Origin of the sequence: Pedobacter sp. Leaf216 (assembly GCF_001421515.1) — a bacterium.
Lineage (GTDB): Bacteria > Bacteroidota > Bacteroidia > Sphingobacteriales > Sphingobacteriaceae > Pedobacter.
In genome coordinates, this window is sequence record NZ_LMKM01000010.1 from 57,672 (window position 1) to 110,522 (window position 52,851).

The following is a 52,851-nucleotide window of genomic DNA, read 5'->3' on the forward strand; positions in this document are numbered from 1 at the left end:
ACAAAATACAGTACCATTGAAGGACAGGATTTCCCGAGTGATTCTTATATTAAATTGGGTTCTGCTGCAACAAAAGTTATAGCAACAAGTAATGAAGGTGCATTTAGCTTTTTATCTTATTTCTTTAGGGCAAATTACAAATACAATAACCGTTATCTTGTTGGCTTTAGTGTAAGAGCAGATGGCTCATCACGTTTTGGCTCCAATAACAGGTATGGATATTTCCCTGCAGGCTCGTTAGCATGGATTGCTTCGGAAGAAGATTTTTTAAAGGAGAGCGAAACCATCAGTTTATTAAAATTACGGGCCAGTTATGGTTTAACAGGTAATGCTGAAATTGGAAACTATTCTGCACGAGGTTTATTCAGTGGATCAGGAGCTTACGGAGGTTTGCCAGGACAAATACCTTCTAGAATAGCGAATCCGGATTTAACATGGGAAAAAACAAAACAACTCGACATTGGCTTTGATTTTGGTATTTTGAAGAATAGAATTACAGGTGTTTTCGATTTCTATCAAAAAAATACCAGCGATTTATTGTTGGATGTTCCTATTCCGCAAACAACGGGTTTTTCTACAAAAACTCAGAATTTAGGTTCATTAAAAAATACTGGGTTTGAATTGGGTATAAATACAGAAAATTTTGTTGGCGCATTTAAATGGTCAACGGCAATAACTGGTGCAATTAACAACAATAAGATTACCAATTTAGGAGGGCAGATTTTAAATGGCAATGAAATAAATGCAGCTATTTCAGGGCAACCTATTGGTGTATTTTACATACCAGAATATGCCGGAGTAAATCCGGCTAATGGCGATGCATTATATTATGTTAACACAACTGATGCTTCAGGAAATGTTGATCGATCAACAACAACTGATATTAATAAAGCACAGCGGATATTTGCCGGGAACCCAAATCCTAAATATACTTTTGGTATAAACAATACTTTTTCTTTTAAGAATTTTGATCTGGGTATATTTTTCCAAGGTGTTAAGGGCAATAAAATTTTCAACGCAGGAGGCCAATACATGAGTGCCAATGGTTCAAATGGCTATGATAATCAAACCACAGATCAAATGAGCTATTGGGATAAACCTGGTGACATTACTTCCGTGCCAGAGCCGCGTTTGTTTGCAGGCAATGGTATTGGAAATTCAACAAGGTATTTATCTGATGGCTCTTATGTCCGTTTAAAAACATTAACCCTTGGTTATACTTTTCCAGCTACAGTATTAACGAAAATTAAGTTAAGCAAATTGAGGTTATATGCTACGGCGCAAAACCTGCTCACCATAACCGGTTACAAAGGATGGGACCCTGAGGTTAATGCAGATTATCAATCGACGAACATCAATCAAGGCGTAGATTTTTACTCAGCACCACAACCACGAGTAATTTCATTTGGTATTAACATTGGCCTATAATTAAAAAAGAATCAAAATGAAAAAGACATATATAACCAACATCATATTTGCTTGCATGTTTCTGATGGCTTTACTATCGTGCAAGAAAGCACTTGAAATAAATCCTGTTGATACCATAGAACAAAAAAATGCATTACTCACCTCTAAGGATGTTGAAGGAGCCCTAACTGGTGCATACTCAGACCTCGGTAGCCGGAATTTTTTTGGTGGCCGTCCATTTTTGATAACTGATTTCTTAGCAAACACTGATGCTATCGAATGGTTCGGAACTTATGAGGAGTTAACACAGGCCATAAACAAATCTCTTCTAAAAACAAATGTGTTTGTAGATAATGTTTGGGCTGCAGGGTATGCCTCAATCAATGATGCCAACAACGTAATTGCTGCTCTTGATAAAGTAGAGCCTACTAAAAAGAGCAGAGTGGAAGGCGAAGCAAAATTTATTCGGGGTGCAGCTTATTTTGAACTCGTTAGATTATTTGGAAAAGCCTACAATGATGGCACTCCCAGCACCAATTTAGGAATACCCATTGTATTAACACCAACAAATTTAATAAGCGAAGCAAACTATGTAAGCAGGGCTACTGTAGCTGCAGTTTACAACCAGGCTATTGCCGATTTAACAGATGCAGAAGCCAAACTTCCGGCTGTTAATGGTTTTTTTGCAACAAAATCAGCAGCTGCTGCTATGCTTGCGAGACTTTACTTACAAATGGGTAATTATAGTGCGGCTGGAGCGGCAGCAAACCGCGTGATATCCTCTGGAAATTATCAACTAACAAATACTTACTTAAGCGCTTTTCCTAAAATGCCCGAAAGCGGTAGACCCGCAAAACCTGGAGATAATACCACTGAAGATGTTTTTGCCATGCAGGTAACTACTTTGACAGGTTTTAATGGCTTTAATGAATTCTATGGTTCATCTACATTTGGTGGACGTGGAGACGCTGTAATTTCACAGGATTGGATTGATGAGACTTATGCTGCGAATGATGACAGAATTAATGCTTTTTATGACGATGATGATATATTTACCTCCAAATTTGGTAACCAATTTGGAAACGTACCTGTAATCAGGTTATCGGAAATGTATTTGATTAGAGCGGAATGCAATGTGCGTTTGGCTCCTTCAGCTCCCATTGGTGGTATTGCACCGATTCAAGATTTGGCTACGGTTAGAAGTAGGGCTGGCTTAACAACAAATTCAGCCACTCTTACAGATATTCTTAACGAAAGAAAACTCGAATTTGCTTTTGAAGGCTTTTCACTACATGATGCTAAAAGAACGCAAACAAATATTGTAAATATACCATGGAATTCTACCAGATTGATCTTCCCGATTCCACAACGTGAAATTGACGCAAACAGTAAACTGGTTCAAAATCCAGGTTACTAACTAAATTATAAACAAACAGCCAATCAATTGATTGGCTGTTTGTTTATAATCGATTAACTAAACTATTTAAAAGAATACCACCGATTATTTCATTATTTATATTTACTTCCTTGTAATATTAAATCCTTAGTTAATATAATATACTTTCCATTACTATCAGTCATCCGAGCTAACAATTGTAAATCTTGCGGGTATTCACCAACATTATTATTAACGTTTACTGTTAAACTTCCAGTCCCCTGGCCCTGCGTAAATGAAATACTTGAGGGTTTACCGCTTACACTCCAATCAACTACTGATGATGGCCATACATAAGATAAAGTAAAAGTATAACTTCTATTAGCGCTCAATATACCTCCTCGCTAATTTTAGGCGAACCAAGAGGATATAAATTTACCAATGCAAGCTTATCTTTATCAGAAAGAACACCAGAGAGCGTATTATTTGGTCCACTGTTCATAATTGAGTTAAAATCAGTTCCACCAGCATTTGGAACATCAATAGCAGTTACTTGTGTACCAATATCATCGACTCCATCAGCAGTTTCTATCCCTACCCAATCTGTATGCCTAAAACCGATACAGTGCCCAAGTTCATGAGCAATAACTGTTTCTTTTGATCTGGATTAAGCCCGGCGTTGGCAATACTTTCAGAATTAACCCTAACCAAAGCACCCGCCCTGCCGCTGAGCGGAAAATAAGCTTTTCCGTAACCACTAATGCTCTCCGATCTAATTTCAATATCGAATGCGCCGTTAGGAACAATGGTAAAAAAAATGCCAGAGTTGTCTACAACATTCCATAAGTTAATTGCTGCATCTATTTCACCGGCCAAGCTGGCCAAATTAGGGTGTATATAGAGCCTAACATTTATGCGATTTGTCAAATCTACCAAGTGCCCGGTATAAGTCTGACCAATTTTTGGGCTCCCAACTATTGGCGTACCCATTAATTTTGAATTTAACACAGGCGAAGTGGCCACCTTTGTGCTTCTATCCGAGGGCATTTCCATATCTTTCGGAAAAAAAATATCTCCTTCAACCTGATACTCCGTACCTAAATCTTTAATGGAAGATTCAGAAAATCCAAGACTTTTTATATAAGAGCGCAACTCTAGGTTTTGAGGTGGTTCAGGTTGATCTTTATTGTCGCCCTTTTTACAGGATACAGCTAGAAGAATTACCAAAAAGAATAGAGTTAAATTTTTTTTCGTTTTCATAGATTTTATTTTAAGCAATAGCTAAAAGTATTTTTAAACAGGCTACAAATACTTATTAAACAGCTAGAAATAAAAATAAAAACACTAATAATCAATCATTTACAAAAAACAAGAATACATTAAACGATTTAGACTAGTTATTTAGTTAAAATAAAAATTTAAATCAATCTGGAATATGATATCATTGTGCTACTTTCTATTACATGAAGCCAAACGAAACCAAACAAATATTGCAAGCTACTATTAAATGTTTACAGATTGGTAATGCCATTTAAATGAGGTGAAATAATGGAAATTTCAAAATGTTAAACCGCTGCCAACTAAAATATCTCATTAACAAAAAATGCCCCCGAAAACCGGGGGCATTGCTTTTTATAATCACTTTATGCTTAAAGCGTTTTTGTTGCTGCAATAATCTCCTCAACAACTCCAGGATCCAATAAAGTAGAAGTATCTCCTAAATTTGTGGTATCGCCCTCCGCAATTTTCCGTAAAATTCTGCGCATAATTTTCCCTGAGCGCGTTTTTGGTAAACCAGATACAAACAATATCTTATCAGGTTTAGCAATGGCTCCAATTACGCGGGTAACCGTTTGTAAAATATCTTTTTTAGACAATTCTGCCTCTCCATGCATTTCAGGGTAAATTACGAAAGCGTAAATGCCCTGTCCTTTTACATCATGCGGATAACCCACCACAGCACTTTCTACCACCCCTGCATGCATATTAATCGCATTTTCTACTTCAGCAGTGCCAATTCTATGTCCTGAAACATTTAATACATCATCTACACGACCAGTAATCCTATAATAACCATCTTCATCACGCAAGCAGCCATCACCTGTAAAATATAGATTTTCGTAAGTAGAAAAATAGGTTTGCTTGCAACGTTCATGATCGCCATAGGTGGTACGCAACATCCCCGGCCAAGGGAATTTAATGCAAAGATTTCCCATTACTCCGTTTCCTTCAATTTCATTACCGTTTTCATCAACCAGAATAGGTTGAATTCCTGGCAGAGGCAAAGTGGCAAAACTAGGTTTGGTTGGCGTTACCGTAGCAATTGGCGAAATCATAATTCCCCCGGTTTCAGTTTGCCACCAGGTATCTACAATAGGCGCTTTACCATGACCAATCTTTTCATCAAACCAATGCCATGCCTCCTCATTGATAGGCTCTCCTACCGAGCCTAAAACGCGGATCGAACTTAAATCTTTGCCATTAAGGGGCTCATCACCATAACTCATCAGCGAGCGGATAGCCGTAGGTGCAGTATATAAAGTATTTACTTTGTGTTTTTCTATAATATCCCAAAAGCGTGATGGCGTTGGGTAGGTTGGAATCCCCTCAAAAAGTACAGATGTTGCACCTTGTGAAAGCGGTCCGTAAACGATGTAGGAGTGTCCGGTAATCCAGCCAATATCTGCAGTACAGAAATAAACTTCACCAGGTTTGTAGTTAAATACATTGGAAAACGTATACCCCGCATACACCATATAACCGCCACAGGTATGCACCACCCCTTTGGGTTTACCGGTAGAGCCCGATGTATAAAGAATGAAGAGCATATCCTCCGCATCCATTTCTTCGGCTTCGCAGGTATCGTTTACATGCTTCACTTCATCTTCCCACCACACATCTCTACCTTTCAACATGGAAACAGGGGTACGGATATGAGTGAGTACAATACATTTCTCTACTGTTGGACAACCGATCAACGCATCATCAATTACATCTTTTAAAGGAATCTGTTTGTTACCACGGTAAGAACCATCGGCAGTAATCACAACCTTACATTGCGAATCGTTAATGCGGTCGGCAATTGATTTTGCAGAAAACCCACCAAAAATAACAGAATGAACAGCACCAATCCTTGCACAAGCCAAAACTGCTATGGCCAGTTCGGGCACCATTGGCATATAAATACAAATGCGATCTCCTTTTTTAGCACCGTTACGTTTAAGCACGTTTGCAAAGCGGCAAACACGCTCATGCAGCATTTTATAAGTATAGGTTACACTTTCTTCCTCAGGATTATTCGGTTCCCAGATAATTGCAGGTTTATCACCATTGGTAGCAAGATGGCGGTCTAAACAATTTTCGGTAATGTTAAGTTTAGCTCCTTCGAACCATTTAATATTTGGCTCGTTAAAGTTCCATGATAAAACCTTAAACCAAGGTTTACGCCACTGAAAGTTTTGCGCTACCTCGCCCCAAAACTGTTCTGGATTTTCTACGCTCTTTTTATAATCTTCTTCGTACTGCTTAAAAGATGTAATTTGCATTGCTCTGTTTTATATTTTGGATTAGTTGCGGCTAATTTAAAGAAATAATAATTAGCAGAAATAGTCTAATTGTATCAAAATAAATATCAAACGTTTGATAAGAAATAATTATTTTTATGAATGAAGAATTTAACCTCATTTATCGCACTGATACTGATTGTATTTAGCATCAAATCATACGCTGCAACCGAATTTAAAAGTTCTGTTTCAGCGGATACTACTCAAGCTTATAAAGTTATCGCAAAATCACCGGCAATAGCTTCTGTTACCATCAGAAAAAGTAAAAAGAGTGGAAATATGCTATATGTATCGGTTGGAATTAAAAAACTTAATGCCCAGGATAACAATGTAACAGGCATTGGTTTGCAGGGAAAGTCAGAATCAAAGGAAGCCAGAAATGCAACTGGTCCGGTTTTCGATCAAATAGAAGTTTTAAATGGCGGTTATGATGAGATTAAAGTTGATAAAGTATCAACCACTCAAAACATGTATACCATTAAAAACATTAATTTTCCATTAAGATTAAAAATGCATTCGGGAAAAGATTATGTTGAATTTGAAATAAAAGATGCAGGCCGCTGGGATGTGAACGTAAATTATAAAAATAATTAGCTTCGCTATTGTCATTTACAATTATTATTCAGATATTTGCACACTCTTAAAAAAATTAAGCGGACGTATTAAACAACTATATTTACAAGTCATGTCAAGAGTTTGTGATTTAACAGGAAAAAAAGCAATGGTAGGTAACAACGTTTCTCACTCGAACGTTAAAACCAAACGCAAATTTTACCCAAACCTACAACTTCAGAAATTTTATATTCCTGAAGAAAACCGTTGGATTACGTTGAAAGTTTCTACTTCAGCGATTAAAACCATCAATAAAGTGGGCATTAGCGAAGCGATTAACCGTTTCGTAAAAAAAGGATTTTTGTAAAAAACATTAACTGTTGAGATTAACAGTTTTCAATTTATAATAAAATGGCAAAAAAAGGTAACAGAGTTCAGGTTATTTTAGAATGTACTGAACATAAAGAAAGTGGCATGCCAGGTATGTCTAGATATATTTCTACCAAAAACCGTAAAAACACTACTGAGAGATTAGAATTGAAAAAATTCAATCCAGTGTTGAGAAAAGTAACCGTACATAAAGAGATTAAATAAGATTGATGGTGTAAAGGTAGAAAGTTAAGGGTATACCCATTTCTCATTCTATCCATCTATCATTCAATCATTAAATTTATAAGAACATGGCAAAGAAAGTAGTTGCAACCCTTAAAACAGGTACAGGTAAAGAATATTCGAAAGTAATTACAATGGTAAAATCACCAAAAACTGGTGCTTATTCATTCAAAGAACTTATCGTACACAACGACCACGTAAAAGATGCTATCGCATCTAAATAAGGTTAATATTTTTTAATATTAAAAGATATTAAAGGCCGTTCCGTTTTAACCGGAAGGGCTTTTTTTGTTAGTGAAATTTACGTTCGGAAATAATTGATTATCTTTGAAAAAAGCATAGCCATGGAAACGTATAAGTTTAAAGCAAAAGTTTCTGAAAACGGAACTATTGTTGTTCCTGACAGATTTGATATAAAAAATAAAGAAGTTGAAGTGATTATTTTGGATGAGGTAATAGGCTTACCTATTACAAAGAAAATGACGGGAAAAGAGTTTGTTTCGAAATATGCTGGCATCCTTAAAGGCGTCGATGCTGATCAGGCAAAATGGGAATATCTGAAGGATAAACACAATTTATGACACTCTTACTGGATACCAATATTATCCTTGATATTATTTTAGTAAGAGAACCTTTTTTTCAAGATTCCTCTAAAATTTTTGAACTAATTGATGGTACCATAATCAAACGCTGTATTACAGCGTCATCAATAACCGACATTTACTATATTGTAAAAAAGAATTCTGGTCATTCGAATGCTATTTCATTTATTGAGTCTTTAATTATAACAGTTGATCCTCTAAATGTGAATAGAGATACCATCACATTAGCCTTACATTCTAATTTTTCAGATTTTGAAGATGCAGTGCAAAGTGCTTCTGCAGAATTAAACAACGTCGACTTTATTATCTCACGAAACACAAAAGACTTCACTGCCGGTAAAATACCGGCTCAAACACCTACCGATTTCCTAAAAAAACATAAAAATAACTAATGGGTTTATTTGATTTTTTCAAAAAGAAAGAAACTGCGCCTGAAGCTCAGGAAGCTCTTGATAAAGGTTTAGAGAAAACTAAAGACGGTTTCTTTAATAAAATTACCAAAGCTGTTGCAGGAAAATCTTCTGTTGATGATGAAGTGCTCGATAATCTGGAAGAAGTTTTGGTTACTTCAGATGTGGGCGTAAGTACTACATTAAAAATTATCAAACGCATCGAAGAACGTGTTGCCAAAGATAAATACCTCAATACTTCCGAGCTAAACTTTATTCTTCGCGACGAAATTCAGTTACTTCTATCTGAAAATAACAGTAACGATTTCCGCCAGTTCGAATATGGCGACCACAAACCATATGTTATTATGGTAGTTGGCGTAAACGGTGTGGGTAAAACCACTACGATTGGAAAACTGGCACATAAACTTAAAGAATCAGGGCTTAAAGTAGTTTTAGGGGCTGCCGATACCTTTAGGGCTGCAGCTGTTGATCAGATTAAACTTTGGGGCGAACGCGTTGGCGTAAGGGTTGTTGCACAGGCCATGGGATCAGATCCTGCTTCTGTGGCTTTTGATACCTTACAATCTGCCGTTGCCAATGGCGAAGATGTTGTTATTATCGATACCGCCGGACGTTTACATAACAAAATCGGTTTGATGAACGAACTCGGCAAAATTAAGCAGGTAATGCAAAAGGTTGTACCCAATGCCCCGCACGAAATTCTCTTGGTACTAGATGCTTCTACCGGACAAAATGCTTTTGAACAGTGTAAACAGTTTACCGAAGCCACCGATGTAAACGCCCTGGCAATTACCAAATTAGATGGAACAGCAAAAGGCGGTGTGGTAATCGGAATTTCAGATCAGTTTAAAATCCCGGTTAAATACATTGGTGTGGGTGAAAAAATAGGCGACTTACAGCTTTTTGATAAGAAAGACTTTGTGAATAGTTTATTTAAATAGCACTTCGGGAGATGATTCCGCAGAGGATTTAGTTACTAGGCTCACTTCGTGTTTTGATATTGAGAAGGAGTTTGTATTGATGTTTGAAAGTAAGGTGATTTGAAAATTTGGATGCGACCTTGCAGTAGAACAGAAAGTAATCGTAGAATTAAAATCTGTTACAGGATTTCAGCCTAAGTTATTTCAAAGTCAACTTATATCATACTTAAAAGCCAGTAAAATTAAAACCGGATTATTGATTAATTTTGGCAATACAAGTTGTGAAGTCAAAAAGATAGCTTTATAATCCTTATATATCCACATGATAATCTGTGGAATCGCTAAATCTGTGGAATCAAGCCGCAAGGAAAGCGTAAATAAAATTGATATGAATACCAAAATAGTAAGAAGTAAAAGCGCAATTAAACAGCCTAAAATTAATGTAATTACATTAGGTTGTTCCAAAAACATATACGATTCGGAAGTATTGATGGGGCAGTTACGTGGCAACAATTTAAACGTTGTACATGAATCAGATAAGATGGGCAAAGATGATATCGTTGTGATCAATACCTGTGGTTTTATCGACAATGCCAAACAAGAATCAATTGATACCATCCTACAGTTTAGCGAACTAAAAGAAGCCGGCAAAATTGGTAAGGTAGTCGTTACAGGATGTTTATCCGAACGCTATAAGCCTGAGCTAGAATCAGAAATTACAAATGTTGATGCTTTTTTCGGTACCAACGATTTACAAAACATATTACATGAGCTTGGCGCAAATTACAAGCACGAACTTATTGGTGAGCGTTTATTAACTACACCTTCACATTTTGCTTATTTCAAAATCGCTGAAGGGTGTAACCGTCCATGTTCTTTCTGTGCCATCCCATTAATGCGAGGAAAGCACTTAAGCAAACCAATGGAAGAATTGGTTAACGAAGCTAAAATATTAGCCAGAAACGGAACTAAAGAATTAATTTTAATTGCTCAAGACCTAACCTATTACGGTTTAGACCTGTATGGAGTGCGCAAGCTTGATGAATTGATGCGCCGCTTATCTGATGTACCAGGCATTGAGTGGATCCGCCTGCAATATGCCTACCCTTCTGGTTTTCCGATGGAGATTTTAGATGCAATGAACGAGCGCGATAACATCTGTAAGTATTTAGACATGCCATTACAGCACATTACCGATAACATGCTAAAATCAATGCGCCGTGGTACAACCAAGCAAAAAACCATTGATTTAGTAAACCAGATCAGAGATAAAGTACCAAATATCGCCATGCGTACCACTTTAATCTGCGGTTATCCAGGAGAAACCCAATACGATTTTGAAGAAATGGCAGAATGGGTTGCCGAAACCAAATTCGACCGTTTGGGTTGTTTTACCTACTCACATGAGGAAAAAACCCATGCACATACTTTAGTTGATGATGTTCCTGATGAAATAAAACAACAACGTGTAGATGATATTATGGAAATTCAACAAGGGATTTCTTTTGATATTAACCAGGAAAAAGTAGGTAAAACCTTTAAAGTACTGGTGGATAAAAAAGAAGGGGATTTCTTTGTCGGAAGAACCGAATTTGATTCACCAGAGGTTGATAATGAAGTTTTAATTGATGCATCAACAGGTTATGCGGCAAACGGAAGTTTTGTTAATGTAAAGATCGATAGAGCTGAAGATTTCGATTTATACGGAACCATTATTTAGTAATCACTCAAAGATACTGAAGCCTGGAAATTACATTTCCGGGCTTTTTTGTTATATTGGTAACCCTGATCCAATAGCTGTCGGAATTATTTCAAAATTTATTAAAGAAAGAATGCTTAGATAAAAGTTTCAACAGCAACAATTGCATGATTATTATTTCAACTGTAGCGATTCAGACTTTTTAGCCGTTTAATATAACACAGACATAAAGCACTTATAACTAATCCTTTATAACCATATTAAACAAAAACCAAATCAGATGAAAAAAATTTTAATTGTGCTCATGGTGATTTTTATCGCCAATTTAGGTTGCAAAAAAGCAGGAGTAGGTGGCGGTGGTTTATGTGCGTGTTCGCCTATTTCAACCGCACCATTAATCTTAGTGATTAAAAATAATGCCGACGTAGATTTACTTAATCCAAGTACATCCGGTTATTTCGATAAAAACCAGATCCAGTTATTTTCGAAAGATGCTAATAACGCAGTTAAAAAGATTCAATTTGAAATCCGCCCACCTTTTAGTTTCGGCAATAACCAAAAAATAGATTATTATCAGCTTACCTCTTATGAAATACCTAACCTGGCTAAAAGTATAGAAAGCACCTTTTATCTTAAACTTGGAGATAACAAACTATATGAGCTTAATTTGAAGGTAAATAATAATCTTGTAGAAAAATTATTGATCGATAAAACAGAAGCAGCCAGAGAAGTTCAGCCCGCTACCAATTCGTATTTTGATGGCATTTACAGGTTAAAGATATAGTGGCAATATGTGGTAAAAAAAAGTCCCGGTGAATATTCACCGGGACTTTTTTTATTTTTTAGGCTCAGGCCTGTTTTTAATTTGACTGGCTTTTAACCAGATTTTAGCACCTTTTGAGTTTACGTAATATTTTTCATTTTTTGCATTGATGTAAACATCACTTCCATCTGGTGCCATTTTACCTTTCCAGGTTTTATCAGCAACTTTTGAGCTACCTTTTACCGCTACTTCTGCAGTTTTATTACCTACCGATTTTGCACCTTTACCAATTGCTTTACCAGTATGATCTAATGCTTTACCAACTTCAGTTTTCTTTTCTTGCGCATTCACATTTAAGGCAACACCACCAAACAAGGCAAGTGTTAACATACCCATTACTAATTTCTTTTTCATGACAGCTATATTTTTATTTAAAGCTATAACAGACAGTTAGGTGATTTGTTTTTAAATTCAAATAGATTGGAAACAAACAACATTTAGCATTTACAGCCTCAATATTTTAAATCAGATCTAGCTTGCCGAACAATCAATTAATTTAATTTTTCTGCCAGGAGCTTCATCTCGATATGTGGCGAACGGTTTTCGTAAAGAATTGCATGTACAGCCTTACAAATTGGCATTTCTACATGGTATGCCTGGTTTTTAATGTGCATACATTTTACTGCATAATAACCTTCGGCTATCATATTCATTTCCAACTGTGCAGATTTTACAGTATAACCCTTTCCTACCATATTGCCAAAAGTACGGTTGCGGCTAAACTGAGAGTAGGCAGTTACCAATAAATCGCCAAGGTATGCAGATTCTTTAATATCACGGTTAATGGGGTGTACGGCATCAACAAAGCGTTTAATCTCACGTATGGCATTACTGATCAGCACTGCCTGAAAATTATCTCCATAACCTATACCATGGCAAATACCACTTGCCACTGCATAAATGTTTTTTAAAACCGCAGCGTACTCCGTCCCAAAAATATCATCTGATACATTTGTTTTAATGTAACGTGTATTTAATAAAGAAGCAAATGTACCGGCCTGTATCACATCTGTACAGGCAATGGTTAAGTACGATAATTTTTCCAAAGCCACTTCTTCTGCATGGCATGGCCCACTTACAACTAAAATATCATGGTATGGGATACCATAATTTTCGTGCATAAATTCACCGATAATCAGGTTATCTTCCGGAACAATCCCTTTAATGGCAGAAACTATTTTTTTTCCTTTTAAGTCTTCCGGGGTGATGCCAGCAAGTGTTGTTTTTAAAAATGCTGCCGGCACATTCAATATTACGAAATCGGCAGATTTTATAACGGCGTTGATGTCAGATGAAATATGATCATCTTCACTAAGTTTAATCTCAACAGAACTAATATAATTAGGGTTATGCTTAAATTTTTTAATATGCGCTATGGCTGCTTCATTCCGCATCCACCAAAAAATTTCCTTTTCAGCTAAATTATCTGCAAGCATTTTTACAATGGCAGTAGCCCAGCTCCCGCCCCCTATCATCGCTATTTTAGGTACCATGATTATAAAAAAGGTTTAAAGTAAAAGGTATAGGGCCTTCTTAAAGGTATAAGGAAAAGGTGTAAGGCTTAGGGTTTAAGACCATTTGCCTCATACCGTAAACCTTACACCCTAACCTTAGGAATACACCTTAAACAACGCAAGTTACTATTTCTTGCGGGTATTTATAAACTACTTCTTAGCGTCTTTGCTAAACAATTGGTCTTTAGCTGTTTTTTCTACAACCATCCCGTCTTTTAATTTATTTTGGATCGCAGAATACGGACCGGTAACGATTTCTTCACCAGATTTAACACCAGATTTAACAATAATGTATTGGTCATTTTGGATCCCTGTAGTTACCTCTGTCTTTTTCACTTTTTTGGTTTTCGCATCATAAGCATAAATGTATTGTTTCACCTTCTTATCAGTCAACTTTGATTTCTGCTTATCAGTATTTTCCTGGTTACCTTGATTTTGACCAGCATCACCAGATTTTGCGTTATCCGTAAATACAGCCTGGATTGGAATAGCCAAACCTGTTAACGATTCACTTTCAATATCAACAGTGGCCGACATACCCGGGCGGAAAATAGATTGTTGTTTACCGGCCAGTTCTTCGGTAATTCTAATTTTTACTGAGAAATTGGTTACCTGATCTACTGAAGTTGATACCGTAGTACCTACCGCGGTTGATGAACTTGCAATTTCAGTTACCACACCCCTAAATTTCTTATCAGAGAAAGCATCTACCTCAATTGAAGCTTTGTCGCCAACTTTAACACGGGTAATGTCATTTTCATTCACATCTACATTCACCTCCATTGATGATAAATTAGAGATCCGCATAATCTCTGTACCTGCCATTTGAGAAGTTCCTAAAATACGGTCTCCCAATTCGATCGATAATTTTGATACCACGCCATCAACCGGGGCATATATAGTGGTTTTAGCTAAATTTGCACCCGCTTCTTTAACATTTGCACCTGTTTGCTCTAAGGTAAACCTCGCACCGGTTACATTTTCTTTTGCACTTGCCAAATTGGCTTTTGCTGTTAAAAATGCCGCTTTAGCCGAATCGAATTCTGATGCAGAAATTACTTTTTTATTAAACAGTTCTACATTACGTTTATAGGTTGCCTCTGCATTTACAAAGTTAGCCTGGTTTTGTATCAATTGTTGTTGTGCTGCAGCCACACTAGCTTTTTGAGCATTAAATGTAGCTACTGTTCTTTCATAACCCGATTGTAAAACATCCGGGCGCACCTTACAAAGTAATTGTCCGGCTTTAACAATATCACCTTCTTTAACTTTTAACTCTACAACCTCACCTGATACTTCAGAACTTAATTTTACCTCAGTTTCTGGCTGAATTTTACCACTTGCAGTTACTGTTTCTACAACAGTTTTATCTGATGCTTTTTCTGTAGTTACTTTCTCTGTTTTAGTACCACCAATAACTCCCGTTAGGGTTAGAATGGTTAGAATGGCTACGATAGCAACTATGATGATAATGATATGCTTCAGTTTCATAATTTATTGTATTTCTTTTGTTTGTATAAGGTTGTAATCGTTAAAGGTTTTAAATAGCCTTCAATTTTAAATTAGTTAAAAGGTTATCTGTTTGCCAAGGTAATAATCAATTACTTTAGCTCTGAATAAAAGGTCGTATTTGGCTTGAATAAAATCAATTTCAGCTTTATTTCTATTGGTTTGTGCAGTGCTATAATCTAATGAATTTACTAAACCAACATTGTAACGTTGCTCAATAACATAGAAAGCATCTTTTTGGGCCTGAAAAGCATTTTGTGTAGAAGAATAACGGCTTTCTGCTGCTTTCACGTCGTAAACAGCTTGCGAAATTACTTTACTTAAATTATTTTTGGTCAGTTGCTCCTGTACCTGGGTATTTTGATAGTTGATTTTTGCCTTTCTAACGTTTGTTCTGGCTAGAAAACCATTAAAAATTGGAATTGAAAGATTTAATCCAACATATTGGTTAAAGTTGTCTTCAATCTGAGAACCAAATGCCTGCTTACCTAAAATAGTTACAAAATCAGGGGCTACAACAGATTCATTTGTACCTAATGTTCTTCCTATTTCTGAAAAACCATTAGGGGTAACTGCAAGCACTTTACTTCTTCCACTAGAGAAATTTGAGCCTAAACCACCACCGATTGAAAGGCGTGGATAATAAGATGATTTGGCAACACTTACACCCCTCAATGCAGCTTCAGTTCTTAAAGCCGCCAATTTAATATCAGGGAATGAAGTAACTGCACTTGCAAAAATAGTGTTGATATCATAACTGTTCTGTAATGAATAATTTTCGGCAATAGCTGGGGCTTGCACTTCAAACCTATTCTCTGGTTGCATTTCCATCAATTGATTTAAAGTTAAATAAGAAACCGATAATGTATTTTGAGCATTTGTGGTATTCAGTTCGGCTGTTGCTACTTGCGATTTTGCCTGAGAAATGTCTGCAAGCGTTTTGTTTCCGGCATCTAATAATGCTTGCTCTCTTTTTAAAGTCTGTTTGGCAACTTCTAGTTGTTGCTGTGAGGCGGCGAGTAAATCTTTATTGTATAAAATCTGCATATATGAGGTTACTACCTGCAAAATCAGATCGTTTTTTATTTTTTCTACATTGGTTTGATCAGCAGCAAGCAACAGTTTATTCTGTCTGATCTGATTAATTTTCTGGAAACCCTGAAAAAGATCGGCACTTGCACTTAAGCTACCATTAGCTGATGAAAATTGTTGTGATATAAACTGATTGGTTGATGGATCGATGCTACGGCCAAAGTTTTTATTATAGCTTGCCGCACCATTAAGTGTTGGCAAAAGCGCATTTTTTGATTGGCTGAGCGTTTCATTAGTTAAAGCAGCACTAATAGCTGCCTGTTTGATCTGTAAATTATTTTTAAGGGTATTATCTACTGCCTGCTGGATGGTTAAAACTTGCTGGGCATTGGCATTACTGGCAAAACCGAGGACTACAACAAAAGCAAAACCGGTAATTAACTTTTTCTTGGTAAACATCTTCATAATTTGTTTCAAATCTATATAAACAACTTTAATAATTTCAATCTGTACAGGCATTTAGTAACTTTGTTGCTAAAATGTACCTGATCAAATCACCGCTTCTGCTAAAATGGTATTATCCATCGCTATTATGGAATAAATCCCGCACCGAAAAAGTTATTTATTTGACCTTTGACGATGGACCTATACCCAATGTTACAGATTTTGTACTAAAAACTTTAAAAGCCTTCAATGCTAAAGCTACATTTTTTTGCATTGGCGATAATATTGTAAAACATCCCGACGTTTTTGAACGTGTAAAAACCGCCGGCCATGCCATCGGCAACCATACTTTTAACCACTTAAAAGGCTGGAAAACCGACGATGAAACCTATCTCCAAAACACATTAAAATGCCAGCAACTCACTCAATCGAACCTCTTCCGCCCACCTTACGGTAGAATTAAGAAAAGCCAGATCAAAAGTTTGGAATCGTTAGTTTTGCGTTCGCAGTCTACAGCGACAAACAACTCCCAACTCCCAGCGCCCAGCTCCCAGCTCAACATCGTAATGTGGGATGTGCTCAGCGGTGATTTCGACACCAATCTCCCGCCCGAAAAGTGTTATAAAAACGTAATTAAACATACCGAAAATGGTTCTATAATTGTATTTCACGACAGTTTAAAAGCATTCGACCGTTTATCTTACACCCTGCCCAAGGTATTGGCTTATTTTACTGAAAAAGGTTTTAAGTTTTCATCGCTTTAGCGGTAAGCCAATGTTATGCCAAGGCTCTGGCGCCGTTTAAACCACTTAAGATCAAAACGTTAAGTTAATGACCATTAAATAACTGTTCAAAATCGCACAAAGCTGTTCGATAACGAACGGTTAAACACAATCACATCATGCTGCTTTTATTATTCTTTTTATTAACTGACAATGGCTCGGTTAATACCTTCCTAGAAGGCAATTTTTAGCTTGTATACCTTGCAATTTAGATCAATTCCAAATTACGTTATCGACTGGTTAAATTACATTTAAAGGTTGCATTTTGTTATTTTTGCTTTGGCCGTTAAAAACTGCGTTTTTACACTCGGAAACCACAAATTAAAATGTAATAACAGTATTCTTTCGATGGAAAGCACTTGTGCATTTTTATTGCACCTGCGCTCATCAATAAGGATAAAATAACTAAGATGAGTATTTATAACGATTATATCCAGGATATTGAAGACAGGAAAACCCAGGGTCTTCATCCTAAACCTATTGATGGAGCCGAATTATTAGGTGAAATCATCTCCCAAATCAAAAATGTAAATAATTTTAACAGAGCAGATGCTGTTAATTTTTTCATCTACAACACCTTGCCCGGTACCACTGCGGCAGCTGGTGTAAAAGCCGAGTTTTTAAAAGAAATTATTTTAGGCGGAACCATCGTGCCAGAAATCACACCTGATTTCGCTTTCGAATTATTATCGCACATGAAAGGCGGCCCTTCTATCAAAGTATTGTTAGATATCGCCCTTGCTGATAATGGTGATAAAGCACATAAAGCAGCGAACGTACTTAAAACACAGGTTTATTTGTACGATGCAGATACCGATCGTTTAAAAGAAGCATACAACAATGGCAATGAAATTGCCAAAGAAATACTGGAAAGCTACGCAAGGGCCGAATTCTTTACAGAATTACCTCCAATTGCTGAAGAAATTAAAGTAGTAACTTTCATTGCTGGTATTGGTGATATCTCTACGGATTTATTATCGCCAGGTAACCAGGCACACTCCCGTTCTGATCGTGAATTACATGGTAAATGTATGATCACACCTGAAGCTCAGGAACAAATAAAAGCTTTACAGGAACTATATCCCGATAAAAGCGTAATGCTCGTAGCCGAAAAAGGCACAATGGGCGTTGGTTCTTCTCGTATGTCGGGCGTAAACAATGTGGCCCTGTGGACAGGTAAAAAATCAAGTCCATATATTCCATTTGTAAACATTGCTCCTATTGTTGGTGGTACCAATGGTATTTCTCCTATTTTTTTAACAACGGTTGATGTAACTGGCGGTATCGGTATCGACCTTAAAAACTGGGTAAAGAAAACCGACGAAAACGGCAATGTGATTCGTAACGAAAACGATGAGCCAATTTTAGAGCAGGTTTACTCAATAGAAACAGGTACAGTACTTACCATCAATACCAGAACCAAAAAACTATACAACGGCGAACAGGAATTAATTGATATTTCGAAAGCTCTAACACCACAAAAAGTTGAATTTATTAAAGCGGGTGGTTCTTACGCAATTGTATTTGGTAAAAAAATCCAAACATTTGCGGCCAAAACTTTAGGCATTGAAGCTCCGTTGGTTTTTGCCCCTGCTAAAGAAGTTTCAATAGAGGGCCAGGGTTTAACTGCTGTAGAAAAAATCTTCAACAGAAATGCAGTAGGCTTAACACAAGGTAAAGTTTTACATGCAGGTTCTGATGTGCGTGTTGAAGTAAACATTGTAGGTTCTCAGGATACAACAGGTTTAATGACCGCCCAGGAATTAGAGGCAATGGCGGCTACGGTAATCTCTCCGATTGTTGATGGAGCTTACCAATCAGGTTGTCATACTGCATCCGTTTGGGATAAAAAAGCACAGGCAAACATTCCTAAACTCATGAAGTTTATGAATGATTTTGGTGTAATTACTGCCCGTGATCCTAAAGGCGAATACCATTCTATGACGGATGTTATTCACAAGGTACTAAATGACATTACGATTGATGAGTGGGCCATTATCATTGGCGGCGATTCGCATACGCGTATGTCTAAAGGGGTAGCTTTCGGTGCCGATTCTGGTACGGTAGCTTTGGCACTGGCAACAGGCGAGGCTTCTATGCCAATTCCTGAATCGGTAAAAGTAACTTTCAAAGGCCAGATGAAAGAACACATGGATTTCCGTGATGTGGTTCATGCTACGCAATTGCAGATGTTGCAACAGTTTGATGGTGAAAATGTATTCCAGGGCCGCATTATTGAAGTACACATAGGTACTTTATTGGCCGATCAGGCCTTTACTTTTACAGATTGGACTGCAGAGATGAAAGCGAAAGCGTCTATCTGTATTTCGCAGGATGATACCCTGATCCAATCTTTAGAAATTGCTAAAAGCCGTATTCAAATCATGATAGACAAAGGTATGGACAACCATAACCAGGTTTTACAGGGTTTAATCAATAAAGCAAACAAAAGAATCGAAGAAATTAAAACTGGTATTAAACCCGCTTTAATGCCGGATAATAACGCTAAATATTATGCAGAAGTAGTTATTGATCTTGACCTCATCAACGAACCGATGATTGCTGATCCGGATGTGAATAATGCAGATGTTTCAAAACGTTATACGCACGATACCATCAGGGATTTAACTTATTACGGTGGCGATAAAAAAGTAGATCTTGGCTTCGTAGGTTCTTGTATGGTGCATAAAGACGACTTAAAAATTGTTTCTCAAATGTTGAGAAACGTTGAAACATTAACTGGTAGTGTTACCTTTAAAGCGCCGTTGGTTGTTGCTGCCCCTACTTATAATATAATTGATGAGCTGAAAGCAGAAGGCGACTGGGAATATTTACAAAAATACTCTGGATTTGAATTTAGCGATGCCTTACCAAAAAGCTCGGCACGTACAGAATATGAAAACATTATGTACCTGGAACGCCCGGGTTGTAACCTCTGCATGGGTAACCAGGAGAAAGCAGCCAAAGGCGATACGGTAATGGCTACTTCAACCCGTTTATTTCAGGGCCGTGTGGTAGAAGATAAAGATGGCAAAAAAGGCGAATCCTTACTGGCATCAACTCCGGTGGTTGTACTTTCTGCCATATTAGGTCGTATTCCAAATATTGAAGAATATAAAGTAGCAGTAGAAGGCATTAACTTAACCAAGTTTACCCCTATTTCTACAAAACAGTAATAAACAAATAAGCGTATTATTTGTTAACAATAAAAAGGCTATCTGGTAAACAGAATGGCCTTTTTGTTTTATGTAAAATTTGCATAGAATGTTTTTAAATAACATAATTTGACAATTCACAAAAACAAGTCTGTTAAAATTTGTTTAATTTAGGTAGTCCCATTATTGACAATAATTATAAAAAATAAAGTATGGCTTTTGATATAGACATGATCAAAAAGGTGTATGCAAACTTTGGTAGCCGTGTAGAAGCTGCCCGTAAAATAGTTGGCAGACCTTTAACATTATCTGAAAAAATATTATATGCACACCTTTGGGATGGAGATCCTAAAACGGCATTTAAACGTGGTTCTGACTATGTAGACTTTGCACCAGATCGCGTTGCGATGCAGGATGCAACTGCACAAATGGCTTTATTGCAATTTATGCAGGCGGGCAGGCCTCAAGTTGCCGTTCCATCTACCGTTCACTGCGATCACTTAATTACAGCTAAAGAAGGTGCTGCAATAGATTTACCTCATGCCAAAACCGAAAGCGCAGAAGTTTTTGATTTCTTATCATCCGTATCCAATAAATATGGTATCGGTTTCTGGAAACCAGGTGCCGGTATTATTCACCAGGTAGTTTTAGAAAATTATGCTTTCCCTGGTGGTATGATGATCGGAACCGACTCTCACACGGTTAATGCAGGTGGTTTAGGTATGGTTGCAATTGGTGTTGGCGGTGCCGATGCCTGCGATGTTATGGCTGGTTTACCCTGGGAACTTAAATTCCCTAAATTAATCGGTGTTAAGTTAACAGGAAAATTAAACGGCTGGACTGCCGCCAAAGATGTAATTCTTAAAGTTGCCGGTATCCTTACCGTAAAAGGTGGTACTGGGGCTATTGTAGAATATTTTGGTGATGGAGCTGTTAATTTAAGTTGTACTGGTAAAGGTACCATCTGTAACATGGGTGCCGAAATTGGTGCAACAACTTCTACTTTTGGTTATGATGAAAGCATGGAACGTTATTTACGTGCCACAGGTAGAAATGAAGTTGCTGATGAAGCAAATAAAATTGCGGCCTATTTAACAGGTGATGAAGAAGTTTATGCCAACCCTGAAAGCTATTTCGACCAGGTAATTGAAATTGACCTTGATACCCTTGAGCCTTATTTAAACGGTCCTTTTACACCGGATTTAGCTACTCCTGTTTCACAAATGAAAGTTGAGGCAGAGAAAAATGGCTGGCCTTTAAAAGTAGAATGGGGATTAATCGGTTCTTGTACCAATTCATCATACGAAGATTTATCAAGAGCGGCTTCTATCGCCAACCAGGCTATTGCAAAAGGATTGGTTACCAAATCAGCTTTCGGTATTAACCCTGGTTCTGAGCAGGTTCGTTATACCGCAGACCGTGATGGTTTCTTAAAAACTTTCGAAGATTTAGATGCCACAATTTTTACCAACGCCTGCGGACCATGTATTGGTATGTGGGACCGTACGGGTGCAGAAAAAGCAGAAAAAAATACAATCGTACACTCTTTTAACAGAAACTTTGCTAAACGTGCCGATGGTAACCCAAATACTTTCGCTTTTGTAGCTTCGCCAGAAATGGTTGCTGCAATTGCCATTTCAGGTGATTTAGGTTTCAATCCGTTAACAGATACCTTAACCAACGATAGAGGTGAGCAGGTTAAATTAGATCCGCCTACAGGGGATGAATTGCCGACTAAAGGATTTGCTGTAGATGATGCAGGTTTCCAGGCACCAGCAGCTGATGGATCAACCGTTCAGGTTTTGGTTTCTCCTACTTCTCACCGTTTACAATTATTAGATCCCTTTACCCCTTGGGAAGGTACAGACTTAAAAGGCTTGAAACTTTTAATTAAAGCCAAAGGGAAATGTACAACGGATCATATTTCTATGGCAGGTCCGTGGTTAAAATTCCGTGGTCACTTGGATAATATCTCCAACAATATGCTTATCGGTGCGGTTAACTACTTTAATGATAAAACCGATAACGTTAAAAATGAATTAACCGGAGAGTATGGTCCTGTACCAGCAACTCAACGCGATTATAAGGCAGCTGGTTTAGGCTCTATCGTAGTTGGTGATGAAAATTATGGTGAAGGTTCATCCCGTGAACACGCCGCTATGGAGCCCCGCCATTTGGGTGTTCGTGCCGTATTGGTGAAATCTTTTGCCCGTATCCACGAAACCAACCTAAAAAAGCAAGGTATGCTGGGTTTAACTTTCGCTGATAAAGATGATTACGATAAAATATTGGAAGATGATACCATCGATATTTTAGGTTTAACAGAATTTGCTCCAGATAAACCTTTAACATTGGTATTGCACCATGCTGATGGTACTGAAGAGCAGTTCGCGGTTAACCACAGTTATAATGCACAACAAATTGAGTGGTTTAAAGCTGGTGGTGCGTTAAATATTATCCGCGCAGAAGCCGCAGCTAAAGCAGCACTTTAATTAGTTAGGAGTCCGATTACTGAAGTCGGGATTCTAGCGTTTAAAATATCAATCCCGTTTTGTTAATTCAGAACGGGATTTTTTAATATCAAAAATGCCGTGATTGCGAAGAGAATGATGGTAATGTAAAGGTCTGTGGGGACACAGACCTTGGTGTTTAATAAAAACGATCGTCATTGCGAGTAGGAACGACGAAGCAATCTTTCATGATGACGATATTTACAGGAAAGATTGCTTCGTCGGCTGAAAAAGCCTTCTCGCAATGACGATTTATTTAGGAATATTCCGTAAAAAGGTCTGTGGGGACACAGACCTTGGTGGAGACACTACATCGTCCTCGTTTGTAACGAGGATGTATGAGTAAAGCGATTTTATCGCTCATAAAGGAATTATTTTCGCATTGCAAATGCGTACCTCAGAAATCCTCGTTACAAACGAGGACTATTTAAGTCTGTGGGGACACAGACCTTGGTGTTACTAAAACGATCGTCATTGCGAGGAGGAACGACGAAGCAATCTTTCATGATGGCGATATTTACAGGAAAGATTGCTTCGTCGGCTGAAAAAGCCTTCTCGCAATGACGATTTATTTAGGAATATCTTAATAAACTACATCGTCCTCGTTTGTAACGAGGATGTACGAGTAAAGCGATTTTATCGCTCATAAAGGAATTATTTTCGCATTGCAAATGCGTACCTCAGAAATCCTCGTTACAAACGAGGACTATTTAAGACGCAGTTATGTATGAAAGGTCTGTGGGGACACAGACCTTGGTATTAAGCGATATTTACAGGAAAGATTGCTTCGTCGGCTGGAAAAGCCTTCTTGCAATGACGATTTATTTAGGGCTTTCTTAATAAAGCCCATCTACAGGCTCAGCATAACACCTCTCCGTTATTCTATAATAATTATTTAAACTCATGACCGCAATTGTAGCAATGGTAGCATTTATTGCCTTTAAAAGGAGGATAAACCGCAACAAAGAATGAGATTAAAATAACCCACCAGCTAAATTTCTTTTTTGTTGCCATTCCATAACCAACATTGTCAGATCCGCAAACCTCGCAAAGAATCTTCTCTTCCTGCTGGTGCTGTGGTTCTTCACCATCATGAACAAGGGTGCTGTTATCTTCAGCCAAAAGCTGATTGATCTGATCTACATCATCTTCGAAAACAATTAATTTAATTCCTCCAATTGCCTGGTTATATAAAGGATAAATTGTAGAAACATTTTCATCTGCAAGGAAACATGAAAAACCACTATCTTCCAGTCTTGCCTTAACAATGTTGCCTTCTATGGGGTTATAAAAGGTTTTATAAACAACAGTTCTATCATTCATGATGTTAATTTAGATAAAAAAAGCTTTCGCAGATTTAAAATAAGAAACAAATGTGCTTAGCGCATAAGATTAGCTAATATAATAACTTTCATAATTAAATAGGGGATGCTGCGAAGCCACCGCTCTTAAATATGGCTTTGTTAAATCATCCTAAACCGATTTATAAAAAACTTAAGATGAGCAGTATATAGGATTGAAGAACATAGATGATCTACTTATTGCTTTAAAAATTCCTGCCACCAATAGCCAGAATCCTTAATGGTTCGCTGCTGGGTTTTAAAGTCGTTGTAAATTAACCCGAACCGGGCTGTAAATCCTTCAGCCCACTCAAAATTGTCCATTAATGTCCATGCCATATAACCAGTTACATTAACCCCTTCATTTTTAAGTTTTAAAAGCGCACTGAGGTAAAGTTTAAAATATTCAATCCGCTCAGGATCTTCTATTCTTCCATCGGTCAATTTATCGTGATAAGCAGCTCCGTTTTCTGTAATGATGATGTTTTTAACATTTGGGTAAGCCGAAAACTGTTTGATAATGTTATAAAAACTTTGGGCATTAATTTCCCATCCCATAGCAGTATGAGGCTTTTTCCTGCTTTTCGCTTTTACTTCCCAAGCCTGGATAACCGGAATAAAAGCATTGTATTTTATAGTTAATGGAAAATAATTTTGAAGTCCGATAAAATCAAAATCAAATTTCATCCTTTCCTGAAGCCGCCATGTTCCATATTCAATTTGAAATTTCTCCAATACATCCCAATCGGCAGTAGGAAAACCCATGCCCAAGGTAGGCTCTACAAATAAGCGGTTCATTAAACAGTCTACACGTTTTGCAGCCAGTATATCATTATCGCTTTGCGTATTTGGAATCACCTCCGAGCAGGAGAAAGTAGTACCAATATTGGCATTACTAACCTCAGCACGCAATATTTTTCCGCCATCGGCCTGTGCCAATGCGGTATGTAAAACAGCAGGAAAAAAATTACTTAAACCAGTTTTGCCAGGGGCATGTACACCCAGCATATACCCTAGTGAGGTATAGCCGAAAGGCTCATTCAGCACAATCCAGTTTTTTACCTTATCGCCGTATTCCAAGGCGCAAATGCTTACAAAAGCATTAAAAGCCGCATTAATGCTGAAGCTTGTCCAGCCACCCTCATCTTCCAAAGCCTGGGGTAAATCCCAATGATAAAGCGTAATATAAGGGGTAATGCCGTTTGTTAAACATTCATCGATAAGGTTGTGGTAAAAACGGATTCCTTCCTGGTTGATTTCTCCCCTACCTAAGGGCAAAATGCGCGACCAGGCGATTGAAAACCTAAAAACTTTAAAGCCTAAAAGTTTAACCAGGGCAACATCTTCGGCATAACGATGATAAAAATCGCAGGCGGGATCTAATTTATGGTTCTTTTTTATTTTACCATTTTTGGCGGTAAAGGTATCCCATATGGAAGGCCCTTTACCATATTGAGTTGCCGTACCCTCTATCTGTGCAGCAGCGGTGGCTATACCCCATAAAAAATCCTGACCAAAATTGCTTGCATTAACCATTGTTACAAATTAATTGCCATAAGTTGCAAGTTTAATATTAACAAATCATTAATAAAGTGCAGAAAAGACTTTTAGGCTACAAATAGGAAACTGAAATATATTTTTATTCGTGATTAGCCTTAATATTAATTTTCTTTTTGACACATTTTATTGAACAGACCCTATCATCACCCTAATCGTTTGACCTTTAACCTCAATCATTTGCCCTCTGACCGTAATCGTTTGACCTCTGACCCTAATCATTTGACCTCCGACCTCAATCGTTTGAGCTCTGACCCTAATCGTTTGAGCTCTGACCCTAATCGTTTGACCTCTGCCCCCAATCGTTTGCCCTCTGACCCCAATCGTTTGCCCTCTGACCCCAATCGTTTGACCTCTGACCCCAATCGTTTGACCTTTGACCCTAATCGTTTGCCCTCTGACCCCAATCGTTTGCCCTCCGACCTCAATCGTTTGACCTTTGACCCTAATCGTTTGACCTCCGACTCTAATCGTTTGACCTCTGACCCCAATCGTTTGCCCTCTGACCCTAATCGTTTGACCTCTGACCCCAATCGTTTGCCCTCTGACCCTAATCGTTTGCCCTCTGACCCCAATCGTTTGACCTCTGACCCTAATCGTTTGACCTTTGATCCTAATCGTTTGACCTTTGACCCCAATCGTTTGCCCTCTGACCCCAATCGTTTGCCCTCTGACCCCAATCGTTTGCCCTCTGACCCCAATCGTTTGACCTAAAAGCTCCGACCCTTTACCTAAAAGCTCCTACTCACTACCTAAAAGCTCCGACTCGCTACCTAAAAGCTACTTATCTGCTATTGTTGGCTATGGTGCTTTAACTACAGTGGTATCTTGCGCCAGGATAGGAATCTTATAATTTCCGGTATCTACAGTTACCTTTGGCAATACTTTTTTGATGCCAGCCAGATCTGCTTTATTTATCCCAGTTTGATAGATATAGAGGTACTTTAGATTTTGAAGTTTTTTTAACTGATTAATTCCCCTGGCTGTAATTTTAGTACCTACCAAACTTAATGATTGCAACTGATCTAAATCTTTTAGGGCTACCAAACCAGCATCAGTTACCTGGGTATTGTTTAGGTTTAACCGGGTTAAGTTTTTACAATCTTTAATGGCTGCCAGTGTTTGATCGGTTACATACTTATTTTCGAGTTTAAGCCAAAGCAGCTGTTTATCTGCCGATTTAATAAGATCCAACACCTCTTTACCCATCGATTTTACATTGATAAAGTTTGCCGAAAGGTAATTTGTATTTTGTGAAACAGGAATTATGGTTACACCTGCATCAGTAAACTTTTTAAGTACTTTTTCATCAACAGGCGAAACTTCTTCCTCCGGGATATCGGTATTTTTTATTTCTTCATTTGCTGCTTCACCATTTTGCAACACTGCTAAAACAGGTTTGATTTCTTGTGTTTGAGGGAGGTTTTTAAATTTTTTCTTAAAATCAGCACCATTCTTTATCCACCATTTTAATAAAGCAATTTCATTAGCGGTAAGCTGTGGCTTTTCTTTAGGTGCCATATGGTCTTCATCATTTAATGGCAACAGAATTCGCTTAACCAGTTCACTTTCTTCAGCCTTACCTTTTACCAGGGCAGCCCCGTTTGCTCCTCCTTTTAAAATATAAACTTCTTCATCCAACCGGAGTTTTCCTTTTTGCTTTTCGCTGCCGTGGCAACTGTAACAACGGTTTCTAAAGAGGGGCTGAATTGCATTCTGGTAAACAAATGCTTCCTGCACATTTGGAATTGCAGGAATGGCCGCAGCTCCCTTTAAGCCACTTTCTTTTAGGGGTGCGGTTAAATAATCTGATCCATGGGTTAAAGATCCACCCATATGGCCTGTTATAGAAATCAGTACAGTAAGGATAACTGCAACTGCTCCCAATATCCCTTTAGCTTTAATTTTATTGTAAATGATCCAAAAAACAAGCGATAACGCGGCAACGCTAATGCCCATCCATTGGTGATTGCTAACCAAATTAACATCATAATCACCTCCATTTGCCAAAAGATACCCGGTTATGCAAGAAACAATGGCACTTAATGCGCCTAAAAGCAACATGATGGAAATTGCAGGCTTTAGATTTGCAAAGCTGGCTTTGAGCGACAGTACAATACAGATGCAAGCCAACAATAAAATGCCGATGGGAAGGTGAACAAAAACAGGATGAAAACGGCCAAAAAACTCAAGCATCTTTATTTATTGATATCTTTTTCTTAATAAATTCATCATATACACATTTATTGCCCATTGATCGGCAACAGGCTGGCGGGTGTAGGGTAAAGTTGGCATATAATCTGCCGGGCCAAATTCGGTTAGGATCGTCATCCGTTCTCCGTTTTTCTTTTTCCTGGCAATAACCTTGTCCCACCAGGCCAAATGCGCCTCTACTACTTTGGCCCATTCAGGTGCCCTTGGGTCGTTTACCTGCGGACCTTCGGGATGCCCTACCCTGGAATGGATATGATCTGTTTTTTCCAAAATAAAGTCGATGGTTTGCTTTTGATCAGCCAGTAAGCTTTCGTGCACATTGCACCAATGTGAAATATCGAGGGTGAACCTTATTTCAGGATTTTTTTCGGCAAAATGCTTTGCAACCGGGGCGGCAAACATCATCCGGCTCCGGTGCGTTTCATGATAAATTGGTATCCCTGATGATTTTCTTTTGGCTGTTACATAATCGATAATCCGTTTATTTTCTTCGTATGTGAAGAAATCTTTCCCCGAATGGCAATTGATGTAAAGTGGTTTCTGATAGGTATTGGCGCAAATGGCATCTATATTTTTTTTAAATGATGCCAGATGATCTGCAATATTTGCCTGTGAGCCGGCACATAAAAATCCTATCTCAAGTTTATATTTCTTTACGGCATCAAAAAGTTCTTTCACTGCTTTATCTTCTCCAGGCCACCACACCTCAATTCCTTCGTACCCCTCCTTTTTTGCGGCTGCACAAAATTCATCTCTTGTACCTTCAAAACCCCAATCGGTTTGCATAAATAAAAGTTCATACCCTACTTTAGTTTTTACCCTGCTAAGCGCATGTGGACTAACATCCTGTAGGGGTGCCAAATACGAAGCCACCGTTACAAGGGCGGTATTTTGTAAGAATTTTCTCCTGGTTTGAGACATGAATTAATGATTGAATGAGTTATTTTATTTATGATTGGATTATTGAATGGTGGTATTTCTATTCTAAACTTTGGACTCAAAACTTCTATCCTCCGACTAGAACCTACGCCACAACCTCCCTTATTACCTTACCTGCTACATCAGTTAACCTGAACGGCCGGCCCTGAAAAGGGTAAGTAAACTGTTCGTGGTCGAAACCCAACTGGTTTAATATCGTGGCCTGAACATCGAAAGCATCCACTTTACCGCTGATGGCACTGTAACCTATTTCGTCGGTTTCGCCATGGGTAAAGCCTTTTTTAACACCTCCGCCTGCCATCCAGATGGTAAATGCTTCTGTGTGGTGATCTCTGCCTTTAAATGGGTTTTGAATACCATTTCTATTTTCCATCATAGGTGTGCGGCCAAATTCACCACCCCAAACCACCAAAGTTTCTTCCAATAAACCACGTTGTTTCAAATCCATCAGTAAAGCAGTAATCGGCCTGTCGATGCTTCTGCATTTATTTTTTAAGCCAATGTTGAGCGAGTTATTCGAACTATCGCCATGCGCATCCCAACCCCAATCGAACAATTGAATGTACCGTACTCCTTTTTCTACCAGTTTACGGGCAAGCAACACATTGTTGGCAAAGCAAGCTTTACCAGGTTGTGTTCCATACATTTCATGAATGTAGGCGGGTTCATCATTAATATTCATCACTTCCGGGGCCGATATCTGCATGCGGTAAGCCATTTCGTACTGTGCTATCCGCGATAAAATTTCCGGGTCGTTATATTCCTGATATTGCTGTTCATTCGCTTTGTTGATGGCCTCGATAGATGCTTTTCTTAAATCGCGGTTCATCCCATCAGGATCTTTGATAAAAAGTACCGGATCGCCCTCACTGCGGCATTGTACACCCTGGTATACTGAAGGTAAAAAACCGCTCCCCCAAACACTTTTGCCGGCATCAGGAAAACTTCCTCCACTGGTAAGCACTACATATCCGGGTAAATTCTGATTTTCTGATCCTAAACCATAAGTAACCCAGCTGCCCATACTTGGTCTGCCCAAACGTGGCGAACCGGTATGTACCAATAATTGAGCTGGTGCGTGGTTAAACTGATCGGTTTTTACCGCTTTTAAAAAAGTTACATCATCTACCATAGTAGAAAAGTGTGGCAGATTATCGCTTACCAAAGCACCAGACTGACCATGCTTGGCAAATACCGCCTGTGGACCCAGCATTTTTGGTACGCCAGTGATAAACGCAAATTTTTTGCCTGCCAGCAGTGATGGCGGACAGTCTTGCCCATCCATTTTCATCAGTTCGGGTTTAAAATCAAACAGCTCCAATTGAGACGGTGCGCCCGCCATATGTAAATAAATTACACTTTTGGCCTTACCAACCAAGGGTGGCGATTTTGGCAATAAAGGATGTGCCGGATCGTAAGCAATTTTAGTTTGTGGACTGGAAAAAAGATTGCCGCAGCCACCCAATAAAGATCCCATCGCTAAAGCACCCAGGCCCATTGCACTTTCCTTTAAAAAATGCCTCCGCGAATGAAGTTGCGCATTGGCCTCATGTGCTTCTTTAATTAACCGATGAGCGTTTAACTCGTCTCTTGTCATAATGAATCAGATTAATTTTTGGTAACCACTTCGTCCAGATTGAGCATTGCATTTGCCACTAAAACCATTGCTGCATCCTCTGGCTTGTATTTCTTTTGTTTATCGCCCATAAAAGCCGATACGTTAGCCGCATTCTTTTTAAACTCATCAAAAGCTTGGGCATATAAATCCTCAAATATTTTTAACCGGTTTTGAGGGATTACTTTATATAAAATGAGTTCATATCCCTTTGAAATTTTTGATTTGCTGCTGTTCCCGCCAACCTTATCCATACGTGCTGCCAGTTTTCTGGCCAGATCGATGTAAACACTATCATTTAAGGTAACAAGGGCTTGCAAAGGGGTGTTGGTACGGATTCGCCGCGGACTGCAAACTACCCGCGATGCCCCATCGAAAGCAATAGCTGATGGATATGGGGCCGTTCTTTTCCAATAAGTATAAATACCCCTGCGGTACTGTTCTTCGCCACCACTGGTAATCCATTTGGCACCACTATAAGGCGAAAACCAAATTCCTTCGGGCTGCCAGGGCATTACTGGCGGGCCATACATTTTGTTGCTCAGTACCCCGCAAACAGCCAAACTTTGGTCTCTTATCTGCTCAGCACTAAGCCTGATGCGCGAGCCACGGGCATAAAACTTGTTAAAAAGGTCTTTTTCTTTTAATTCTTCCGATACCTTACTGTCTTGCCTGTAAGTGGCCATCATCACCAGCTCTTTCAACATTTTTTTAACGCTCCAGTTGTATTTGTGCATAAACTGGTAAGCCATAAAATCCAACAGCTCCTGGTGGGTTGGTGCCATGCCCTGCGTACCCATATCTTCAAGGGTTTCTACCAAACCTGCTCCATATAACTGCTCCCACAAGCGGTTAACCATTGTTCTTGATACCAGCGGATTTCTTTTATCGGTAAGCCACATTGCAAGGCCCATGCGGTTATCAGGTGCATTTTTGGGCATAGCAAAAGCAAGAGAATTTGGCACCCCAACTTTTACCTCCTTACCCTTTGATGTCCACGCACCACGCTCAAACACATAGTTTTTGCGTTGCATGCTCAAAGGATTTTCGACCATTATTGGTGTAGTAGGCACCTTGGCATTCATTAAATCAGTAAACGTTTTCTTTTTGGCTGCGTATTCTGGCTTACCCTTGCCAGGAAATTGCTTTGTAAAATAAAACCAGTCGAAATACACCATAAACTGATCAGGATTTTTTACCGAGGCATTTGTATAGTTTAAGTATACGTCCTTCAAGCCGCTCTGTTTAGGAAAATCAATCGCTACATTTTCATAACCCTGTGTTTGAGCAAGTTTCCACGATTTAATAACCGGTCCGTTTGCCGAACCAAGGTGCAAACTCATTGTGCCGTTTGGCTGGTTACAGTTGTAACGCAGAATCAGTTGATCTATATCCTGAAGGTTTACTGATTTTAACCTGGCCGATGAACTATTTTTAAAATATAACGCAATGTTATTGTTGCCAATTACCGAATTAACCAATTGATCAGCCGTGGTTGAATTTATTGTAGGCTCACCTGTTTTTAAAAACAAACTCATTTGATCTGCTCTTTCTTTACCTGCAACAGCTTTAACCCAGCTTGTTAAAGTATTTAACTCGTTTTTTAAGCTATCGTTAAAATTCCTGAATAAAGGATATTCGGCCTGCACATCTTCATCCCTTGTATTGTTAAAATACGACATGAATTTATAATACTCATCATGCTTAAAAGGATCGTATGGATGGCTATGGCACTGTACGCAAGAAAACGTTGTACTCATCAGCCCTTCCCAGGTTGCGTTAACGCGATCCAACACTGCCGATGTTCTAAATTCTTCGTTGTTTGTACCACCTTCATCATTGGTGGGCGTGTTCCGGCTAAAAGCGGTAGCAATATATTGAGCATCGGTTGGATTGGGGAATAAATCGCCAGCAATCTGATCGGTGATAAACTGATCATATGGCATATCCCGGTTAAAGGCTTTAATCACCCAATCGCGGTAGCTCCAGATGTTTCTGTTAGGGTCGCTCTCATAACCTTTTGTATCGGCATACCGGGCAATATCCAGCCACATAGAAGCCCAACGCTCGCCAAATTTTGGCGATGCCAGCAAACTATCTACCAATATACTGTATGCCTGAGGTTCGTTTTCGCTATTGAGGTAAAATTTCGCCAGTTTTTCTGAAGGGTAAGTACCAATCAGATCCAAACTCGCTCTTCTTAATAAAGTTGCCCGATCGGCTGTTTTGGAAGGTTCGAACTTGTTTTCTTTGAGTTTTGCAAAAATAAATTTATCCAGGTCATTGCGCACCCAGTCATTATCTACATCAGGCACATTAGTAGGTTTAACACTTACGTAGGCCCAATGCTGCCCCCATTTTGCGCCCTGGTTTATCCAGCTGCTTAACACATCAATCTCCTCACCATTTAAGGCAGGGTGTTTATAAGGCATCCTTTCTTCGGGATCGTTGGATTTTAAGCGTTTTATAAATTCGCTGGCTTCTGCATTACCGGGAATAATTGCCGGCTTACCACTTTTGGTATTGGCAAGTGCTTCTTCTCTAAACAGCACGCTAAAACCACCTTGCTGTTTAACGCCACCATGGCACGAAATGCATTTTTTATTTAAAATAGGTTTAACCTGGGTGTTAAAATCAACCTCTTTCTCAGAAGAAAAAAGCGAAAAGGCAATTAAAGCAGTCGCAATTAGCAGAAAGCCAGAGGCAAACAACATTTTCTTTTTCAACAACATTTTGGTTAGTATAAATTAAACTAATGTTTAGCAACTTAACATCTATACACAATGTTAAACAATACTAAACAATAATCAAAGTAACAAATTGCGTTAATTGGCTAAATAGCCCCTTTGTTAACCCTCGCTTAAACCAAAGATGAAGAAAAAAAATTTAGTTAAGAATGCATTAATTTGCCCAAAAGATGGATTATATTACTTTAAGCTTTTTAAAATCGATAACTCGTTCAACAGCACAGCACCTGACTAAACCATTATCCAACAGGAAACGCTAATCAAGCGATAAACCGATTTCTTTTAACAAGATTGCGGCATTGAACGTTTTGCAAGGGCCTTGTTTTAATTGGTAATCAAATCTCATTTCGCCGGCTGTAATCTGGATATCGAAATGGAAATTACGCACCGTTTCAGGATGGTCTAAAATAAGATCGGCCAATTGCAGATCGTGTGTGGCAAAAAGTGCCGGTGTTTTTTCGGCAATTAACTTTTGCACAAAAACCTTTGAGCCCAGGTATTTATCCCTGCTGTTGGTACCCCGAAGCATCTCGTCGATCAATACAAAAGTATCTTTATCTTTAACCACATTATCAAGGATCATTTTAAGGCGGTTTAACTCGGCTTTAAATGTAGATGTACTTTCATTCAGCGAATCTTTAATCCGCATGTAAGTGTTAATCGAAAATACCGATAACTGCATGGCATTTGCGCAAACCGGTGCACCTGCATAAGCCAACACCATATTAATACCCAACGTACGCAAAAAGGTACTTTTCCCTGCCATATTCGATCCGGTTACAATATCAACAGTAGGTTTTGCTTCGAGGTTAAAATCATTGCTCACCCTTAATTGTTCATCAATTAACGGATGTCCGATTTGAGTACCATTTAATGCAAATTGATCGGTAAGCACAGGAAAAACCCAGTTGGGCTGGTTATAAGCCGTTGTGGCCAGTGATATTATTTCTTCAAAATTGCCCAAATGGTCAAGCGCTTTAATTACCTCTTTTGATGACGATTTGTACCAGATATCCAAGCTGATACAGCACCTTAAATCCCATAATAAAAGTGCATTCAAAATTCCGCCAACGATCATATTTAGGCGGGCATCAAAATTCTTGATAATTTTAGATAGTGCTTTAATCTCTTTACTGGCAGGAATTTTCGAATCCAGTAAACTCAGCGTATAGCTACTTTTCCAGTCTTGATTTTCTGTCCACAAAATAGCCGTGGCATAACCGTTAAGCAGGCTTGAGCTTCCTCCGAAGCTATAAAAAACTTTATTGATCTTCGCTCCCCATAAAACATTCCACCCGGCATGAATGATACAGAGCAATATCAGTATTTTCCAGAAAACACTACTCACTAATAGCGCAGCCAAAACAAGGGCAATAATGATATAAGGCACAAATTTAACGTACAACCTTAAAATTTTACTGCCAACAAACTCCAGTTGCGCACCAAGCTGGTGCTTCAATTGTGTTTTAATCAGTTCTATCCTTTCAGGATCGTAGCCATGCAGGTTTGCTCGGAAACTAAAAGTATCGGCTATTTTAGCCACCATTTCTCTTACTGCTTCCTGCCGCTGAATGATGTTATTTTTTACCGGTTTTTCTGCAAAGCTTTTGGCCAGCAGGTCGTTTCCACTTTTGGTACTGCAACGGTTTACCAGCGCAAAGAGCGATGCGCTTCCGAAAATATCAAGATCAGAACTATAGGGATGAAGTTCTGATTGGAAGTTTTTACCAGCATCGTAACCGTTTTCGGTTCCGTTTAAAATATTTGATTCATTTTCATACACCCACAAAAGCTGCTTTTTATAATCATTTTCACGATCGAGAATGCTTTGCCTGCGCACAACCAATGCAAAAATGATTACCGGCACCAGTAAGCCAATTTGTATTAATGTGCGTAATTCATCATCTGCAGATTGAACTAAAAAGATAAACAGTATAATCTCTGCTACAAACAAACCGATACGGATAAAAGAAAGCTGATCGATCAGTTTTTTTGTTTGATCAATATCTGCTATTACCTGCTTAATATTCTGATCGTAACCGGCTATTATTTCTGTTTGCTGTTTTAACATGACTGGATTAATAAATATACTTTCGGAGGTTTCAGATCGATAAATTATACTATTTGTTACAATTTTATCTAAGTTTGAATCTCGAAAATTCTAAAGATAGGGAAATATTAAATGAAGATTACGCTGATCGCCATTGGCAAAACAGAAGATAAGTATTTGATTGAAGGAATTGATAAATACATTAACCGCCTAAAACATTACATTAACTTCAGCTTTTTGGCTTTGCCGGATGTAAAAAACGTTAAAAATCTTAGCGAAGCACAGCAAAAAACCAAAGAAGCCGAATTGTTGCACAAACAAATTAATAATGGCGATGTTGTTATTTTATTGGATGAAAAAGGAAAAAAGTACTCATCAGTGGCGTTCTCCAACTATTTAAATAAACAGATGATCGGTAGTGTTCAGCATTTAATTTTTATTATAGGCGGTCCGTACGGTTTTGAAGAAAGCATTTACAAAAGGGCAAATGGTTTAATTTCTTTATCTGATATGACCTTTTCGCACCAAATGATCAGGTTATTTTTTGTGGAGCAGCTTTACCGGGGCTTTAGTATTTTAAAGGGAGAACCTTACCACCACGCTTAACACTAAAAATTACCTGGTTGGCCCGAAAAGCAAATAGCGGTGTGGAAATGGCGAACGAAAATCATCATTAAACAAAAAAAGATGTTACTAGATAAATATAAACGGGAATACAGATATAAGAGCAATCAAAACGGCAACAATAAATACCTATGGATCAGCATTATTGCTTCTTTGGTAATTGTAGCCTTGCTTTATTATTTCTTCGATTAAATTCCACAAAAAAACACCAGACGAATGGCCTGGTGTTCTGTAAAACAATTAAATAAAGCTTAAACGCCTTTTTTACTTGTCATGCTTGCTTTTTTAGCTGGCGCCGAAGTTTTGGTAGTTGCTTTAGCACTTGCTGATGATTTGGTTCCTGAAGCTTTTTGTTTCTTATCTGAAGCTGCTTTTTCTTCTGATAATTTAACTTCAGCTGGTGTACCTGGTGTTTCAGGAGTTTCTTCCGTAAACAATGGCAAATCTTTTAATAAGTTATACCAGGTAATGATTTTCTTCATATCCGAAGCGTAAACTTTCTCCTGATCGTGGCCTGGTGCTACTTCAAGGAAATAAGCACGTAAATCGCCTTTTAAATCAGGAGTAGCTCCTTTGGCAGAAATTTTGGCGAAAATATCTGCCAGTTTAATTTCTTCATCTTCACCATATACCGTAATATCTTCCAACGAAGCCAGTTTAGTATTTGTGATATTGGCTACAATTTTAGTTTTCTGAGCATCTAAACCCTCTAAAATGTAACCCACTTTATTTTGTCCAACCAGTTTAAACAAACCCGGTCTGCCAGATACGGCAACAATTCCTCTTAAATTCATATTTTTTTGAGATATGAGATTTGAGATATAAGAAATGAGAAATCACTCAGATCAAATAACTAAAACTCTTTGTTCAATTATTAAATGAGATAGGAGCACCAATTTAGAGAATCAAGTCTCAAATCTAATGTCTCAAATCTAGTATCTATTTCTAGTCTTCTAAAACTTCGATGTTTAAAATTTTATCACCTTGGCGGATATCATCTACAAGATCAACATTCTCCACAACTTTACCAAAACAAGTATGGTTACGGTCTAAGTGAGCAGTATTGGTTCTGCTATGGCAGATAAAAAACTGTGAACCACCAGTGTTGCGGCCAGCATGTGCCATAGATAATACACCACGATCGTGATATTGATTTTCGCCATCAAGTTCGCAATCAATTTTGTAACCTGGGCCACCAGTACCTGCCAAATGTGCTTTAGCCGGGTCTTTTGAATTAGGGCATCCACCCTGAACCATAAAGTTAGGAATTACACGGTGAAAAGTTACCCCATCATAAAAGCCTTCTTTAGCTAATTTTTTAAAGTTTGCAACGGCTTTTGGCGCATCATTTTCGTAGAATTCTACAGTTAATTCGCCTTTTTCTGTTTTTATTATTGCTTTACTCATATTAATATCAGTACTAATTTTAAATTTAATCCGACTAAAAAACAATCGCATTTTTTTAGTAGAGGGCAAAAATAACAAAATTGTATAACTTATAACATCATTAAATTTTTCTATCCAGTTTAAATGCGGTATTTTAGTGTTTTAAGTCTATCGATTTGACAAAGAAATATTATATACTCTTTATTTGCCTGCTTTGCTCATTAGGGTTAAGGGCTTCTTCACTGTTAATTTATATGGATGAAGACCAAAAAAACCACCTTAAAGCATATGGTATTGCATACTGGACAATCAGTAAACAGCTGGAAGTTGACTGGCTCCTAAATTACCGCGGCGGAAGCTTTCTAATTAAGTATAATAAAACGGTTGAGGATGAGCTTAAAATCCGCGGGGTTTCTTACGAAGTACTGGCTGATGGAAAGGTAACCAATCTTTTAAACGAAATCAGTGATCCGTCGGTAAACATGGAAATGGTTAAATTGGAGAAAACACCAAAAATTGCAGTGTACTCGCCAAAAAGTAAACTCCCCTGGGATGATGCCGTTACGCTGGTGTTAACTTATGCAGAAATTCCGTATGAGGTAATTTATGATGACGATATTCTTCAGGATAAACTGAGCAAATATGATTGGCTGCACCTGCACCATGAAGATTTTACCGGGCAATATGGTCGATTCTGGGCCAATTTCAGGTATGCCACCTGGTATCAGGAAGATGTTAAAAATCAGGAAACCCTTGCCAAGCGCATGGGTTATAAAAAAGTTTCAGAAATGAAACTTGCCGTAGCCAAACACATTAAAGAGTACTGTGCTGGTGGAGGCTTTCTGTTTGCCATGTGCTCTGGTACGGATAGTTTTGATATTGCGCTGGCCGCAGATGGGGTGGATATTTGTGCGCAAATGTTTGATGGCGATGCAGCAGATCCTAATGCACAGGCCAAATTGGATTTTAATAAAACATTGGCATTTCAGAATTTTAAGCTGGATAACAACCCTATGAATTACGAATTTTCGGACATTGATGCCACGCAAACCCGAACTTTAAACCAAAGCAATGATTATTTTACCCTTTTCGATTTCTCGGCCAAGTGGGATCTTGTTCCTACCATGCTTACGCAAGATCACGATAAAGTGATTAAAGGTTTTATGGGCCAAACCACTGCCTTTAGAAAAAGCCTCGTTAAAACAAGCGTTACGGTATTGGGCGAAAATAAAGGAGCTGCTGAAGTACGTTATTTACATGGCGAAATTGGTAAAGGACAGTTTACTTTTTATGGTGGTCACGATCCGGAAGATTATCAGCATGCTGTTGGCGACCCTCCAACTGATTTAAATTTGCACCCAAATTCGCCAGGTTACCGCTTAATTTTAAACAATGTGCTTTTTCCTGCGGCCAAAAAGAAACCGCAAAAAACTTAATCTGCTTCTTCAATCTTTGGCATAATTATACAAAACTTATCAAAACTGCCTGTATAATGCGGTACATTCCTATTATGTATACACAAAGTTAGCGTGTTGGGTATTTCATTTTTGTAGCGTATATATACCTAATGTAGATAAAAAATATGCTGTAAATCAATAGCTTACCCGCTAAACTGTAACAGACTTGATACTTTGGCACAGCTTTTGGAATTGAGGCTTGTAATTAACAACAGGATAAACCTGATTTTTTAAACAAGATTCTTCTAAAAGAAAAATATTATGAAAAAGTTATTATTAAGCGCTTCAGTTTTATTATTAGCAACAGGTGCATTTGCACAAACAAAAATGACCGGAGAAACTTCCCGTTTCGGAATTAAAGCTGGTGTAAACCTTTCGAAATTCCACGCTGGTGGTGATGATGCCGCAGCAAATAATTTTAACGACAATGCAAAAAACAATGTTGGTTTTAACGTTACTGCATTTGGTGATTTCGGTGTAGGAAACAATTTCTTCATCCAACCGGGTGTTTCATTACAAAACAAAGGTAATAAATTTGAATCTGTGCTTACCAATACGGCTTTGGGCAATACAATTACTACCACTAGTTCCGTAAAAACAAATTTAATGACTATTGAAGTACCGGTTAACGCTGTGTTTAGAATCCCTACAGGTGATGCTGGTGCCGTTCAAATCAGTGCTGGTCCTTATATAGGTTTCAACATTTCTGGTAAAGATAAAGGCGAAACGGTTACTACAACAGTAAATAACGCTAACAATAACAGTTCTACTGTTACCACATCTAACGATAGAGACTTATCATTCGGTAGTGCAAGTGATAAAAACTATAACAGTACCGAATTTGGTGCAAACTTTGGTTTAGCTTACCGTACAAACTCAGGATTTTTAGTTGGTGCAAACTATGGTTTAGGTTTAACAGATTTAACACCTAAAGACAGACAGGCTAATTCAAATAAATTAACTAACCGTGTATTGGGTTTCTCAGTTGGTTATTCTTTCTAAGATAAAAGCCTTTAAAATTAAAAGCCGTGCTGATATATCATCAGCACGGCTTTTTTTTATATGCAATCAGGCAAATAAGAACCGCATTGGCATAAACACGAGAACAATCTACTATGGTTGCTTTGATACATGCTTCACAAGCTTTGCAATAATTTCGCGATAGCAAATGCAAGCGCTCTCCGTAAAAAAGATAAAGAATTTATTAAATCAAGCCTGGTTTTAATCGTAAAAGTTCCAGCTTACACCAAACTTTAATAAGGCATCTTGCATAGGGTACCTGTTTACAGTGTAATAACCATTTTGGAAAAGGCCTTGATTGATAAAATCGTATTTAACAAAAAGGTTTGCACGTTTTAAATTGGCTTTAAAAAACACATCTACAATCGGCTTAGAAACAAAAGTTACCGGATTGGTTTCATCTATATAAAACTGTGAGGTTGCTGGCGAATACAAATAATTTGCATATTCGGTATTGTACCTTACATCGATACCTACATTGGCTTTTAATACTTTAAAAAAGGTATTGTCGAAATAAATACTGTTATAGGTATAAAATTCGGGTGTTCTTAAAATTGCATTTTTATCGGTTTTTTGATAGGCTAAATAATTTTCCATTATAAACCTGCCAAACTTCCATTTTTTGGAAACATCAAACCTGATCAGGCTGATATCAGCTGTTTCCTGTTTTGGCAGAATGGCTGTTGTACCATTGCTGTGATCTGCTGCAAAATACAGGTAATTACTGGTTAGGAAATATTTAGCTCCTGCATTAAAACCATATTTATCATTGATGTAATTAAAAGATAGATTGGCGATTTTAGTGTTATTAAAATCAGTATTGCTCCATTGGTAATGGTTGCCATGGTAGTAATCGAAAATTCTGGCTGGTGTTTGGTTTTGTACATAGGCACCTAATTCTATCCTTCCGATGGTTTTTCCTAACAGGATTTTACTTTTGGCTTCGTACAGATAATCACCTGCATTTTCACCCTGCAAAATTTGCTGTATATCTAAGTTAATATCGATATTATTCGAAAACCTGTATCCTGCGGCACCTAAAATGGTAATATTTTGATAACCAAATCTGCTTTGCTCATAATACTTACCATCTTGTTTAATTCCTAAAAACTCGTGTTTATAATAATCATGGCGGATGCCGGCATCAACCTTTAGCTCATTTTTAATGAGTGATGAATTTTTTGGACGTAAAAAGAAACTGTATATAAATTCATTCTTAAAGTGCTGCACATGGGTAGAATCATTTGTGAAAGTTGTGCTGTTTATGCCGGGAGGTAAAACATTGTTCGGATCGGTACCATTTTTATAAAAATCGTAACTTTCGTTATTGTACTCAAAAGTATAAGTAACCTTATTGGTTGGCAAAACAGCATTATTTGCATTGGCAGAAGTATCAATCCGCCCTACATAATAGGTTTGTTTTAAAAACACGGTATTCTTTTTGTACATGTTGCGCGCATCTGATAAGTTGATGGCTTCGGCATCTCTGCTGATCTTGTTGTAACCTGGATCAAAAATATTTTGAGCAACCACTGAACCGTTTTCATAACCACGCATGGTATTAAAAATGGCTGATGCCCACATATTATAACGTTTACTTGGCGATTGGTACCATGAAAATACCGCCACATTTAAATTATCACCACGTTGCCTTGCATAAAACCCTTTCGAATCTCCACGGTTAAAATTTACGCCAACATTCCAGTTTTTCTTGATGTTCTGTGTATGAATTGCCCTAAAAAGCTGCTCTGTTTTGCCGCCACTCACAAAATACAAACTCGTAAAAGGGGTTCTGGCCTGGTAATAAATAATATCTTCTGGTGTTAACGCGTAATAGTCGAACGAATGGAAACCTGCATCAAACCCGATTCTTTTACTGGGCTCAAACAATAATGGCCGGGCTGCCAAACCCATGTTACCAGTACTTATGGTGGGGTGCATGGGTTGTAAAAGCGGACTGTAATTCTGGATATTGGTAGTAGTGGTATCTAAAGGCAATAGTACAATGCTATCTTTACTTAGCGATAGTTTGGTAAAACGGATGTATTTTGCAGTAAAAACAACTGAATCTTTTCCGCCATCCAATTTTTTCCTAACCGAATCGAGTTCTTTATTTGTACCAACATTGGTTTTTAAATCCTGAGCAAAAGCCTTGTTGATGCCCAATAGCACAAACAGTAAAAAACAGATCTGAACAACTTTACGCATCTTAAAGTTCGGCAATTAAGCGGGTTAAAATTTCTGTCATTTTTGGTTCGGCCTTGGCCGCAGCAGCTAAAATTTCATCTAAATCAAAGGGTTGCAAATCTTCAGGAAAACCTTCATCAGTTAAAACAGAAATGGCAAAAACTGGTAAACCTGCGTGGTTGGCCACAATTACTTCTGGTACGGTACTCATCCCCACAGCATCGGCACCAATTAAGCGCAGGTATTTGTATTCTGCCTTGGTTTCTAAATTCGGCCCCGTAACGGCAACGTATACACCTTTATGGCATTTAATATCAACTTCTTTCGCAATGTTTAAAGCCTTTGCAATAATATCGCGTTTGTAAGGTTGGCTCATATCCGGAAAACGTGGACCAAGGTCACTTTCGATAATACCGCGCAAAGGGTTATCAGGCTGCAGGTTGATGTGATCTTCAATAATCATTAAATCGCCTTTTCTAAATTCGGGGTTTAATGATCCTGCTGCGTTAGAAACAATCAGGTTTTCGATGCCCAATCCTTTCATTACCCGAACAGGGAACGTAATTTGCTGCATGCTGTAACCCTCATAATAATGCAAACGCCCCTGCATGGCAATAATTTTTTTACCGTTTAACGTTCCAAAAATTAATTTACCACTATGAAATTCTAATGTTGAAATAGGAAAGTTGGGAATATTAGAATACATCAACTGATGTTCAACTTCGATTTCTTTCACAAGGCCTCCTAAGCCTGTTCCTAAAATAATGCCTATTTCGGGCTTAAAGTTCTCTGTTTTACGTTTTATATATTCAACGGTTTCTTCTATTGCTCTTAACATAGTTTAAAATGAGTTCGTCAAAGGTAATCTTATCTTCTTCAAATAATTCAACCTCGATGGGTAAATAATATACAGGTAAATTTACCAGTAAATCTTCAAATCCGGTAGCTCTTAAACGTTTGCTATCCTTTTCTGTTGTGATGATGATTTTTTCTTTTTTATTTCCGGCCAAAAATGCACTTTTAAATTTGCTGATATCTGCTTCTTTAAAGGCATAATGATCAGGAAATTCTTCGTGTTTAATGGTTTTGGAATATTTACCCAGTTCTTCGATCAATGGTTCTGGATTGGCAATACCTGTTAATAGAAAAATTTCGCAATCTTTTATCGATTCGAGTACGCGGCTTTCTTTATTGTATAAATGAACAAGGTGGCCATATTTTAAATAGGAGTGCAATACCGGCTGATTTGCATCGGGTTGCAGTTCGTTTATTGAAGCTTGTTGCGCTACATGTAACAAGGGCACTGGCGATTTAGTGACTAATAGCACATCGGCTCTTTTACGTGACGAGAAAACATCTCTTAAATTACCTGCTGGCAAGAGGAACTGCAGAGTGCCCAATTTTCTAAATTCGAAAAGCAAAATATTAAAACCCGCCCTTACTGCACGGTGCTGAAAGGCATCATCAAGGATAATTAAATCATGGTTTTCTTTGAGCTGATTAATTCCATTTACGCGGTCTTCGCAAACAGCAACGGTTACCTTTGCAAATTTCTGATGGTATTGTAACGGTTCATCTCCAATGGTTTCGGCAGTTGCATTGTCATCAGCAAGGATAAATCCTTTTGTTTTGCGACCGTAGCCTCTACTTAATATCGCTATTTTATAATCGGCCAGTAACCTCACCAGATATTCGGTTGTTGGTGTTTTGCCCGATCCGCCTACAGCCAGATTGCCTACGCAGATTACGGGTAAATCGAATTTTACAGACCTGATTAAGCCCCAATCGTATAATTTTTTGCGGAGTGTAACGGCCATTCCATAAATTAATGAAAAAGGAAGCAGTAAAAGGCGTAGATAGTTAAGTAGCATATCGTGGTTTCAAAAATACTGATTATTTAAAAAAGAAAGGCATCAGCCTATAGAGCAACCCTTAAGCGCAGGAAATGGTTTGGTGGAGAGGGAAATAGGGAGTTTTTAGTTGGGAGTTGTGTACCTTGCCTTCAATTAAGCAATTGAAACAATTTACCAAATCCACTTAAAATTGCTCCAATATATCTTGATCTGATTTATAGGTTTCGACAATCACCTTTGGAATGGAAAGGTTATGTTTTTGATAAAGGGATGCCCAAAGTTCGGCATTGTTCTTTTTTGGGTATTGATAAAAATCCTGTCTGAGTTTAAAGGTGGAGAAATTATTACTGTTTTTCTGTTCAGGTTCTATATCATCAAGAAAAAGCAGTTCCATTTCTGCCGAGGGCTCCCCTTCCGAGAATAATCCGGCTACTACATTACACTTTAAGTAGGTAGCATTAAGGTGCGATAATCCATTTTCAATCGTGTAATCCTGTTTATTGATCCAGATCATACTTTTGTTAATCGTGGCAATATTACTCTCCATCCCTTTAATCAGGTGTTTATCAACCGTGATGTAAATCCACCCGCTTTTCCTTTTATACAATACGTTTCTTGCCCTGTTAAAATAGATTTTATAACATTTTGTTCCTTCGTAATCTACCTGTCCTTCTATTTCATAATCGTTATCCTCGCTGAGCATATTATCATTAAGGTTAGTTACAAAGTAAGATTTGAGCTCCATTCTTAAATCTACCGCATAATTAATTTTTACAGTTTTAGATTTTCTTAAATCTTTAAGCCTTCTAATTCCTTCAAGCTGTAATTTGATATCGTTTTTGTATTCGTCGGTATGCAGATTAAGTACGCCTTCGGCAAAGGTGTTATATTTGCCATCTTTAACTAAATATTGCCTGCAAAGGATCTTTTTACTCACCACGCCTGTATCTGCAAGGTGCGCCATTGCATTCTTTACGAGTGTAGTAACGAAATTGGAAGAATAAATCTGCACATCATTTAGCGTAACGTATTTATCCTTTAATTTTATGGTAAGGTCATCAGTTTGACTATCATCAACCTTAACCGAACGGCTTTCGTAACCAACCGAACTAAAAGAAAGCGACTGCCCTTTATTTAGCGAATCTACTTTGATACTGAATTGACCTTCTTCATCACTCAATGCAATCAATTTTCCTTTATTATAAATGGATACAGACGCAATGCCTTTATTTACATGATTAATTACATGCCCTTTAATTATTTTTTGTGCCCATGCTGCATGCAAAAAAAATAAACAGCAGAATAAGAAGGGTAAAATAATTTTTGAACGGTAAGGCATAGGTTTGAGGCGTTATTTAGGGAATTACTTGGTTATCTGTGGTGAATTTACTTATTCTAAATAAATAACCAAAATGCAGCATAAATTTTCGGTAATGGTTTACCGTTATCATCGTAAATTGATTTAGCAATTGACCGATTATGAGCTAACCTATAACAATTCAATGAACAGTTATTTTAATTTTTTTATTATCATTGTTGTCTACCAAAAAAACAATTTAATGTCTCCAAATAAAAGATTAGTAATAGGCCAGGGCCAGATTAGCGGATATATCTCTATTTTTTTAGCTGTGCTGGCGTTATTGGGCATCCTTTGCTTCCATTATCCAGAGAAGTTAACCACTCCCGAATTCCGCGAAATATACACTAAAGATAGTATGGAAGCTTTAATGCTTGGCGGTGTTATTGGCTGTTTCTTTTTTTCGCTGTTAAGTTTAATTCTCAGTAAAAAAGTAAAATGGGCATGGCCTGGTTTTGCTTTAGGTGCACTGGCTGTTGTACTTGGTGCATTAAGTGTAGAAGGTAGAGATGTGGCTAAATCCAGCTGGCATTTCGGTTTAGACTGGATGATTTTAGATTTACTTTTAATGGTTGCCATATTTGTTCCGCTTGAGCTGTTTTTCCCAAAAAACAATGAACAAACTAAATTTCACGAAGAATGGCGTACCGATTTAACTTACTTTGTAATCAGTCACCTGTTTATTCAGTTTTTTGGTATTGTTACGCAAAAACCTGCTGTGTTATTTTTCGGCTGGATGGGTTTAGATAAGCTTCATGCCTGGGTGCAGGGTTTGCCTTTTATTGTGGCATTGTTTCTGGCGTTTTTCAGTACAGATTTATTTCAGTACTGGGCACACCGTTTCTTCCATACGCGGGTATCGTTGTGGCGTTTCCATTCTATACACCACTCTACACAAAATATGGATTGGCTGGCCGGTAGCCGTACACACTTTATCGATATCTTTTTTACCCGCGCCATGACGTTTATACCGCTGTATGTATTGGGCTTTTCGTCGACAGTTTTTAACGTTTACATTATTTTTATTGCCATCCATGCCGTACTCATTCATGCCAACACACGCATAAACTTCGGTCCGCTTAAATATATTTTTACTACACCTCAATATCACCACTGGCACCATTGTGAGGACCCAAAATATTACGGACATAACTTTGCTTCGATATTTCCATTTATCGATATGATTTTTGGCACCTATTATTTACCAGGCAAAGAATGGCCAGCCGGAACAGGCGTGCACGAAGCGGCTTACCCGAAAGGTTTTGTTAAACAATCTATTTATCCATTTACTAAAAGTCCGTTTGATACGGATTTAAATATGGAAGAACGGAGTGATAGATAAATATCTTGCTGTGGGGCATAGCTAATTTAAAGATTAAACTGACGCTAATGCTCGTTTGTAACGGGCGTTGTTATAATTCGTCGCTTCCTAACGAAGAAACCATTAAGCAAAATCATTTGGAAAGCAGGGGCAATAGATAAGATTAATGTTCGTCAGGCTTTCTGCTAAATCTTTTGTATTAAAAAAAACAAAAGGATACCGCTGCAATCCTGTTTAATAAAGTTGGGCACTACTACTATCAAGGGTTTTGGAATTAAAGCTAAATTTAAAGATTAATTGGGTAAGCTATTTAAGCACTTGTTCGGTAAAGAGCGTTGTATAGTTCGTCGCTTCCTAACGAAGAAACCATCAAGCAAAATTATTTGGAAAGCAGGGGCAATAGCTATGATTAATGTTAGTCAGGCTTTCTGCTAAATCTTTTGTTTTGAAAAAAACAAAAGGATACCGCTGCAATCCTGTTTAATAAAGTTGGGCACTGCTACTATTAAGGGTTTTGAATTAAAGCTAAATTTAACGATTAATTGGGTAAGCTATTTAAGCACTCGTTCGGAAAAGGGCATTGTATAGTTCGTCGCTTTTAACAACGAAGCCCTAATCTATTTATCCATTCCTAAAACTCCAGCAGTTAAAATATGGATGCGGAACAAAACAGATGGTTTAAATGTTATATTAGCATTCCATCTAATTTTATGCAGCCCGAAACAGAAATTTTAATCATTGGTGGTGGTTTGGCCGGTTTAACTGCTGCGCTCCACCTAAACAAACTGGGCATACATGTAACACTGATTGAGAAAGATACTTATCCTCATCATAAAGTTTGCGGCGAATACATCTCGAATGAGGTATTACCCTATTTTAAGTGGCTTGGTTTACACACGGAAGATCTAAATCCTACATCCATTAGCGATTTGCTATTTACCTCCCTTTCAGGCAAAAGTATACAAACAGCACTCCCACTTGGTGGTTTTGGTTTGAGCCGTTATACCATCGATCATTACCTTTACAATGAGCTTATTAAAAGAAACATTAAGGTTATCCACGAACGTGTAGTGCAAATAGACTTTGCTAACGATCAATTTATGGTAGAAACTACCAACAGCACTTACATTGCGCCGTACGTAATCGGTTCTTATGGAAAAAGATCAGCCATAGATGTTAAACTCAACCGGAATTTCATCAACAAACAATCTCCCTATCTTGCAGTTAAAGCACATTACAAAGCCGATTTTCCTGATCATGTGGTAAGTCTGCACAATTTTGAAGGAGGCTACTGTGGCCTATCGAAAGTAGAAAACAACAAGCTGAACATCTGTTACCTGGCAGACTACAACAGTTTTAAAAAACATAAAAATATTGTGGCTTACCAGGAAAAAATTCTATACAAGAACAAACATTTAAAAAATATTTTCGAGCAGGCAGAAATTATATTTGACGCCCCATTAACCATCAGTCAGATTTCTTTCGAAACCAAAGAACCTGTTTATAAACACATATTAATGATTGGTGATACCGCAGGACTGATTCACCCGCTTTGTGGAAATGGAATGGCAATGGCGATACACAGTGCTCAGCTTCTTTCTGTATTGTTGCACCAAAAAATTAAAGGTAAAATAACCTCACGTGCGGCATTGGAAGAAAATTATACCTCACAATGGAACAGGGAATTTAAAACCCGGCTAAAAATGGGCAGGGTTTTATCTGCATTGCTCAGAAACAATAAATTAGAGGGTTTTGCAATGAACACCTTAACGCGGATTCCTTTTCTACTTAAGCAAATCATCAAACAAACACATGGAAAACCTATCAATATCCCCCAATAAATGGCTGTAGATACCACGAACAGAAGCACAGCACCCGAAATTATGGACGATTTTGCCATGGAAGGTGAAATACTGCGCGATGCATTAGACAAAATAGCAAGAATAAACCAGCTTTTGGGCGGCAATAAAGTTACGCTCGATGGCATTAAAAGCCTTATTAAAAACAAACCAAAAGATCAGCTTATACGTATTACTGATATTGGATGTGGAAATGGTGATATGCTACGCACATTGGCCGATTATGCAAAAAGCAAAGGTTTAAATTTTATTTTAAAAGGAATAGATGCCAATAACTTTACTATAAAACATGCAGAAAGTTTATCGCACAACTATCAGAATATCTCTTACCAGTGCAGCAATATTTTTGATGACCTGGATAAAAACGAAGACTGCGATATAATGCTTTGCACCTTAACATTACATCATTTCAAAGATGAAGAGATTATCGGCTTATTGGAGAATTTCAAAAAATCGGCAAAAATGGGCATTGTGATTAACGATTTAGAAAGAAGCGCTATTGCCTATAATCTTTTTAAGGCCTTGTGTTATGTGTTCCGTTTAAATGATATGTCGCGCGAGGATGGATTGGTATCTATTCTGCGTGGATTTAAAAAGGCTGATCTGATTAAATATAGCAAACAATTAAACCTTAAATCGAGTTCGATAAGATGGAAATGGGCTTTCCGTTACCAATGGATAATTAAAACAATATGAGCGTAACCGTAAAAGCAGTAAGTAAAGCCTTGCCCGAATTCTCCAGATCAACGGATGAAATCTTACCTTTTCTTGATCTTTGGTTAAAGGATCAGGATGAGCGTTTTATCAGAAAGGTAAAAAAGATTTTTGAAGGTGCAGCGGTTGATAAACGCTATTCTATAATGTCGCCTGAGGAAGTATTCAGTGATTTAAGTTTTGAGGAGCGGAACAATATTTATGTTAGGGAAGGCATTAAACTGGGCACACAATGTTTAACCTCGGCACTTGATAAAGCAGGTTGGCAGGCAAAAGATTTAGATTATATCATCACAGTAAGCTGTACAGGGATTATGATCCCTTCTTTAGATGCATATTTAATCAATTTACTCAAACTTCGGCAGGATATTGTGCGCCTGCCGGTTACAGAAATGGGTTGTGCAGCCGGGGTATCGGGGATGATTTATGCTAAAAACTTCTTAAAAGCCAATCCGGGTAAACGTGCCGCGGTTGTAGCAGTAGAATCGCCTACGTCAACTTTTCAACTGAACGATTTTTCGATGGCCAACATTGTAAGTGCCGCAATATTTGGCGATGGTGCTGCCTGTGTGCTGTTGAGTTCGAACGAGGAAGATGGTGGCCCCGAAATTTTAGCCGAAGAAATGTATCATTTTTATGATGCTGAAGAAATGATGGGATTTAAACTCACCAATACCGGTTTACAAATGGTACTGGATGTTGCCGTGCCCGAAACCATTGCCAATCATTTTCCCGATATCATCCACCCCTTTTTAGCCAAAAATAGTTTGCGCATCAATGATATAGACCACTTGATCTTTCATCCAGGTGGCAAAAAAATTATTCAGACCGTTGATGAACTGTTTGGACAGCTTGGCAAAAACATTAATGAAACGAAAGAAGTATTGAGGCAATATGGAAATATGAGCAGCGCAACGGTACTGTATGTTTTAGAACAGATTATGGATAAAAAGCCTGATACCGGAGAAAAAGGATTGATGCTAAGCTTTGGACCAGGTTTTTCTGCACAGCGCATACTTTTACAATGGTAAAATCAATCATTCAGTTATTTAATTCCCATCATGACAAACGCAGAAATATTGGCTAAACTCCCCTATGGCAAATCTTTTTTATTTGTAGATGATTTATTGCATGTTGATCAAAACGGAGCGAAAGGAATTTTTACTTATAATGAAAAGCTATCCTTTTACGAAAGTCATTTTAAAAACAACCCGGTTACCCCCGCAGTAGTGCTTACCGAAACCATGGCACAAATTGGATTGGTGTGTTTAGGGATTTACCTCTTACCGGATAAAGCGTTAAATATGTCTGTAGCCATGACATCAAACGCAATTGATTTTTTAATTCCGGTTTACCCAGGCGAACAGGTAACGGTAACAAGTGAGAAAATATATTTCAGGTTTAATAAGTTGAAATGTAATGTTAAAATGGAAAATGCTGCAGGCAAAGTGGTTTGCAAAGGAAATATTGCTGGAATGTTAATTTCTACAGGAAATGAATAACAGAGTGGTTATAACCGGATTAGGCGTATGTGCACCCAATGGTACAACTGTTGCTGAATTTACAGATGCCATTAAAAAGGGAACTTCAGGTATCCGCCATCAGCCCGATCTGGAAGCCTTAAATTTTTCCTGCCAGATTGCCGGGAAACCAGTACTAAGTGATGAACGCATCAGTGAATATTTTACCCCACTCGAACTTCGGAATTTAAACAGTACCGGTATAGTTTATGGCGTAATTGCAGGTTTAGATGCCTGGAAAGATGCAGGTTTTGCAATTGAAAACAACGATGAGCCGGATTGGGACAGCGGAACAATTTTTGGCACGGGTACTTCGGGTATAGATAAGTTTAGGTGGGCAATTAACAAAATTGATGACCTCGAAATTAAAAAACTTGGAAGTTCTGTGGTGATCCAAACAATGGCCAGTGGGGTAAGTGCTTTTATAAGTGGTAAACTTGGTTTAGGAAACCAGGTAAGCACCAACTCATCAGCCTGCGCAACCGGTGCAGAAAGTATTTTACTGGCTTATGAAAGGATTAAAACCGGGCAGGCACAGAGAATGCTGGCAGGCAGTACTAGCGATAGCGGACCTTATATTTGGGGCGGTTTTGATGCCATGAAAGTTTGCACCTTTAAACATAACCACGAGCCAGAAAAAGGTAGCAGGCCAATGAGTACCACAGCAAGTGGTTTTGTACCCGGAAGCGGAGCAGGGTCTTTGGTTTTAGAATCGCTCGATAGTGCAATAGCCAGAAAGGCCAAAATATATGGTGAGGTGCTTGGCGGTCATGTTAATTCTGGCGGTCAGCGGGGATTAGGCACCATGACGGCCCCAAACCCCATTGCCGTTCAGCGTTGCATACAGGCTGCTTTGCAAAATGCAGGCATAAAAGCCCACGAAATAGATGTAATTAACGGTCACCTTACCGCTACTTCGAAAGATGCTTTTGAAATAGAAAACTGGAAAACAGCCTTACAGTTACCTACCGAAAATTTCCCTTACATTAATTCGTTAAAGGGCATGATCGGTCATTGTATTGCAGCCTCTGGAAGTATAGAATGTGTTGCCTCGGTATTGGAATTGCACGAAGGATTTATTTTCCCCAACATCAATTGTGAAGATTTAAATCCTGAGATTAGTGCATTGATCGATGTAAAAAGCATTCCACAAACCCTAATTGAACAACCAATTAATATATTAGCTAAAGCCAGTTTCGGATTTGGCGACATTAATGCCTGCGTTATCTTTAAAAAATACATCCCATGAATAAAGAACAGATTATCCAAGCCCTAAAAACAATTGTTGAGCCTTATAGCGAAGAAACATCGGCAATTGCCCATATCGACGAAAACACGGATTTTATTAACGACCTGAAAATAAATTCGGCCAACCTGGTGGATATTATCCTGGATATTGAAGAGAAATTTAACATTGAGATAGACAACGATTCGATGGCGAAAATGCTCACAGTAAAAGCGACCACAGAAATTATAACGCAAAAACTGGAAGCCAATGCTGGGCAATGATATTGTTGATTTGGGTTTAGCCAAAACCCAGAGCAACTGGCGACGGAGGAACTATCTTGACAAAATTTTTACCGCTGAAGAAAAGCTACTCATTACCTCATCACAGAAACCTGATGAAATGGTGTGGCTGTTGTGGAGCATGAAAGAAGCAGCCTATAAAATTTATAACCGTAAAACCGGCATCAGGAGTTTTGCACCGACGAGTTTAAGGTGTATAATTCACCCTGATACCAACCAAACTTTTGGCGAAGTGCATATTGAAGGACACACTTATTTTACTAAAAGTGATATTTACACCCATTATCTGCATACCATTGCCACCGCAGAGGCTGTACATTTGAATTGCACCCACATTGCGATTTACAAAGCTCCAGATCATTTGTTTGATTATAAAAGCACGAAGCCAGGTTGTGTAAGCCATCATGGCCAGTTTTTGGCATTGGTGTATGAACTCCAGAGTTGACAATTTTACTCACAGGGTGGCAAGAAAAGTTGTCAACTCTTATTACAAAAGTAAAACCCACTAAAGCCTCCTAAATCCGCGGTATTTTCTGCGCAATCTGCGGGCAATGTGCACTTCCCCAAATTCAGACCAGTTAAAAGTAGAATTCTAGACCGAGCGCAGCGAGGCTATTAGAAAAACTATTAATTTTAATTGGCAATATGAAAA

General features: G+C 38.1%; 47 protein-coding genes and 1 pseudogene (1 of these 48 cut by a window edge). 27 read left to right on the forward strand and 21 right to left on the reverse strand.

All coding sequences use genetic code 11. The features are described from left to right. A protein-coding gene (locus ASE74_RS09070) for a TonB-dependent receptor (RefSeq protein WP_055907481.1) crosses the window boundary here: on the forward strand, positions 1 to 1,428 show its 3' portion. Its footprint begins 1,662 nt before the window's first position; 1,428 of the gene's 3,090 nt are visible here — the last part of the coding sequence; the start codon falls outside the window, past its left edge; its stop codon occupies positions 1,426 to 1,428. A 16-nt stretch (positions 1,429 to 1,444) separates the two neighbouring features. After that, positions 1,445 to 2,824, forward strand: a complete 1,380-nt coding sequence (locus ASE74_RS09075) for a RagB/SusD family nutrient uptake outer membrane protein (RefSeq protein ID WP_082458713.1) — start codon at positions 1,445 to 1,447, stop codon at positions 2,822 to 2,824. Positions 2,825 to 2,916: 92 nt separating this feature from the next. Here the strand turns inward: ASE74_RS09075 and ASE74_RS09080 are convergent, their stop codons facing one another. The 4 genes from ASE74_RS09080 to acs form a co-directional block, all read right to left on the reverse strand. Then, entirely contained in the window at positions 2,917 to 3,174 is a 258-nt protein-coding gene (locus ASE74_RS09080; protein ID WP_055907487.1) for a hypothetical protein, read from the reverse strand. Continuing rightward, positions 3,171 to 3,428: a M57 family metalloprotease gene (locus ASE74_RS25460; RefSeq protein WP_082458714.1), complete on the reverse strand. Its 258-nt coding sequence runs from the start codon at positions 3,426 to 3,428 to the stop codon at positions 3,171 to 3,173. Before ASE74_RS25460 ends, ASE74_RS09080 begins: the two co-directional genes overlap by 4 nt. Continuing rightward, on the reverse strand, positions 3,377 to 4,042 hold the full coding sequence (locus tag ASE74_RS09085) for a hypothetical protein (RefSeq protein WP_055907489.1): 666 nt from the start codon (positions 4,040 to 4,042) through the stop codon (positions 3,377 to 3,379). The genes ASE74_RS25460 and ASE74_RS09085 overlap by 52 nt, the downstream gene beginning before the upstream one ends. A 389-nt stretch (positions 4,043 to 4,431) precedes the next feature. Next, the gene (acs, locus tag ASE74_RS09090) at positions 4,432 to 6,327 is read right to left on the reverse strand and encodes an acetate--CoA ligase (protein ID WP_055907492.1); all 1,896 of its coding nucleotides are present in this window, start codon (positions 6,325 to 6,327) and stop codon (positions 4,432 to 4,434) included. Between the two features lie 120 nt (positions 6,328 to 6,447). Here acs and ASE74_RS09095 point away from each other — a divergent pair, with 120 nt between their 5' ends. The 10 genes and pseudogenes from ASE74_RS09095 (at position 6,448) to ASE74_RS09130 (ending at position 11,927) form a co-directional block, all read left to right on the forward strand. Beyond that, complete coding sequence (locus tag ASE74_RS09095; protein ID WP_055907495.1) at positions 6,448 to 6,939, forward strand: hypothetical protein; 492 nt, start codon at positions 6,448 to 6,450, stop codon at positions 6,937 to 6,939. Positions 6,940 to 7,030: 91 nt separating this feature from the next. After that, entirely contained in the window at positions 7,031 to 7,264 is a 234-nt protein-coding gene (rpmB, locus tag ASE74_RS09100; RefSeq protein ID WP_025145121.1) for a 50S ribosomal protein L28, read from the forward strand. A gap of 44 nt (positions 7,265 to 7,308) precedes the next feature. After that, on the forward strand, positions 7,309 to 7,491 hold the full coding sequence (rpmG, locus tag ASE74_RS09105; RefSeq protein ID WP_010599807.1) for a 50S ribosomal protein L33: 183 nt from the start codon (positions 7,309 to 7,311) through the stop codon (positions 7,489 to 7,491). 86 nt (positions 7,492 to 7,577) lie between these two features. Next, the gene (locus ASE74_RS24375) at positions 7,578 to 7,733 is read left to right on the forward strand and encodes a DUF4295 domain-containing protein (RefSeq protein ID WP_010599808.1); all 156 of its coding nucleotides are present in this window, start codon (positions 7,578 to 7,580) and stop codon (positions 7,731 to 7,733) included. A gap of 120 nt (positions 7,734 to 7,853) precedes the next feature. Continuing rightward, positions 7,854 to 8,090, forward strand: coding sequence for a hypothetical protein (locus ASE74_RS09110; protein ID WP_055907497.1), 237 nt, complete (start codon positions 7,854 to 7,856; stop codon positions 8,088 to 8,090). Beyond that, the gene (locus ASE74_RS09115; protein ID WP_055907499.1) at positions 8,087 to 8,503 is read left to right on the forward strand and encodes a PIN domain-containing protein; all 417 of its coding nucleotides are present in this window, start codon (positions 8,087 to 8,089) and stop codon (positions 8,501 to 8,503) included. The genes ASE74_RS09110 and ASE74_RS09115 overlap by 4 nt, the downstream gene beginning before the upstream one ends. Next, the gene (ftsY, locus tag ASE74_RS09120; RefSeq protein WP_055907503.1) at positions 8,503 to 9,465 is read left to right on the forward strand and encodes a signal recognition particle-docking protein FtsY; all 963 of its coding nucleotides are present in this window, start codon (positions 8,503 to 8,505) and stop codon (positions 9,463 to 9,465) included. The genes ASE74_RS09115 and ftsY overlap by 1 nt, the downstream gene beginning before the upstream one ends. 118 nt (positions 9,466 to 9,583) lie before the next feature. After that, positions 9,584 to 9,751 (forward strand): annotated as a pseudogene (locus ASE74_RS25465) (GxxExxY protein); the annotation flags it as partial. 81 nt (positions 9,752 to 9,832) lie between these two features. Beyond that, positions 9,833 to 11,164 (forward strand): 30S ribosomal protein S12 methylthiotransferase RimO, encoded by a 1,332-nt coding sequence (rimO, locus tag ASE74_RS09125; protein ID WP_055907601.1) that lies wholly within the window; start codon positions 9,833 to 9,835, stop codon positions 11,162 to 11,164. A gap of 259 nt (positions 11,165 to 11,423) precedes the next feature. Then, positions 11,424 to 11,927: a hypothetical protein gene (locus ASE74_RS09130; RefSeq protein ID WP_055907506.1), complete on the forward strand. Its 504-nt coding sequence runs from the start codon at positions 11,424 to 11,426 to the stop codon at positions 11,925 to 11,927. Positions 11,928 to 11,978: 51 nt separating this feature from the next. Here ASE74_RS09130 and ASE74_RS09135 read toward each other — a convergent pair whose 3' ends face one another. The 4 genes from ASE74_RS09135 to ASE74_RS09150 form a co-directional block, all read right to left on the reverse strand. After that, positions 11,979 to 12,320 carry a hypothetical protein gene (locus tag ASE74_RS09135; protein ID WP_055907509.1) on the reverse strand — a complete coding sequence of 114 codons (342 nt, stop codon included), beginning with the start codon at positions 12,318 to 12,320 and terminating at the stop codon, positions 11,979 to 11,981. Between the two features lie 137 nt (positions 12,321 to 12,457). After that, the gene (locus tag ASE74_RS09140) at positions 12,458 to 13,459 is read right to left on the reverse strand and encodes an NAD(P)H-dependent glycerol-3-phosphate dehydrogenase (RefSeq protein WP_055907512.1); all 1,002 of its coding nucleotides are present in this window, start codon (positions 13,457 to 13,459) and stop codon (positions 12,458 to 12,460) included. A gap of 171 nt (positions 13,460 to 13,630) precedes the next feature. After that, positions 13,631 to 14,971 (reverse strand): efflux RND transporter periplasmic adaptor subunit, encoded by a 1,341-nt coding sequence (locus ASE74_RS09145; RefSeq protein ID WP_082458715.1) that lies wholly within the window; start codon positions 14,969 to 14,971, stop codon positions 13,631 to 13,633. A gap of 75 nt (positions 14,972 to 15,046) precedes the next feature. Next, positions 15,047 to 16,540: a TolC family protein gene (locus ASE74_RS09150; RefSeq protein ID WP_235526041.1), complete on the reverse strand. Its 1,494-nt coding sequence runs from the start codon at positions 16,538 to 16,540 to the stop codon at positions 15,047 to 15,049. A gap of 20 nt (positions 16,541 to 16,560) precedes the next feature. Between ASE74_RS09150 and ASE74_RS09155 the strand changes: the two genes are divergently transcribed. From ASE74_RS09155 to ASE74_RS09165, 3 genes are all read left to right on the forward strand, one after another. Further along, positions 16,561 to 17,229 carry a polysaccharide deacetylase family protein gene (locus ASE74_RS09155; protein WP_055907519.1) on the forward strand — a complete coding sequence of 223 codons (669 nt, stop codon included), beginning with the start codon at positions 16,561 to 16,563 and terminating at the stop codon, positions 17,227 to 17,229. A gap of 428 nt (positions 17,230 to 17,657) precedes the next feature. Further along, a complete protein-coding gene (locus ASE74_RS09160; RefSeq protein WP_055907521.1) occupies positions 17,658 to 20,423 on the forward strand; it encodes a bifunctional aconitate hydratase 2/2-methylisocitrate dehydratase in 2,766 nt (921 codons plus the stop codon). A 191-nt stretch (positions 20,424 to 20,614) separates the two neighbouring features. Continuing rightward, the gene (locus tag ASE74_RS09165; RefSeq protein WP_055907525.1) at positions 20,615 to 22,894 is read left to right on the forward strand and encodes an aconitate hydratase; all 2,280 of its coding nucleotides are present in this window, start codon (positions 20,615 to 20,617) and stop codon (positions 22,892 to 22,894) included. 909 nt (positions 22,895 to 23,803) lie between these two features. On the opposite strand, the gene ASE74_RS09170 is transcribed toward ASE74_RS09165, so the two are convergent. From ASE74_RS09170 to ASE74_RS09205, 7 genes are all read right to left on the reverse strand, one after another. Beyond that, positions 23,804 to 24,235 carry a DUF2007 domain-containing protein gene (locus ASE74_RS09170; RefSeq protein ID WP_055907528.1) on the reverse strand — a complete coding sequence of 144 codons (432 nt, stop codon included), beginning with the start codon at positions 24,233 to 24,235 and terminating at the stop codon, positions 23,804 to 23,806. 215 nt (positions 24,236 to 24,450) lie between these two features. Continuing rightward, on the reverse strand, positions 24,451 to 25,788 hold the full coding sequence (locus tag ASE74_RS09175) for a GH1 family beta-glucosidase (RefSeq protein WP_055907532.1): 1,338 nt from the start codon (positions 25,786 to 25,788) through the stop codon (positions 24,451 to 24,453). A gap of 822 nt (positions 25,789 to 26,610) precedes the next feature. After that, entirely contained in the window at positions 26,611 to 28,005 is a 1,395-nt protein-coding gene (locus ASE74_RS09185; RefSeq protein WP_055907538.1) for a c-type cytochrome domain-containing protein, read from the reverse strand. A gap of 6 nt (positions 28,006 to 28,011) precedes the next feature. After that, positions 28,012 to 28,944: a sugar phosphate isomerase/epimerase gene (locus ASE74_RS09190; protein WP_055907540.1), complete on the reverse strand. Its 933-nt coding sequence runs from the start codon at positions 28,942 to 28,944 to the stop codon at positions 28,012 to 28,014. Positions 28,945 to 29,047: 103 nt separating this feature from the next. Beyond that, a complete protein-coding gene (locus ASE74_RS09195; RefSeq protein WP_055907543.1) occupies positions 29,048 to 30,559 on the reverse strand; it encodes a DUF1501 domain-containing protein in 1,512 nt (503 codons plus the stop codon). An 11-nt stretch (positions 30,560 to 30,570) separates the two neighbouring features. Beyond that, positions 30,571 to 33,309: a DUF1553 domain-containing protein gene (locus tag ASE74_RS09200; protein ID WP_055907546.1), complete on the reverse strand. Its 2,739-nt coding sequence runs from the start codon at positions 33,307 to 33,309 to the stop codon at positions 30,571 to 30,573. 271 nt (positions 33,310 to 33,580) lie between these two features. After that, positions 33,581 to 35,395, reverse strand: a complete 1,815-nt coding sequence (locus ASE74_RS09205; protein ID WP_055907549.1) for a DNA mismatch repair protein MutS — start codon at positions 35,393 to 35,395, stop codon at positions 33,581 to 33,583. A gap of 111 nt (positions 35,396 to 35,506) precedes the next feature. Here ASE74_RS09205 and rlmH point away from each other — a divergent pair, with 111 nt between their 5' ends. Beyond that, positions 35,507 to 35,980: a 23S rRNA (pseudouridine(1915)-N(3))-methyltransferase RlmH gene (gene rlmH, locus ASE74_RS09210; protein WP_055907552.1), complete on the forward strand. Its 474-nt coding sequence runs from the start codon at positions 35,507 to 35,509 to the stop codon at positions 35,978 to 35,980. A gap of 81 nt (positions 35,981 to 36,061) precedes the next feature. Beyond that, positions 36,062 to 36,190, forward strand: a complete 129-nt coding sequence (locus ASE74_RS25330; protein WP_255352031.1) for a hypothetical protein — start codon at positions 36,062 to 36,064, stop codon at positions 36,188 to 36,190. 59 nt (positions 36,191 to 36,249) lie between these two features. Here ASE74_RS25330 and ASE74_RS09215 read toward each other — a convergent pair whose 3' ends face one another. Beyond that, positions 36,250 to 36,792 (reverse strand): DUF5606 domain-containing protein, encoded by a 543-nt coding sequence (locus ASE74_RS09215; RefSeq protein ID WP_055907555.1) that lies wholly within the window; start codon positions 36,790 to 36,792, stop codon positions 36,250 to 36,252. A gap of 151 nt (positions 36,793 to 36,943) precedes the next feature. Then, entirely contained in the window at positions 36,944 to 37,405 is a 462-nt protein-coding gene (locus tag ASE74_RS09220) for a peptidylprolyl isomerase (protein WP_055907558.1), read from the reverse strand. 233 nt (positions 37,406 to 37,638) lie between these two features. On the opposite strand from ASE74_RS09220, the gene ASE74_RS09225 reads away from it, so the two are divergent. Together ASE74_RS09225 and ASE74_RS09230 are read left to right on the forward strand one after the other, a co-directional pair. Further along, entirely contained in the window at positions 37,639 to 38,820 is a 1,182-nt protein-coding gene (locus ASE74_RS09225; protein ID WP_082458716.1) for an asparagine synthetase B, read from the forward strand. A 282-nt stretch (positions 38,821 to 39,102) separates the two neighbouring features. Next, complete coding sequence (locus tag ASE74_RS09230; RefSeq protein WP_055907563.1) at positions 39,103 to 39,843, forward strand: outer membrane beta-barrel protein; 741 nt, start codon at positions 39,103 to 39,105, stop codon at positions 39,841 to 39,843. Between the two features lie 219 nt (positions 39,844 to 40,062). Here ASE74_RS09230 and ASE74_RS09235 read toward each other — a convergent pair whose 3' ends face one another. The 4 genes from ASE74_RS09235 to ASE74_RS09250 form a co-directional block, all read right to left on the reverse strand. Further along, positions 40,063 to 42,069 (reverse strand): putative porin, encoded by a 2,007-nt coding sequence (locus ASE74_RS09235; RefSeq protein WP_055907566.1) that lies wholly within the window; start codon positions 42,067 to 42,069, stop codon positions 40,063 to 40,065. A 1-nt stretch (position 42,070) separates the two neighbouring features. After that, positions 42,071 to 42,886 carry a purine-nucleoside phosphorylase gene (locus tag ASE74_RS09240; protein ID WP_055907569.1) on the reverse strand — a complete coding sequence of 272 codons (816 nt, stop codon included), beginning with the start codon at positions 42,884 to 42,886 and terminating at the stop codon, positions 42,071 to 42,073. Next, positions 42,858 to 43,919: a tetraacyldisaccharide 4'-kinase gene (gene lpxK / locus ASE74_RS09245; RefSeq protein WP_055907572.1), complete on the reverse strand. Its 1,062-nt coding sequence runs from the start codon at positions 43,917 to 43,919 to the stop codon at positions 42,858 to 42,860. Before lpxK ends, ASE74_RS09240 begins: the two co-directional genes overlap by 29 nt. A gap of 166 nt (positions 43,920 to 44,085) precedes the next feature. Next, positions 44,086 to 45,240, reverse strand: coding sequence for a carboxypeptidase-like regulatory domain-containing protein (locus tag ASE74_RS09250; protein WP_055907575.1), 1,155 nt, complete (start codon positions 45,238 to 45,240; stop codon positions 44,086 to 44,088). A gap of 220 nt (positions 45,241 to 45,460) precedes the next feature. On the opposite strand from ASE74_RS09250, the gene ASE74_RS09255 reads away from it, so the two are divergent. The 8 genes from ASE74_RS09255 to ASE74_RS09290 all read left to right on the forward strand — a co-directional run bounded on the left by ASE74_RS09255 (position 45,461) and on the right by ASE74_RS09290 (position 52,644). Beyond that, positions 45,461 to 46,600, forward strand: a complete 1,140-nt coding sequence (locus ASE74_RS09255; protein WP_055907606.1) for a sterol desaturase family protein — start codon at positions 45,461 to 45,463, stop codon at positions 46,598 to 46,600. A 689-nt stretch (positions 46,601 to 47,289) separates the two neighbouring features. Then, positions 47,290 to 48,420, forward strand: coding sequence for an NAD(P)/FAD-dependent oxidoreductase (locus ASE74_RS09260; protein WP_055907609.1), 1,131 nt, complete (start codon positions 47,290 to 47,292; stop codon positions 48,418 to 48,420). Further along, positions 48,421 to 49,134, forward strand: a complete 714-nt coding sequence (locus tag ASE74_RS09265) for a methyltransferase domain-containing protein (RefSeq protein ID WP_055907578.1) — start codon at positions 48,421 to 48,423, stop codon at positions 49,132 to 49,134. It begins immediately after the preceding gene. Next, positions 49,131 to 50,183 (forward strand): type III polyketide synthase, encoded by a 1,053-nt coding sequence (locus ASE74_RS09270; protein WP_055907581.1) that lies wholly within the window; start codon positions 49,131 to 49,133, stop codon positions 50,181 to 50,183. The genes ASE74_RS09265 and ASE74_RS09270 overlap by 4 nt, the downstream gene beginning before the upstream one ends. A 30-nt stretch (positions 50,184 to 50,213) precedes the next feature. Then, positions 50,214 to 50,654, forward strand: a complete 441-nt coding sequence (locus ASE74_RS09275; RefSeq protein WP_055907584.1) for a 3-hydroxyacyl-ACP dehydratase FabZ family protein — start codon at positions 50,214 to 50,216, stop codon at positions 50,652 to 50,654. Next, complete coding sequence (locus ASE74_RS09280; protein WP_055907585.1) at positions 50,647 to 51,921, forward strand: beta-ketoacyl synthase; 1,275 nt, start codon at positions 50,647 to 50,649, stop codon at positions 51,919 to 51,921. Before ASE74_RS09275 ends, ASE74_RS09280 begins: the two co-directional genes overlap by 8 nt. Next, on the forward strand, positions 51,918 to 52,181 hold the full coding sequence (locus ASE74_RS09285) for an acyl carrier protein (protein WP_055907588.1): 264 nt from the start codon (positions 51,918 to 51,920) through the stop codon (positions 52,179 to 52,181). The genes ASE74_RS09280 and ASE74_RS09285 overlap by 4 nt, the downstream gene beginning before the upstream one ends. Next, entirely contained in the window at positions 52,168 to 52,644 is a 477-nt protein-coding gene (locus ASE74_RS09290) for a 4'-phosphopantetheinyl transferase superfamily protein (protein WP_055907591.1), read from the forward strand. The genes ASE74_RS09285 and ASE74_RS09290 overlap by 14 nt, the downstream gene beginning before the upstream one ends. The last annotated feature ends 207 nt before the right edge of the window (positions 52,645 to 52,851 follow it).

Coding starts and splice junctions, on each gene's coding strand:
- ASE74_RS09155 (WP_055907519.1), top strand. CDS start 16,561: ATGTACCTGATCAAATCACCGCTTCTGCTAAAATGGTATTATCCATCG.
- ASE74_RS09200 (WP_055907546.1), bottom strand. CDS start 33,309: ATGTTGTTGAAAAAGAAAATGTTGTTTGCCTCTGGCTTTCTGCTAATT.
- ASE74_RS09085 (WP_055907489.1), bottom strand. CDS start 4,042: ATGAAAACGAAAAAAAATTTAACTCTATTCTTTTTGGTAATTCTTCTA.
- ASE74_RS09190 (WP_055907540.1), bottom strand. CDS start 28,944: ATGTCTCAAACCAGGAGAAAATTCTTACAAAATACCGCCCTTGTAACG.
- ASE74_RS09150 (WP_235526041.1), bottom strand. CDS start 16,540: ATGCCTGTACAGATTGAAATTATTAAAGTTGTTTATATAGATTTGAAA.
- ASE74_RS09175 (WP_055907532.1), bottom strand. CDS start 25,788: ATGGTTAATGCAAGCAATTTTGGTCAGGATTTTTTATGGGGTATAGCC.
- ASE74_RS09195 (WP_055907543.1), bottom strand. CDS start 30,559: ATGACAAGAGACGAGTTAAACGCTCATCGGTTAATTAAAGAAGCACAT.
- lpxK (WP_055907572.1), bottom strand. CDS start 43,919: ATGCTACTTAACTATCTACGCCTTTTACTGCTTCCTTTTTCATTAATT.
- ASE74_RS09160 (WP_055907521.1), top strand. CDS start 17,658: ATGAGTATTTATAACGATTATATCCAGGATATTGAAGACAGGAAAACC.
- ASE74_RS09275 (WP_055907584.1), top strand. CDS start 50,214: ATGACAAACGCAGAAATATTGGCTAAACTCCCCTATGGCAAATCTTTT.
- ASE74_RS09170 (WP_055907528.1), bottom strand. CDS start 24,235: ATGAATGATAGAACTGTTGTTTATAAAACCTTTTATAACCCCATAGAA.
- ASE74_RS09285 (WP_055907588.1), top strand. CDS start 51,918: ATGAATAAAGAACAGATTATCCAAGCCCTAAAAACAATTGTTGAGCCT.
- ASE74_RS09165 (WP_055907525.1), top strand. CDS start 20,615: ATGGCTTTTGATATAGACATGATCAAAAAGGTGTATGCAAACTTTGGT.
- ASE74_RS09255 (WP_055907606.1), top strand. CDS start 45,461: ATGTCTCCAAATAAAAGATTAGTAATAGGCCAGGGCCAGATTAGCGGA.
- ASE74_RS09095 (WP_055907495.1), top strand. CDS start 6,448: ATGAAGAATTTAACCTCATTTATCGCACTGATACTGATTGTATTTAGC.
- ASE74_RS09220 (WP_055907558.1), bottom strand. CDS start 37,405: ATGAGTAAAGCAATAATAAAAACAGAAAAAGGCGAATTAACTGTAGAA.
- ASE74_RS09075 (WP_082458713.1), top strand. CDS start 1,445: ATGAAAAAGACATATATAACCAACATCATATTTGCTTGCATGTTTCTG.
- ASE74_RS09260 (WP_055907609.1), top strand. CDS start 47,290: ATGCAGCCCGAAACAGAAATTTTAATCATTGGTGGTGGTTTGGCCGGT.
- ASE74_RS09185 (WP_055907538.1), bottom strand. CDS start 28,005: ATGCTTGAGTTTTTTGGCCGTTTTCATCCTGTTTTTGTTCACCTTCCC.
- ASE74_RS09215 (WP_055907555.1), bottom strand. CDS start 36,792: ATGAATTTAAGAGGAATTGTTGCCGTATCTGGCAGACCGGGTTTGTTT.
- ASE74_RS09205 (WP_055907549.1), bottom strand. CDS start 35,395: ATGTTAAAACAGCAAACAGAAATAATAGCCGGTTACGATCAGAATATT.
- ASE74_RS09280 (WP_055907585.1), top strand. CDS start 50,647: ATGAATAACAGAGTGGTTATAACCGGATTAGGCGTATGTGCACCCAAT.
- acs (WP_055907492.1), bottom strand. CDS start 6,327: ATGCAAATTACATCTTTTAAGCAGTACGAAGAAGATTATAAAAAGAGC.
- rimO (WP_055907601.1), top strand. CDS start 9,833: ATGAATACCAAAATAGTAAGAAGTAAAAGCGCAATTAAACAGCCTAAA.
- ftsY (WP_055907503.1), top strand. CDS start 8,503: ATGGGTTTATTTGATTTTTTCAAAAAGAAAGAAACTGCGCCTGAAGCT.
- ASE74_RS09115 (WP_055907499.1), top strand. CDS start 8,087: ATGACACTCTTACTGGATACCAATATTATCCTTGATATTATTTTAGTA.
- ASE74_RS09110 (WP_055907497.1), top strand. CDS start 7,854: ATGGAAACGTATAAGTTTAAAGCAAAAGTTTCTGAAAACGGAACTATT.
- ASE74_RS09130 (WP_055907506.1), top strand. CDS start 11,424: ATGAAAAAAATTTTAATTGTGCTCATGGTGATTTTTATCGCCAATTTA.
- ASE74_RS09135 (WP_055907509.1), bottom strand. CDS start 12,320: ATGAAAAAGAAATTAGTAATGGGTATGTTAACACTTGCCTTGTTTGGT.
- rpmG (WP_010599807.1), top strand. CDS start 7,309: ATGGCAAAAAAAGGTAACAGAGTTCAGGTTATTTTAGAATGTACTGAA.
- ASE74_RS09145 (WP_082458715.1), bottom strand. CDS start 14,971: ATGAAACTGAAGCATATCATTATCATCATAGTTGCTATCGTAGCCATT.
- ASE74_RS09140 (WP_055907512.1), bottom strand. CDS start 13,459: ATGGTACCTAAAATAGCGATGATAGGGGGCGGGAGCTGGGCTACTGCC.
- ASE74_RS25330 (WP_255352031.1), top strand. CDS start 36,062: ATGTTACTAGATAAATATAAACGGGAATACAGATATAAGAGCAATCAA.
- ASE74_RS09270 (WP_055907581.1), top strand. CDS start 49,131: ATGAGCGTAACCGTAAAAGCAGTAAGTAAAGCCTTGCCCGAATTCTCC.
- rlmH (WP_055907552.1), top strand. CDS start 35,507: ATGAAGATTACGCTGATCGCCATTGGCAAAACAGAAGATAAGTATTTG.
- ASE74_RS09225 (WP_082458716.1), top strand. CDS start 37,639: ATGGATGAAGACCAAAAAAACCACCTTAAAGCATATGGTATTGCATAC.
- ASE74_RS24375 (WP_010599808.1), top strand. CDS start 7,578: ATGGCAAAGAAAGTAGTTGCAACCCTTAAAACAGGTACAGGTAAAGAA.
- ASE74_RS09250 (WP_055907575.1), bottom strand. CDS start 45,240: ATGCCTTACCGTTCAAAAATTATTTTACCCTTCTTATTCTGCTGTTTA.
- ASE74_RS09290 (WP_055907591.1), top strand. CDS start 52,168: ATGCTGGGCAATGATATTGTTGATTTGGGTTTAGCCAAAACCCAGAGC.
- ASE74_RS09230 (WP_055907563.1), top strand. CDS start 39,103: ATGAAAAAGTTATTATTAAGCGCTTCAGTTTTATTATTAGCAACAGGT.
- ASE74_RS09265 (WP_055907578.1), top strand. CDS start 48,421: ATGGCTGTAGATACCACGAACAGAAGCACAGCACCCGAAATTATGGAC.
- rpmB (WP_025145121.1), top strand. CDS start 7,031: ATGTCAAGAGTTTGTGATTTAACAGGAAAAAAAGCAATGGTAGGTAAC.
- ASE74_RS09240 (WP_055907569.1), bottom strand. CDS start 42,886: ATGTTAAGAGCAATAGAAGAAACCGTTGAATATATAAAACGTAAAACA.
- ASE74_RS09235 (WP_055907566.1), bottom strand. CDS start 42,069: ATGCGTAAAGTTGTTCAGATCTGTTTTTTACTGTTTGTGCTATTGGGC.